This window comes from Streptomyces sp. NPDC048507 (assembly GCF_043199995.1).
Taxonomy (GTDB): domain Bacteria; phylum Actinomycetota; class Actinomycetes; order Streptomycetales; family Streptomycetaceae; genus Streptomyces.
This window is the reverse complement of the sequence record NZ_JBICWZ010000003.1, coordinates 352,030-408,913: the sequence shown is the minus strand read 5'-3', so window position 1 is coordinate 408,913 and position 56,884 is coordinate 352,030. Positions and strand designations below refer to the sequence as shown.

The window sequence follows — 56,884 nt, the reverse complement described above, 5'->3', positions numbered from 1 at the left end:
GGCCTTCCGGGACGTGGACTGGGAGAAGGCGCTCGGCTGGCTGGCCGGCCGCACCGGAGCCAGCCTCGCGCCCGAGCAGCGCGACGCCGTCCGGCTCGCCCTCACCCACCGGGTCGCGGTCCTCACCGGCGGCCCCGGCTGCGGAAAGTCCTTCACCGTCCGCTCCATCGTGGAGCTGGCCCGCGCCAAGAAGGCCAAGGTGGTGCTCGCCGCCCCCACCGGGCGGGCCGCGAAGCGGCTCTCGGAGCTGACCGGCGCCGAGGCCTCCACCGTGCACCGGCTCCTCGAACTCAAGCCGGGCGGGGACGCGGCCTACGACCGGGACCGGCCCCTGGACGCCGATCTCGTCGTGGTCGACGAGGCCTCCATGCTGGACCTGCTGCTGGCGAACAAGCTCGTCAAGGCCGTCGCCCCCGGCGCGCACCTGCTGCTCGTCGGCGATGTGGACCAGTTGCCCTCCGTCGGCGCGGGGGAGGTGCTCAGGGACCTGCTGGCCGAGGGCGGCCCGGTCCCCGCCGTCCGGCTGACCAGGATCTTCCGCCAGGCCCAGCAGTCCGGGGTGGTCACCAACGCCCACCGCATCAACACCGGCGTGGCGCCCGTCACCGACGGCCTGCCGGACTTCTTCCTGTTCCCCGAGGAGGACACCGAGGCGGCCGGAGTGCTCGCCGTGGACGTGGCGGCCCGTCGCATTCCGGCCAGATTCGGCCTTGACCCACGGCGCGACGTCCAGGTGCTGGCGCCCATGCACCGGGGTCCGGCCGGCGCCGGGAACCTCAACGGCCTGCTCCAGCAGGCCATCACCCCCGCCCGTCCGGACCTGCCCGAGAAGCGGTTCGGCGGCCGGGTCTTCCGGGTCGGGGACAAGGTCACCCAGATCCGCAACAACTACGAGAAGGGCGCCAACGGCGTCTTCAACGGCACCGTCGGCGTGGTCACCGCCCTCGACCCCGACGAGCAGCGGCTCACCGTCCGCACCGAGGAGGACGAGGAGGTGGCGTACGAGTTCGCCGAGCTCGACGAGCTCGTCCACGCCTACGCCGTCACCATCCACCGGTCCCAGGGGAGCGAATACCCGGCGGTCGTGATCCCCGTCACGACCGGGGCCTGGATGATGCTCCAGCGAAATCTGCTCTACACGGCGGTGACCCGCGCTAAGAAACTGGTCGTGCTCGTCGGGTCCCGGAAGGCTCTCGGCCAGGCGGTACGCACCGTTTCCGCAGGCAGGAGGTACACGGCGGTCGCCGCGCGGCTCTCCGGCCGCATACCGGTGGGAAACATCACCTAGATGATCGATCATTTGGGGTATCCGCGGCGGTGCCGAGGGGGCAGGATGAGCAGCTTGAAGGCACTCAGTGCCGTCAAAAACACCAAACCCCGACCCCGAGTGCACTCACCTGTGCCAAATGGGGGAAGGTAGAGGCAGTCAGGGCACCTCGAAGAAGAGGCACTACGTCGGTGAGGGATGACGTGAGCGACAACTCTGTAGTACTCCGGTACGCGGACGGTGAATACACCTACCCGGTGGTCGAGAGCACCGTCGGTGACCAGGGCTTCGACATCGCGAAGCTGAGGGCCCAGACCGGGCTCGTCACTCTGGACAGCGGCTACGGAAACACCGCCGCCTACAAGTCCGCGATTACCTACCTCGACGGCGAGCAGGGCATCCTGCGCTACCGCGGTTACCCGATCGAGCAGCTGGCGGAGCGCTCGACCTTCATCGAGGTCGCCTACCTGCTGATCAACGGTGAGCTGCCGACCGTCGACCAGCTCGCGTCCTTCCGCAACGAAATCACCCAGCACACGCTGCTGCACGAGGACGTGAAGCGCTTCTACGACGGCTTCCCGCGGGACGCGCACCCGATGGCGATGCTGTCCTCCGTGGTCAGCGCGCTGTCGACGTTCTACCAGGACAGCCACAACCCGTTCGACGAGAAGCAGCGCCACCTCTCGACGATCCGGCTGCTGGCCAAGCTCCCGACGATCGCCGCGTACGCGTACAAGAAGTCGGTCGGCCACCCCGTGGTCTACCCGCGCAACGACCTCGGCTACGTCGAGAACTTCCTGCGCATGACCTTCTCCGTGCCGGCCCAGGAGTACGACCTGGACCCGGTCGTGGTCTCGGCGCTCGACAAGCTGCTCATCCTGCACGCGGACCACGAGCAGAACTGCTCGACCTCCACCGTGCGCCTGGTCGGCTCCTCGCAGGCGAACATGTTCGCCTCGATCTCCGCCGGCATCTCCGCCCTGTGGGGCCCGCTGCACGGCGGCGCCAACCAGTCCGTCCTCGAGATGCTGGAAGGCATCAAGAACGACGGCGGCGACGTCGACGCCTTCATCCGCAAGGTGAAGAACAAGGAGGACGGCGTCCGCCTGATGGGCTTCGGGCACCGCGTCTACAAGAGCTTCGACCCCCGGGCGAAGATCATCAAGGCGGCGGCGCACGACGTCCTCTCGGCGCTCGGCAAGAGCGACGAGCTGCTGGACATCGCGCTCAAGCTGGAGGAGCACGCGCTGGCCGACGAGTACTTCGTCGAGCGCAACCTCTACCCCAACGTGGACTTCTACACCGGCCTGATCTACCGGGCCATGGGCTTCCCGACCGAGATGTTCACCGTGCTCTTCGCGCTCGGCCGGCTCCCCGGCTGGATCGCCCAGTGGCACGAGATGATCAAGGAGCCCGGCTCCCGCATCGGCCGCCCGCGCCAGATCTACACCGGCGAGGTCCTGCGCGACTTCGTCCCCGTCGAGGCCCGCTGACGGCGAGCCCCCGCGGCTGAGCGTACGAAAAGCGCCCCGCCGTCGATCCCCCCACGGGTCGACGGTCGGGGCGCTTTCCTTTTCCCCAGCGGCGGATTCCCCCCACGGGACCCGCGCCGGGGCGTCGGTGGGTGCCGGGACCCGTTCGGGTCGGGAGGGCCGCTCAAAGCTTCCCGAGGGCACGCGTCCCGGCCGGCACATGCCAAGGACGTCCCCCAGGACCTCCACCCAACGTCCCCCAAGACGTTTTCGGCATCGCCCCATTAGACCTGTGCCGACCCCGGATGGTTACGTCGCGATCACTGTGATCTGCGTCTCCAGTGAAGGAAGTGTGGAGGGCCCGGGGAGGAGATCCACTAGCGGAACGACCGCAGCCGCAGGCTGTTGGTCACCACGAAGACCGAGGAGAAGGCCATCGCGGCCCCCGCGATCATCGGGTTGAGCAGGCCGGCCGCCGCCAGCGGCAGGGCCGCCACGTTGTAGCCGAAGGCCCAGAAGAGGTTGCCCTTGATGGTGGCGAGCGTCCGGCGGGAGAGCCGGATCGCGTCCGCCGCCACCCGCAGGTCGCCCCGTACGAGGGTCAGGTCCGCGGCCTCGATGGCGGCGTCGGTGCCGGTGCCCATCGCGAGCCCCAGGTCGGCCTGGGCCAGTGCCGCCGCGTCGTTGACGCCGTCGCCGACCACGGCGACCGTACGGCCCTCGTCCTGGAGCCGGCGGACCACGTCCGCCTTGCCCTCCGGGAGCACGCCGGCGACCACCCGTTCGATGCCCACCTCGCGGGCCACGGCCGTGGCCACGGCCTCGTTGTCCCCGGTCAGCAGGATCGGGGTGAGGCCGAGTCCGCGCAGCCGGGCGACCGCCTCGGCGCTGGTCTCCTTGACCGCGTCGGCCACGGTCAGCACCCCGCGGGCCCGCCCGTCCCAGGCGACCAGGACGGCCGTGCCGCCCGCGGCCTCGGCCGCGGCCCGGGCGCCGGCGAGCGCGGCGGGCAGGGTGACGCCCCGGTCGGTCAGCAGTTGCTCGCGCCCGACGAGGACGGCGTGCCCCGCGACGGTGCCCTCGACGCCGAGGCCGCCGTGGCTGCGGAACCCCGTCACCGGCGCCAGGCCGCCGGCGGGGTCCGCGGCCAGGGCGGCCCCCGCGGCGACGGCCCGGGCGATCGGATGCTCGGAGGCGTGCTCCAGGGACCCGGCCAGGCGCAGCAGCTCGTGCGCGTCGACGCCCTCGGCGGCATGGGCGCCGGTGAACTCCATCCGGCCGGTGGTGACCGTTCCGGTCTTGTCCAGGACGACGGTGTCCACCCGCCGGGTCGACTCCAGCACCTCGGGGCCCTTGATCAGGATGCCGAGCTGCGCGCCCCGCCCCGTGCCGACCATCAGCGCGGTCGGGGTGGCCAGGCCCAGGGCGCAGGGGCAGGCGATGATCAGGACGGCCACGGCGGCGGTGAAGGCGGCGGTGGGGTCGTCGGTGATGAGCAGCCAGGTGACCCAGGTGCCGAGCGCGAGGAGCAGCACGACCGGCACGAAGACGCCGGAGACGCGGTCGGCGAGCCGCTGCACCTCGGCCTTGCCGTTCTGCGCGTCCTCGACCAGCCTGGCCATCCGGGCGAGCTGCGTGTCGGCCCCGATCCGGGTGGCCTCCACGACGAGCCGGCCGGAGGCGTTGACCGTGGCGCCGGTGACCGGGTCCCCGACGCCCTTCTCCACGGGCACGGACTCCCCGGTGAGCAGGGCGGCGTCCACGGCGGAGGAACCCTCGACGACGGTGCCGTCCGTGGCGATCTTCTCGCCGGGCCGGACCACGAACCGGTCGCCGACGGCGAGCGAGGCCACCGGAACCCGCACTTCCCGGCCCCCGCGCAGGACGGCCACGTCCTTGGCGCCCAGCTCCATCAGGGCCCGCAGGGCCGCGCCCGCCTTCCGCTTGGAGCGGGCCTCCAGATAGCGCCCGAGCAGGATGAAGGCGATGACTCCGGCCGCGACCTCCAGGTAGAGGGCGGAGGACCCGTCGGTGCGCGAGACGGTCATCTCGAAGCCGTGCCGCATGCCGGGCATGCCCGCGTCCCCGAAGAACAGGGCCCACACCGACCAGGCGAACGCGGCGAGGGTGCCCACCGACACCAGGGTGTCCATGGTGGCGGCGCCGTGCCGGGCGTTGGTCCAGGCGGCCTTGTGGAAGGGGAATCCGCCCCAGACGACGACGGGAGCGGCCAGCGTCAGCGAGAGCCACTGCCAGTTGTCGAACTGCAGGGCCGGGACCATCGAGAGCAGTACGACGGGCAGGGCGAGCGCGGCGCAGACCAGCAGCCGCTGGCGCAGCGCCGCGAGCACGGGATCGGGTGCGGCCGCCGCGGCGGCCCCGGCATCCGGCTCCGCTGCCACCGAGGGCGGGGGCGGGGGCGGGGCGGGCTCCTCGGCGGTGTACCCGGTCTTGACGACGGTCGCGATCAGGTCGGCGACCCGTACGTTCCCGGCGTAGGAGACGTGGGCCTTCTCGGTGGCGTAGTTCACCGTGGCCTCGACGCCGTCCATCCGGTTGAGCTTCTTCTCGATCCGCGCGGCGCAGGAGGCGCAGGTCATCCCGCCGATCGAGAGCTCGACCGCCGCTATGGGCCCGTCGTGGACTGTGCTGGTCATCTTTCCGGCTCCATGGGAACGGCCGGTCCGTACGGAACCAGTATGAGCCGGCCGGTACGGACCGGCTGGGCACTGCGAAGGGGGGAGGGGGCGGCTCAGACCCGGCCGGCGAGCTCGTAGCCCGCCTCGTCCACGGCGGCGCGGACGTCGGCCTCGGCGAGCGGGGCGGCGGAGACCACCGTGACCTCGCCGGTCGCGGCGACGGCCTTGACCGAGCTCACGCCGGGCAGGGCGGTCAGCTCGGCGGTCACGGCGCCCTCGCAGTGCCCGCAGGTCATCCCGGTGACCTTGTACACGGCGGTGGTCTGGGTGTCCGTCTCGGCGGTCATGTCGTTCTCCTTCTCGCGGGGTGTCTCTCTGCTCCCAGATTATACCCCTAGGGGGTATTGAGCGACCATCTGGCGCGATGTGGCGGGATCTCGGCGACTACGGGCCGGCCGCGCCGGGCGCGTGCGATGGACAAGATCCCTCCAGCCCCAGTAAATGGCATACATGTCACATACCGGGACGCTCATCCTCATCATGGCGGTCGCGGTGCTCGCACCCCTGCTCGCGTACGGAGTGGCGCGCTGGCTCCCCGTGCCACTGGTGATCTTCGAGATCCTGCTGGGCATCGTCGTCGGACCGGACGTCCTCGGCTGGGCGAGTTCCGGCGAGGTGATCGACGTACTGAGCCAGCTGGGTCTCGCCATGCTCATCTTCCTCGCCGGGTACGAGATCAAGTTCGCCGAGGTCCGGGGCGACACGCTCAAACGGTCCGTGTGGGCCTGGCTGGCCGCGCTCGCGCTGGGACTCGTCCTCGGCACCCTGCTCGCCCGCGGCGGCGGCTTCGACCAGGGCGTCTACGTCGGGACCGCGCTCACCAGCACCGCCCTCGGGACCGTCCTGCCGGTGCTGCGCGACGCGGGTGACCTGGGGAGCCGGTTCGGGACCGTGATGATGGCGGTGGGCTCCGTCGGCGAGTTCGGCCCGATCATCGCGATGGCCCTGCTGCTCAGCGGCCGCGCGCCGGCCCGCTCGGCGGCCCTGCTCGCCGCCTTCGCGGTGCTGACCGGGCTCGCGGTCTTCTGGGCGCTGCGCCCCAAGCCGCCCTGGTTCTCGAAGGTCATCGCCAAGACCCTGCACAGCAGCGCCCAGTTCGCGGTACGGCTGGTCGTGCTGATGCTGGTGGCGATGCTGGGACTGGCCCAGGCGCTGGGGCTCGACGTCCTGCTCGGCGCCTTCGCGGCCGGCCTGATCACCCGGCTGGTGCTGACCGGGGCGGCGCCCGAGAGCAGCGACGCCGTACTGGCGAAGGTGGAGGCCGTCGGCTTCGGCTTCCTGGTCCCGCTGTTCTTCGTGGTCACCGGGATCGAGTTCGACCTGGACGCCCTGCTGGCCGGCGGCCGGACGCTGCTGATGCTGCCCGTCTTCCTGCTGCTGTTCCTGTTCGTGCGCGGGCTGCCCATCTGGCTGCTGGCCCCCCGCGACCTGGTGGGGCCGGACCGGACGGCGCTGGTGCTGTTCGGTTCGACCGCGCTGCCGCTGGTGGTGGCCATCACCACGCTCGGGGTGGAGGACGGGCAGGTCCAGCCGGGGGAGGCGGCGGCGCTGGTGGGCGCCGCGATGGTGTCGGTACTCGTCTTCCCGCTGCTCGCGTTGCGATTGCGGGCCCGCGCGGGCGCCGGGGGGACCCGCCCGGCACGGCCCGGCGCCGAGCCCTGGTGACGGGGCGGGGCCGGCGGGCCGGGCGGCCGGGGCGCGGCGGCCCCGGGCCCGGCGGCCGGGCCGCTCAGTCCTCGCGCCGCCCCCGGTTGCCGGGGCGGCGGGCCACCCAGGTGCGGATGGTGTCGGCGTACCAGTAGGGCTTGCCGCCCTCCACGTGGTCGGGAGCGGGGAGCAGCCCGTGCTTGCGGTACGAGCGCACGGTGTCCGGCTGGACCCGGATGTGGGCGGCGATCTCCTTGTACGACCACAGCGTTCGGTCGCTCATGCACGACACCTCCTGGTCCACGCCGCGGGGCCGGCCGGGAGGCCGTCGGGGGAGCCGGCGCGTGGACACTGACGATCACTCGGGTAGTGCCCGGAGAACGACGCTCGGTGAGGGCGGGGGCGTGCCTGTCGAGCGCCTGTGACGGAAAACCCGAGTAATGCGGACATGCGTGACAGGAAGCGGACACCCGTGACAGAAGGGCCACACGAGCCCTCCTGCCACTCGGGCCCCGTCGCGCGTCGCGCGTGGCGCGGTCAGCGCGCGTACAGCTCCGGCCGCTCCACCAGCCGCACCGGCGTCCGCGCGCCGCCGTGCGCGGCCGCCAGCCCTGCCTCGGAGACGGCGGCGGCCGCGTACCCGTCCCAGACGCCCGGTCCGGCCACCCGCCCCCGCGCGGCCGCGGCCACCCACCGCCGGAGCTGGCGGTCGTAGGCGTCGGCGAACCGGGTCGTGTAGTCCTGCACGATCTCCCCGCCCCACCGGCCGCCCGACTCGACGACCATCGCGTGCCCGTCCCCGATGCGGGCGCTGCCCGACTCGCCGACCGCCTCGCAGCGCACCTGGTAGCCGAACCCGCAGTTGACGAAGATCTCCACGTCGACGATCGCGCCCCCCGAGGTCTCCAGCAGCACCAGCCGCGGATCGCCCAGCCCCGGCGGCGCGGCCGAGGTCGGCGCGGGGGCGAGTACCGTCACGGCGGTGACCTCCTGGCCCAGCAGCCAGCGGGCCGCGTCCACCTCGTGCACCACCGAGTCGGTGATCAGCATGTCGCCGGTGAAGAAGGACGGTGAGGCCGCGTTGCGGTGGCGGCAGTGCAGGAAGAGCGGCCGGCCGATCCCGCCCGCGTCCAGCAGCTCCTTGAGCCGCTCGTACTCGGGGTCGAACCGCCGCATGAACCCCACCTGCACCAGCCGCCGCCCCAGGCGCAGCTCCGCCTCCATGATCCGCAGGGCCCCCGCCGGATCCGGGGTCAGCGGCTTCTCGCACAGCACCGGGAGCCCCCGCTCCAGGGCGTGCAGGACCGCCTCCTCGTGGGCCGGTCCCGGGGAGGCGATCAGGACGGCCTCCACCCCGGGGGCCGCCATCGCCGCCGCCGGATCCGTGTACGCCCCCGCGCCGTCCAGCCCGGCCGTGACCTCCTTGACCCGGTCCCCGTCCGGGTCGGCCACGGCCACCACCCGCGCTCCGCCCACCGTCGTGCCGATGCGCCGGACGTGATCGGAGCCCATCCTCCCGGTGCCGATGACCGCGATGCCGAGGGTGCCGCTCATGTGTGTCTCCTCCAGGGGGTCAACGGGCGCCGCAGGAGCGCAGGTAGGCCCGGGTGCGCCGGGCGATGGGCAGCGGCCGGTCGGGCGGGCACGGGTACATGTCCTGCTCCACGATCGCGAACAGGTCCACCCCGAGCCGCTGCGCCGCTGCCAGTACGGGCTCCAGCGCGGGTACCCCGGACGGCGGCTCGCACATCACCCCGCGCGCCACGGCCGGTCCGAAGGGCAGCTGCTCCGCCGCCACTTCGGCGAGGATCCGCGGGTCCACCTGCTTGAGGTGGAGGTAGCCGATCCGCTCGCCGAAGGTCTCGATCGCGCGCACGCTGTCCCCGCCGCAGTACGCGTAGTGCCCGGTGTCCAGGCAGAGCGAGACCAGCTCCGGATCGGTGGCGTCCAGCAGGCGCGCCACGTTCTCGGGGGTGTCGACGTGCGTGTCGGCGTGCGGGTGGACCACGATCCGCAGCCCGTACCGCTCCCGCACCTCCCGGCCCAGCCGCTCGGTCTGGGAGGCCAGTTCACGCCATTGCGCCGCCGTCAGGACCCGGTCCTCCAGCACCTCGCCGGTCTTGTCGTCGCGCCAGAAGGAGGGGATGACCACCAGGTGCTCCGCGCCCATGTCGCGGGTGAGCGCGGCGATCCGCGACACGTGCTCCCAGGTCTGCTCCCAGACGGCGGGCCCGTGATGGAGTCCGGTGAAGACGGTCCCGGCGGACACCTTCAGCCCGCGCTTGGCGGTCTCGTCGGCGAGTCGGGCCGGATCGGTGGGCAGGTAGCCGTAGGGGCCGAGTTCGATCCACGCGTACCCGGCGTCGGCGACCTCGTCGAGGAAGCGTTCCCACGGGGTCTGGCCGGGATCCTCCGGAAACCAGACACCCCAGGAGTCCGGAGCCGAACCGACGCGGATACGGGTCAGCGCGGAGGGGGAGGAGGTCATGACGGCCACCTTAGGGTGCGGGGTCCGCACCCACGGGGAAGACGGATGGGGACCGGAGCGGAGAACGGAAGGAGTGGCGGGAGTGACGGGAGGGACGGAAGTGTCAGGTGTGACGGGCAGGGACGGGGCCGCGGACGGGGGGTCCGGCAACGGCGGGCCGTCCGGAGACGGGCTCGTGTACGACCTGATCACGATGGGACGGATCGGGGTGGATCTCTACCCGCTGAAGACCGGTGTACCGCTCGGCGAGGCCGACACCTTCGGCCGGTTCCTCGGCGGCTCCCCCTCCAACGTGGCCGTCGCCGCCGCCCGGCTGGGCCGCCGCACCGCCGTGATCACCCGTACCGGGGCCGACCCCTTCGGCGCGTACCTGCGGGCCGAGCTGCGCGGATTCGGCGTCGACGACCGGTGGGTGGGCGAGGTGGCCCGCTACCCGACGCCCGTCACCTTCTGCGAGATCTTCCCGCCGGACCGCTTCCCGCTCTACTTCTACCGCTTCCCCAAGGCCCCCGACCTGGAGATCGAACCCGACGAGGTGGACCGGGAGGCCGTGCGCGCCGCGCGGGTCTTCTGGATGACGGGCACCGGGCTCAGCGCCGAGCCGAGCCGCGGCGCCACCCTCGGCGCGCTGGAGGCCCGCTCGAAGTCCGGTACGACCGTCTTCGACCTGGACTGGCGGCCGATGCTGTGGGACGGGCCCCCGCAGCCCTGGTACGACAAGGCCCTCGCCCTGGCCACGGTCGCCGTCGGCAACACCGAGGAGTGCGCGGTCGCCACCGGCGAGAGCGAGCCGTACGCCGCCGCGCGGGCGCTGCTCGCCGCCGGGGTGGAACTGGCCGTCGTCAAACGCGGACCGGAGGGCGTGCTGGCCGTGCACCGCGACGGCCGCGCGGTGGAAGTGGCGCCGATGCCGGTGACGGTGGTCAACGGGCTCGGCGCCGGGGACGCCTTCGGGGGCGCCCTGTGCCACGGGCTGCTGGCCGGCTGGGACCTGGAACGGGTGCTGCGCCACGCGAACGCCGCCGGCGCGATCGTGGCCTCCCGGCTGGCGTGCTCGACCGCGATGCCGTTCGCCGACGAGGTGGAGGAGGTGCTGGAGCGTGCCGGTGGTGTCTGAGACGGGCATGGAACTGACCCGGCTGCGGGTCCTGGAACTCGCGCCGGGGGAGACGTACGCCCACGACTGCGGGGACGCGGAATGGATCGTCCTGCCGCTGTCGGGCGGCTGCCGGATCCGCTTCCCGGACGGGGACGGGGGACCGGGCGCGGACCCGGGCGCGGACGCCTTCGTGCTGCGCGGGCGGACCGGTGTGTTCGACGGGCCGACCGACTTCGCCTACCTGCCCCGGGACGGGCGCGCCGAGGTCACCTCCGTGCGCGGCGGCCGCTTCGCGCTCGCGGGGGCGCGCTGCGAGAACAGGCTGCCGGCCCGGTACGGGCCCGCCGCGGCCGTCCCCGTCGAGCTGCGCGGCGCGGGCACCTGCTCGCGGCAGGTCAACAACTTCGCGGCGGCGGACGTCTTCCCCTGCGACCGGCTCATCGCCGTCGAGGTGCTCACCCCGGGCGGGAACTGGTCCTCGTACCCGCCCCACAAGCACGACGAGCACCACCCCGGCGAGGAATCCCGGCTGGAGGAGATCTACTTCTACGAGATCGCCCCGCACGGCGACCTCCCCGGCCTCGGCTACCAGCGCGTCAGCCCCTCCCCGGCCGGGAAGACCGACCTCCTCACCGAGGTGCGCTCGGGCGACACCGTCCTGATCCCCGACGGCTGGCACGGCCCCTCCATCGCCGCGCCCGGCCACGACCTGTACTACCTGAACGTGATGGCCGGTCCGGACGCCGCCCGGGAGTGGCTCATCCGCGACCACCCCGGCCACGGCTGGATCCGGGACACCTGGGCGGACGCGCCCGTCGACCCCCGGCTGCCCTTCCCCCGGCGTACGGAGGCCCGCCCGTGAGGCTCACCACCGCCCAGGCCCTGATCCGGTTCCTCAGCGCCCAGTACACGGAGCGCGACGGGCAACGCCACCGGCTGATCGCCGCCACCTGGGGCATCTTCGGCCACGGCAACGTCGCCGGGATCGGGCAGGCCCTCCTGGAGAGCGGGCCCGCAGCCATGCCCTTCCTCCAGGGCCGCAACGAGCAGGCCATGGTGCACGCCGCCGTCGGGTACGCCCGGCAGAGCGGGCGGCTGTCCGCGCACGCCGTGACCACCTCCATCGGACCGGGCGCGACCAACCTCGTCACCGGCGCCGCGCTCGCCACCGTCAACCGGATCCCGGTGCTCCTGCTGCCGGGCGACACCTTCGCGACGCGGCCCGCCGATCCGGTGCTCCAGCAGCTCGAAGTCCCCCACGCGGGCGACGTCTCCGTCAACGACGCGCTGCGGCCCGTCTGCCGCCACTTCGACCGGATCACCCGTCCCGAGGCCCTCGTCCCGGCCGCCCTCCAGGCGATGCGGGTGCTCACCGACCCCGTCGCGACGGGGGCCGTCACCCTCGCGCTGCCGCAGGACGTGCAGGCGCAGGCCCACGAGTGGCCCGAGGAGTTCTTCGCCGAGCGGGTCTGGGGCGTGCGCCGGCCGCGCCCCGACCGCACCGAACTGGCCCGGGCCGCCGACGCCGTACGGGGCTCCGTCCGCCCCCTGGTCGTGGCCGGCGGCGGGATCCGGCACTCCGCCGCCCAGCAGGCCCTCGCCGCCTTCGCCGAGGCCACCGGGATCCCGGTCGCCACCACGCAGGCGGGCAAGGGGGTCCTCCCGTACGACCACCCCGCCGACGTGGGCGCGGTGGGTCACACCGGGACGGCCACCGCCGACGCGCTGGCCCGGCGGGCCGACCTGGTCATCGCCGCCGGGACCCGGCTCACCGACTTCACCACCGCCTCCGGGACGCTGTTCCAAGACCCCGGAGTCCGCTTCGTCGGCCTCAACCTCGACCCCTACGACGCGCACAAGCTCGCGGCCCTGCCGCTGGTGGCGGACGCCCGCGAGGGCCTGGCGGAACTCCTCGCCGCGCTGCCGGGACACCGGGCCGCGCCCGGGTACGTCGCCGCGTACACCGCCGCGAAGGCCGACTGGGAGGCGCGCGTCGACGCCGCGTACGCCGTGCCCGACGGGGACGAGGACCGGCCGCCCACCCAGACCCAGGTCCTCGGCCTGCTCGACGCCCTGGTGGACGGCACCGACATCCTGGTCAACGCCGCCGGCTCGCTCCCCGGAGACCTCCACCGGCTGTGGCGGACCCGCTCGGCCGACCAGTACCACGTCGAGTACGGCTACTCCTGCATGGGCTACGAGATCCCCGCCGCGATCGGCACGGCCCTGGCCGCGCCGGGCCGCCCGGTATGGGCGCTCGTCGGCGACGGGACGTACCTGATGAACCCCACCGAGATCGTCACCGCCGTCCAGGAGGGCATCCCCGTCCGGCTGGTGATCCTCGACAACCGGGGGTACGCCTCCATCGGCGGCCTCTCGGGGGCGGTGGGGGGCGAGGGCTTCGGCACCGCCTACCGCTTCCGGGGGCCGGACGGCGCCTACGACGGAGACCCGCTCCCGCTGGACCTCGCCGCCAACGCGGCCTCGCTGGGCATGGCCACCATCCGCACCCACACCCTCGGTGACCTGCGCAAAGCCCTCGTCGAGGCCCGCTCGGCGGACCGGCCCACATGTGTCTACGCACAGACCCGAACACCCGACACTGTGTCGGGCCCACCCCCGGCACAGGCGTGGTGGGATGTTCCTGTGGCCGAGACCGCGACCCGTGCGTCGGCGGCCCGGGCCCGTGAAGAGTACGACCGGCAAGCCGCGCAGCGACGTCGCCATCTGTGAAGGAGCAAGCATGAAGACCGTCAACCACTGGATCGGTGGCAAGACCGTCGAGGGCGCGTCGGGCAACTACGGCCCGGTCACCGACCCGGCGACGGGCGAGGTCACCACGCAGGTCGCCCTCGCCTCGGCCGACGAGGTCGACGCCGCCGTACGCGTCGCCCAGGAGGCCTTCCTCTCCTGGGGCCAGTCCTCGCTGGCCGCCCGCACCAAGGTGCTCTTCGCCTACCGGGCCCTGCTGGACGCCAACCGCGACGCCATCGCCGAGCTGATCACCGCCGAGCACGGCAAGGTGCACTCCGACGCGCTGGGCGAGGTCGCCCGCGGCCTGGAGATCGTCGAGCTGGCCTGCGGGATCACCACCCAGCTCAAGGGCGAGCTGTCCACCTCGGTCTCCAACCGGGTGGACGTCTCCTCCATCCGCCAGCCGCTGGGCGTCGTCGCGGGCATCACCCCCTTCAACTTCCCGGCGATGGTGCCGATGTGGATGTTCCCGCTGGCCGTCGCCTGCGGCAACACCTTCATCCTCAAGCCGAGCGAGAAGGACCCCTCCGCAGCCAACAAGCTCGCCGAGCTGGCCACCGAGGCCGGTCTGCCGGCGGGCGTCCTGAACGTCCTGCACGGTGACAAGGTGGCCGTCGACGCGCTCCTCGCGCACCCCGGCGTCAGCGCCGTCTCCTTCGTCGGCTCCACCCCGATCGCCCGCCACATCCACACCACCGCCTCCGCCAACGGCAAGCGCGTCCAGGCGCTGGGCGGCGCCAAGAACCACATGCTGGTGCTCCCGGACGCCGACCTGGACGCCGCCGCCGACGCGGCCGTCTCCGCCGCCTACGGCTCCGCCGGCGAGCGCTGCATGGCGATCTCGGCGGTCGTCGCCGTCGGCTCCATCGCCGACGAGCTCGTCGAGAAGATCCGGGAGCGCGCCGAGAAGATCAAGATCGGTCCCGGCAACGACCCGGCCTCCGAGATGGGCCCGCTGATCACCGCCGCCCACCGCGACAAGGTCGCCTCCTACGTCACGGGCGCGGCCGCCCAGGGCGCGGACGTGGTCCTGGACGGCACCGGCTACACGGTGGAGGGCAAGGAGAACGGCCACTGGATCGGCCTGTCGCTGCTCGACAACGTCAAGACCGACTCCGACGCCTACCGCGACGAGATCTTCGGCCCGGTGCTGTGCGTACTGCGCGCCGACACCTACGAGGAGGGCGTGGCCCTCATCAACGCCTCGCCGTTCGGCAACGGCACCGCGATCTTCACCCGCGACGGCGGCGCGGCCCGCCGCTTCCAGCTGGAGATCCAGGCGGGCATGGTCGGCGTCAACGTGCCGATCCCGGTGCCGGTGGGCTACCACTCCTTCGGAGGGTGGAAGGACTCGCTCTTCGGCGACCACCACATCTACGGCAACGACGGCATCCACTTCTACACCCGCGGCAAGGTCGTCACCACCCGCTGGCCGGACCCGGCCGACGCCCCGGCGGGCGTGGACCTGGGCTTCCCGCGCAACCACTGACCCCCGCCCCCGGCGCCCCGAGGGGGCGCCCCCGTACGGCAGACCCCCGGCCCACCCTCACCGGCCGGGGGTTCCTGCTGTCCGGGGGAGGGGCGGGGCGGGGAGGGGAGGGGCCCGGGGCGGGTGCGGGCGCCGGCGGCGGTGGCCTTCGCGTCAGCGGGCGTTCGCCAGGGCCGGTGCGCGCTCCGCCCGCCGGGGGCCGGAGCGGCGCCGGCGCAGCACCCGGGCGGCCACGGCGGCCCCCGCCAGCACCAGGAGGGCCCCGGCAGCCGGCCACGGCACGGCGAGGAAATCCGTACCGGAAGACGTGGCGAGGCCGGGGTAGGCGGCCGCGCGCGCCGCGACGGTGACGCTCACCCGGTCCAGCTGCGGTGCGCCGGCCCACGGTTCGGTCAGCTCGACCCGCTGCCCCGGCAGCAGCACCAGCTTCGGCCCGCGGGCCGGCCGGTCCAGCACCCGCCGGCCGAAGAGCCCCCGCGCGGACACCGACACCTCCGGCTCGACCACCACGTTGCCCCGGTTGACCAGCGCGTACGAGACCGTCGCGCGGGCGGCCTTCGTCCAGGGCAGCAGCGGCGCGCCCCGGCTGACCCGGACGTCCTCCACGCTCAGCCCCGGCGTCAGCGGCCCCGGCACCCGGAAGTACAGCCGGGCCCCGACCGAACGCCGCACCCCCACCTGTACCTTGCCGTCCTCGCGCACCCCCTCGACGGCGGTGTTCAGCGCGACGATCCCGCCGACGTGGTCGCCCGGGGTGGCGTCCGCGGGCACCTTCACGGTGAACGGGATGTCGGCGCGGCCCTTGGGCGGCACCGTCACCGTGTTCGCCGCCTGCGGGCCGAGCGCGATCCAGGCGCCGACGTCCTTGGGCTTCGTCTCGACGGGCAGCAGCGCGAACGCGCCCCCCGAAGGGGTGTTGACGGCATCGGTCGCGAAGACCTGGAAGGTCAGCGCCCGGTCGGAGGAGTTCAGGATCGTCGCACTGTCGCTGACGGTGTCCCCGGCCCCGCCCTGGTGGAAGAAGTACGCGCGGTCGGTCATCGCGGCCCCGGCGGCGGGCGTCGGGAAGACCCCCCAGGTGCCGTTGTCGGCGGCCGCGGCGGTGGGGGCGGTCAGGGCGGGGAGCAGCAGCAGCCCGCACAGGCCGGCGAGCAGGGCGTGCGGGAGGGTACGCAGGCGCATGGGCGGGTCTCTCCAGTCGCGGCGCGGAGCGGGAACGAAAGGGGTGGTGCGGCGCCGCTGCGCCGCACCACCCTGGGCCGGTCCGGGCCCGTCAGGCGATCGAGAAGGTCACGACCGACTGGTAGGTGTCGGCGAACATGAACGGCGGCAGCTGGAGCATCGCCGCGCCGCCCACGGCGAACTCGCCGCCGGTCAGCTCGTCACCGCCGGCCGCCTGGGAGGCGACCTTCATCGGGGAGTCCGTGATCGCGCCCGGCGCCCCGGCGGTGCAGGTGCTCGGGCTGTCCGGGTTGGTGACGGTGCAGGACGGCTGGATGCCGATCTGCGCCTTCGCCATCGAGTGGCCGGTCGTCTGGTTCAGGAACGGCGTACGGGTCGCCGTCACGTCCCAGCCGAGGCTGCCGCCGCGGAAGTCCTGGACGGTCGCGGCGTTGAACGCGCCGAACACCGACTGGGCCTTGCCGTTGATGGTCACCGCGCCGAAGCTGACGGCCGGCTGGCCGTCCTTCGGACCGAGGGCCAGCGGACCGGGCAGCACCTCGACGTCCACCGGGTTCTGCACGCCCGCCTGTTCTTCGACGAACACGAACGGCTTGGCCGGGGCCACCGAACCGTCGATCCTGATCGCGTCGGCCTTCTTGGTGACGGTGACGGAGCAGGTCGCGGCGCCCGAGGCGTCCGCCGTGCCGGTACCGGTGTCACCGGTGGCCGCGCCCGCGAGGAGGGCGGAGCAGGTGACCGGGCCGGCCGGGAAGTTGGCGCCGGTGGCGGTGACGGCGGTGCCGGCCTTGCCGCTGTTGGGCGTCAGCTTGGTGGTGACCGGGTCCTTGGGCAGGGCCTCGACGGCGACCGAGCCGACGGAGGCGCTGGGCCGAGGCTCCGGCGTACAGGTCGTCGTGTAGAGCGTGCCGCCCAGGTCCGCGTCCGTGATCACCTGGTCGAGGGTGATCTGGAGGGTGGTGCCCTCGGTGCCGTCCGGGATGGTGATGTTCCCGCTGAAGGCGGGCGGGTCGGCCTTCTTGCCCGCTTCCTGGTGGCTGGGGACGGCCGCGCTGGTGACCGTCTGGGCGACCCCGCCGACGAGCAGCTTCGCCTTCGTCGTGTTGACCGTGTCGATGGTGAACATCGGCACGACCGGGGTCTCACCGGGGTCGATGGTGATCGGCACGCTCTGCCCGGCCTTGGCCCCGTCCGGCAGGGTGACCGTGTAGTCCTGGTTGCCGTTGGCGCCCGGCTGGGGGGCGGGGGCGACGCACTTCATGAAGACCGGAGTGGTCTTGGTCGCGGCCTGCGCCGTGCCCGTCAGGGCCACCACACCGCCCGTCAGGGCCAGGGAAAGGGCGCCCGCCCCGGCCAGAACTCTTCGTCGGAACGTTGTACTCACTGGGTCGCGACTCCTTCGTCAGACGAACCCCTCCCCCCACCCGCTGTGGGGAGGAGGTTGAGCCGGTGCGGATGGCCGTCATTGACGCGTCGCGGTCATGAGAAGTCAATGGATTGTTTTCGCCCGAAGCACACAGACATTGATGTCCCATCAGGCCTGGTCGGATGGCGCGTCGGATACCGACCGGTCGGTGACCGGCGCGGGCCGGGGGCGGGTGGGGCGCGGGGGGTTCAGCGGTCCGTCGGGACGTGCAGCAGGAGGTTCGCGGTACCGGCGGGGAGGCCGGTGATCCGGTCGCTGACGGCGCTGCGCACCAGGGCCTGGCGCACCTGTTCCGGGGTGCGTGCCGTGCCGCCCGCAAGGATCAGCGCGGCCACGCCCGCCACGTGCGGGGCCGCCATCGAGGTGCCGGTGGCGCGGGCGGTGGCGGTCGCGGAGCCCTTCCAGGCCGAGGTGACGGACACGCCCGGCGCGGAGATGTCCACGCAGCGGCCGTGGCTGGAGAAGGCGGGTCGGCGGTCGGTGGCGTCCGTCGCCCCGACGGTCAGCGCCGCGGGGACACCGGAGGGGGAGCCCCCGCAGGCGTCCTTCCCGGTGTTCCCGGCGGCCACGGCGAAGGTGATCCCGGAGGCGACCGCGCGGTTCACCGCCGCGTCCATGGCGCGGCTGCGGCTGCCGCCCATGCTCATGTTGGCGACGACCGGTCCGCCCTTCGCCGCGGTCCTGACGGCGTCCTTCACCATCCAGTCCAGGCCGCGCAGGATCGCCGACAGACGCCCGTCCCCCTGGCAGTCGGCCACCTTCACGCCGACGAGGGAGACCCCCTTCGCGACCCCGTACGTCGCCCCGCCCACGGTCGCCGCGACGTGCGTGCCGTGGCCGTTGCAGTCGGCGGCGCCCTCCGTCCACACCGCGTTGTAGCCGGACCGGGCGCGGCCGCCGAACTCCTGGTGGAGGGTGTTGATCCCGGTGTCGACGACGTAGACGGTGACGCCCTGCGCCCGGGTGGCGTACGTGTACCCGCCGTCGAGCGGCAGCTCGCGCTGGTCGATGCGGTCCAGCGGCCAGGGCGCGGCAGTCTGCAGCACGGCGGCGGGCGCGGGGGCGGTGACGGGCTGCGTTGCGGGCGTGGGGGCGGTGACGGGGTTCGGAGCGGGGACGGTCACCGGCTGCGTCGCGGGCACGGGGGCGGTGCTGGGCGCGGGCGCGGTGACGGGGTTCGGCGTGGGGGCGGTGACCGGCTGCGGTGCGGGCGTGGGGGCGGCGCTGGGGGCGGCCGGGGCCGGGGCGGCGGCGGGGGGCGCTGCCGGTGTGGGCGCGGCGGGGTTCGGTGCGGGGGCGGCGACTGGTGCCGGGACGGGCGCGGCGGCGGGGGCGGGTTCCGGCGGGTCGGAGAGCCGGTAGACCGTGTCCGGCTCCACGGAGGCCACCCGGGGGTCGGCGGCGAGCTCGACGGCGCGGGCGGCGGTGGTGCGCACGGCGAAGCCGCTGAGGGCGGCTTCGTACACCGCGCCGACCCGGTCGCCCGCCCGCGCCGCCTCTGAGGCGAGCGCCCGGGCCGCGGCGCGGGCGGTGGTGTCCTTGAGGACGACGACGTAGGGCGCGGTCGGCACGTCGGCGGCGGCGACGGCGGAGTGCGGCGGCAGGACGGTGGACGCCGCGAGGAGGGCGGCGGCCGGGAGGAGCGCGGTCATGGCGGTCATGCGCCCGATGGTCGGCCGCCCCCGGCACCCGCGCGCGGAGGGTGCTCCGAGTGGCCCCGCGACACGCCGCCGCGGAGGGCGCGTCGCGGGGCCCGGGACCACCCGGCCGCCGCCCCCGGCTCACGGGCCCGCGGTCGCTCCCGGTCCGAGGTCCCAGCCGCGCATCGCGAAGCCCCCCTCGTCCTCGCCGCCCGCGGCGGCGTACGTGGCCAGGGCGGGTCCGTTGTCGCTGTCGACGCCCACCCACATCCCGTAGCAGCCGCGCGCCTTGGCCTCCTCGGCGAGCGCCAGGGTCAGCGCGCGGCCGATTCCGCGCCGCCGGTAGCCCTCGTCCACGGACAGCTCGTACAGGCACATCTCGGTGCCCTTGTCCGGGTGGGTCATCTCGATGCCGGAGACCATGCCGGCGGGTACCCCGTCGACGTAGGCGATCAGCATCAGGTGGCCCGGCGAGTCGAGGAAGCGGCGCGACCACTCCTCGCGGGCGGGACCGTCGAAGAGGCCTTCGGCGGACTGGAGTTCGGCGGGAGTGTCGGCACGTCGGATGTCCATGGCGGTGACCCTAGGGGGTCCGGGGCGCGATCATGCGGACATGACGGTGCGTGGGGGCGGGGAGTTCGGTCTGGTGTGGCGGTCCGCGCCGGAGGCGGCACGGCGGGCGCTGGCGCTCGCCCACGAGGCGCTGACCGCCGGGGGCCTGGCGGTGGGGGCGGTCCTCACCGATCCGGCGGGAGCGGTCCTCGCCGAGGGCCGCAACGAGGCGTACGAAGCCGGCCCGGGCACCGGGCCGCTGCGGGGCACGCCGCTGGCCCACGCCGAGATGAACGCCCTCGGCGCCGCCCGCACGGAGTGGAGCCTCGCCGCCACCACCCTGTGGAGCACGCACGAGCCCTGCGCGATGTGCGCCGCCGCGGCGGAGTTCACCGGCGTGGGGGAGGTGCGGTACCTGGCGCCGGACCCCTGGGCGCTGGCCGGCGGCGCCGCCGGGGCGTCCGGAGCCGTGCTGTCGGGCGCGGGTGACGGGGTGTGGCTGATCGCGGCGAACGTGATGTTCCTGCGCAGCGTGCGCGTGGCCGCGCCGGGGCCCGCCGAGCCGGAGATCCTGGTCCGTCACCGCGCGCTGGAACCGGAGACGGCCGCCCTGCACGACGCCGTCCCGCCGGGCCTGCCGGGCGCCGGGCCGGTCCGGGACTGGCTGGCCGGCCTGTGGCCGGAGCTGGCCCGGGCGGCCCGGGCCCGCGCCGCCCGGGTCGGCTAGCCGCGTCGGGTAGCGCCGCGTCAGGCGGTGCGCAGGGCGAGGGCGGCGGCGTAGGTGTCGGGCGCCGGGAGGTCGCGCAGGATCCAGCCGGACACCGGCGCCGGGGTGGCCGCCGAGCCCACGTACGGCTCGGCCAGACCCAGCGCGAGCCCGGTACCGGTGGCCTTCAGGTAGGCCTCCTTGCGGGACCACACCCGGGCGAGCGCGGCGGACCGCTCCACCGCGGGCAGGCCGGCGAGCTCCGCCGTCTCCGCCGGATGCAGGGTGGCGAGGACGTCCTCCACCGCGCTGGCGCTCGGCAGCCCCTCGATGTCCACGCCGACCGGAACCCCCGCGAAGGCGAAGTACGCCATGTCGTCGCTGTGTGAGAGCGAGAAGTGCACCGCGCCCCCGGCCACGGCGGGGCGGCCGTGCGGCCCGCCGCAGCAGGGGCAGTCCTCCCGCACCAGCGACACCTTCTCCGGCGCCAGGTCCAGGTACGCGCCCAGCAGCACCCGCAGCCCCAGGTGGGAGGCCAGGTAGCTGCGCCGGTCGGCCGGGCGCAGCAGACGCGAGAGGCGGTCCTGCTCCGTCGCGTCCAGCAGCGGGACCGCCCCGGCCGCCTCGTGCCCGCCGATCACCTCGCGCGTGGTGTTCAGCGACCACACGGCCGCCCCGGTGCCCACCGGGAGCACGCCGGTCGAGGGCGCGGCCCCGTCGAGTTGGTTCACGTACTCGCTCACCCGATGAGAGTAGACGAGGCCCTCCCCGAGCCGGTTACCCTCGGCCCGGAACGATCTTTCACGAGAGCGGGGGAACGCGTCGTGCGCAGCGCAGAAGTGACGCCCGAAGGCGACCGGATCCGATGGGCCGAGCTCCCCGGGGAGGACCAGGCCCGCGTCTACCTCCACGGACTCGGCTCCACCTCGCCCGCCTATTTCGCCGCCTCCGCCGCGCACCCGCTGCTCGCCGGGCGGCGCTCGCTGCTGGTGGACCTGCTGGGCCACGGGCACAGCGACCGCCCCGAAGCCTTCACCTACACCCTGGAGGCGCACGCCGACGCACTGGCGCTCGCGCTGACCGCGGCCGGGGTGCGGGGAGCCGAGGTGATCGCCCACAGCATGGGCGGGGCCGTGGCCATCGTGCTGGCCGCCCGGCACCCCGAGCTGGTCTCCCGGCTCGTCCTGGTCGACGCCAACCTCGACCCGGTCCCCGTCGTCCCCCGGTCCCCGGGCAGCGGCGGGATCGCCTCCTACACGGAGGAGGAGTTCCTGGCCGGCGGCTGGGCCGAGGTCCGCGACCGGGTCGGCGCGCACTGGTGGTCGACCATGCGGCTGGCCGGCCGCACCGCCCTGCACCGCACTGCCGTCCACCTCGCCGCGGGCACCACGCCCACCATGAGGGAACTCCTGCTGGACCTGAAGGTCCCGCGCAGCTTCCTGTACCCCGCGAGCGACGGCGCCCTCGCCGGCGCCGAGGCCCTGGAGGCCGCCGGGGTCGAGGTCGTGGCCATCGCGGACTGCGGGCACAACATCATGCTCGACAACCCGGACGCCTTCGCCCGCGCCACCGCCGCGGCCCTCACCCGCACCACCGCCTGACCCGCCCCCGAGCCGGTCACCGCCCCCGCCCGGCCCGGTCCGACGGACCGCCGACGGGTCAGCGGTGTGCGGCCGGGACGGCGAAGGCCGGTGCCGGGGCGGGCTTGCCGTCCCGTATTCGCGCCCCCGGCGAGGGCGTGCCGTCGGTCCACGCGTAGACCTTCTTGCCGCGCACCGCGACCTGGTACTGGTAGGGCCCCCGGCACTCGGGCCGTTCCCCGGCCTGGATGTCGCCGGGCCACCAACGGGCCTTCAGATGCGGCCCGCCGGCCTTCTTCGGGGCGCTGACGGCGCACTGCGGACCGTCGAGCGGGGTCTTGCCCAGGGTGAACCGGATCAGCCGGGCTTCGCCGGTGGTGCGCACCCGCACCCGTACGTCGGTGGCGTCCTTCGGTATCCAGCCCGGCAGCACGAACGCCATGTCGCCGCGCGTGGGCGCGTCCGCGGCGGTGGCGAAGTGCCTGCCCTTCTCCTTGAAGAACCGGTCGTTGAGGGTCTCCGTGACCGGGTTGGGCGGAAGGTTCGGCAGGGCGAGCGCCGCGGTGGCAAGGGCTCCCACGGTGGCGGCGGCGATGACGAGCGGACGGCGGTTCATACCCACAAGTGTTCGTGGCCGGGGCCGTTCGCGCGTCCCTCCGCAGTACGAATCGCGTCTCTGTCTGAAGTCGGATGCGCCGTCATACCTGAGAGCGGTGCGGAGGGCCGGCGTAGGTCCGGGGACCTCCCCCGTCCGCGGTCGCGCAGCCGTGTATAGGAGCCGTGGGGGGCGGGGATAGGGCCCGCCGTGAGAGTGAACCCACCCGCCGGACCGCACAGTTGGCCGGACGGCAGGACGACTCGCTCCACACCGCTCCACACCGGCTCCACCACCCGCTCGCCGGACCCGCCCCCGTCCCCACCCGGAGGAATGCCATGCGTCTTCGTCTCGCTCCCCTGCTCGCCGCCGGGGCGGCCGCGGGTCTGCTCGCCGTCGCCACCCCCGCGTCGGCGGCCCCGGCGGACAAGCCGCAGGTGCTCAGCGGCTGGACGCAGACCAGCGCGGCCAGCTACAACTCCTGGGTCTCGGCGCGCGGGAACCAGTCCGCCTGGTCCTCGTACGGCTTCGACTGGTCCACCGACTACTGCTCGTCCTCGCCGGACAACCCCTTCGGCTTCCCGTTCCAGACGGCCTGCGCGCGCCACGACTTCGGCTACCGCAACTACAAGGCGGCGGGCGCCTTCCCCGCCAACAAGTCCCGCCTGGACGACGCCCTGTACGCGGACCTCAAGCGGGTGTGCTCGCAGTACTCGGGCGTCAAGAAGGGCTCCTGCGACAGCACGGCCTGGACCTACTACCAGGCGGTCAAGGCCTTCGGCGTCTCCCCGCAGGACGCCCCGGCGCAGGACGCCCCGGTGCAGGACGCCCCGGCGGCCTGACCCACCCTGATCCCCGTCCCGCCCGCACCCCCGTCGGGCGGGACGGCTGTACCTCCCCGCCCCGCCGCCGTCCGGTGGTCCGGTCTCAGCCGCGCCACCAGCCGTCCAGCGGGGTGACCGGGACGGTCCGCTTGTGCCGGGTCGCGAGGTAGACCGACTCCACCTTCGCCGCCACCTCGGGGGTGACGTCGCAGCCCTCCAGGTAGTCGTCGATCTCGGCGTACGTCAGGCCCAGCGCCACCTCGTCGGGCAGCGCCGGCCGGTCGTCCTCCAGGTCGGCGGTCGGCACCTTCTCCCACACGCTGGGCGGCGCACCCAATTCCTGCAGCAGTGCGGCACCTTGGCGCTTGCTCAGCCCGGTCAGCGGGGTGACGTCGGCACCGCCGTCGCCGTACTTGGTGAAGAAGCCGGTCAGCGCCTCGGCCGCGTGGTCGGTGCCCACGACGATCAGGCCGAGCTGCCCGGCGATCGCGTACTGGATCACCATCCGCTCGCGGGCCTTGACGTTGCCGCGCACGAAGTCCCGCAGCCCGCTGTCCGTGGCGGCGCCCGGGGCGGTGGCGGTTCCGTCGCCGTGGTCCTCGCCGAGCAGCTCCCGCAGGCCGGCCGCCGTCTCGGCGGAGACCGCGTCCGCGCTCGGCTTGACGTTCACCGCGACCGACCGGTCGGGGCCGATGAACTCCAGCGCGATCTGGGCGTCGTGCTCGTCGGCCTGTACGCCGTAGGGCAGCCGCACCGCGACGAAGACGGCCCCGTGCCCCTCGGTGCGCAGTTCCTCGGCGGCGATCTGGCAGAGCCGGCCCGCCAGGCTGCTGTCCTGGCCGCCGCTGATCCCGAGCACGTAGCCCTTGGCGGGGGTGGACTTCAGGTAGTCCTTGAGGAAGTCGATCCGTCGCCGGATCTCGACCTTGGGCACGATGGTCGGCCGGGCGCCGAGTTCGCCGAGGATCTGCTCGCGTAGGTTCGCCATCCGCGTACTGTACCGGCGCCGCGATGACGGCCCGGTGGCGGGCCGACGCGGCCCAGGCCCCGCGCCCCGGGCCTGCGGCCCCTCCCGGAGGAGGGGCCGGACCGGCCTGGCGCGAGCGCCCCCGGCAGGACTCGAACCTGCGGCCAAGCGCTTAGAAGGCGCCTGCTCTATCCACTGAGCTACGGGGGCCGGAAGGTGACCGTGTTGGCCTGGAGCCCCTTGGTGGGGGTGGGACTGCGGTCCGTGCCGGGTCAAGGATAGGGCTCCGGTCGCCTTGTCCCGGTTGCTTCACTCGCGTGCCACGATGTGGAGGTTCGGTGAAGCGGTCCCGATAATCGCAGGCAGGTGCGATTCGCGCATCGCTTTTGCGCCGCGTCGGCCTGGGTGTTGTGCACTCGTTATGCCTGCGTCCCCACTCGTCCTCGGTGTCCAGGATGTCCTGGTGGAGTAGCGCTCGGCGCGCAGAGGGCGTATAAGCTTCAAAAATGGTCCCAAATTGGGCATTCTTCGCATGTGGTGACCTTGGATGTACGGCCTCAGCTGCTCGATGCCCTGTCCGCCCTGCGCGACCGGGTCGCGTCCGTGCGTCTGCCGCTGCCCCTGCCCGGCGCCCCGCGCGCCCGGCAGACCAGAGCCGAGCTGCTCGCACAGCTCGACGACTACCTCGTACCCCGGCTGAAGGCGCCCGAGGCGCCGATGCTCGCCGTCGTCGGCGGGTCCACCGGGGCCGGTAAGTCCACCCTCGTCAACTCCCTGGTCGGACGCCAGGTGAGTGAGGCCGGGGTCCTGCGGCCGACGACGCGCACCCCCGTGCTCGTCTGCCATCCGGACGACCACCACTGGTTCGCCGGGATGCGCATCCTCCCCGACCTCATGCGCCTGTGGTCTCCCGAGGGCGACGACGAACTCCTCCCCCCGCCCAAGAAGGGCCTCCCGCGCGGACCGAACCAGCGCACCGCGACCCGCGAACTGCGGGTCGAGACCGTCTCCACCCTCCCGCGCGGGCTCGCCGTGCTCGACGCCCCCGACATCGACTCCCTCGTGGTCGAGAACCGGACGCTCGCCGCGCAGCTCATCTGCGCCGCCGACGTCTGGGTCATGGTCACCACCGCCTCGCGCTACGCCGACGCCGTCCCCTGGCACCTGCTGCGCACCGCCAAGCAGTACAAGGCCACCCTGGTCACCGTCCTCGACCGGGTGCCGCACCAGGTGCTCGCCGAGGTCTCGCGCCAGTACGGGGCCCTGCTCACGCGGGCCGGGCTGGGCGACGTACCGCGCTTCACCGTGCCCGAGCTGCCCGAGTCGGCCGGCGGGGGCGGGCTGCTCCCGGCCAGCGCCGTCGCGCCGCTGCTCGCCTGGCTCACCCACCACGTCCAGGACCCGGCCGCCCGGCAGTACGCCGTCGGGCGGACCGCGCTGGGCGCACTCGACTCCCTCGGCCGGCGCATGCCCGAACTCGCCTCCGCCGTGGCCGCCCAGCACGCGGCCGCCGTACGGCTGACCTCGGCCGTCGAGGACGCGTACAGGCAGGAGGGCAAGCGGGTCCGCAACCGCCTCGACCGGGGCGCCGTGCTCGCCGGGGACGCGCTCACCCGGTGGCGCGGCTACCCCCTCGACACCAGCGCCGACGAACTCCTCGACTCCCTCGCGGAATCCCTCGCCGCCCTGCTCCAGTGCGCCGTGGCCGCCGCCGACGAACGGATCGCCGCCGCCTGGCGGCGCGAGCCGGCCGCCGGAGCGGTGGCCCTGCCCGCGCCCGACCGGGAGGCGGCGGAACGTATCGGCATGGCCGTCCGGCGGTGGCGGCGCGTGCTGGAGGAACTCGCCGAGGAAGAGGTCGCCCGGCTCGACAAGCAGCCCGCACCCGACCCCGACGGCATCGCCGCCCTCCTCGTCGCCGCCCTGCTGGGCGGGAAGCGGGCCCGCCCCGCCGGGGAGAAGCTCGCCGAACGGATCGGCGTACAGGCCGCCGTACGCCTGCGCGACCGGGGCGGGGAGCTGGTCGCCGAACACCTCGACCAGGTGCTGCGCGCCGAACGGGACCGCAGGCTCGCCCCGCTGGAAGCACTCGAAGTGACCCCGGAACCGCAGGCCGAGCTGATCGCCGCGCTGTCCCTACTGCAGAAGGAGAGGTGACGCGGTGACCGCCCTGACCGACCGCGACCGCACCGACGACCGCTGGGACGACGGCTTCATCGCGCGTTCGCGCCACCGGGTCTCCCGCAAGGCCGCCCGCGCCTCCGGCGCCGCCTCCGCCTCCGCCACCGGGACCGGCACCGGGACCGGCGTGGGCGACGGCCGCGACGCCTCCGGCGCGGCCGGAACCGGCGCCGGCCTGGATGCCGGCCTGGCCGCCCACCTGGGTCTGGACCTGGACCAAGACCTGGACCGGGAGCTGGACGAGGAGCTCGACGAGGAACGGCGCGCCGGTGACGAGGCCCTCGTCCGGGCCGTCTCCGGCGCCGGCAGCGACGGCGGCAAGGTCCCCGCGCCACCACTGAGCCCCGAGGCGCGGGCCCTGCGGATGCGCCTCGACGCCCTGCGCCAGCTCGTCGGACTGTCCCGCACCCGCCTCGACGGCAAGACCCTCGCCGAAGCCGGCCGGGTGCTGGACGAGGCGGCGGCGCGCCGGGGACTCTCCACCCAGCACACGGTCGTCGCCATCGCCGGAGCCACCGGAAGCGGCAAGTCCACGCTCTTCAATTCACTCGCCGGAGTGCAGATCTCCGAGACCGGGCTGCGCCGCCCGACCACCGCCGCGCCGATCGCGTGCAGCTGGTCGGACGGGGCGGCCGGACTGCTGGACAGGCTGGAGATCCCCGGCCGGCTGCGCCGCAGGCCCCGCGAGAGCTCCGAGGCCGAGGCCCTGCGCGGGATGGTCCTCGTCGACCTGCCCGACCTGGACTCGGCGCTCGGCGTGCACCGCGACCACGTGGACCGGGTGCTGGCACTCGTCGACGCCGTGGTGTGGGTGGTGGACCCGGAGAAGTACGCGGACGCCGTGCTGCACGAGCGCTACCTGCGGCCGCTGGCCGGACACGCCGAGGTGACGTTCGTGGTGCTCAACCAGGTGGACCGGCTGCCCGGGGAGGCCGCCGACCTCGTCCTGGACGACCTGCGACGGCTCCTCGACGACGACGGCATCGCGCTCGGCGAACACGGGGAACCGGGCGCCACCGTGCTCGGACTGTCCGCCCTGACGGGTGAGGGCGTCGGGGAACTGCGCGAGCTCCTCGGACAGTTCACTCAGGAGAAGGGCGCCGCGACCCGGCGGATCTCCGCCGATGTCGACCGGGCCGCCGGACGCCTGAGACACCTGTACGTGGCCGACGGACACGCCGGACCCGAGATCGGCGAGGCCGCCCGCGCCGAGTTCGAGGACCGGCTCGCCGAGGCGGTGGGGGCGTACGCGGCCGGGCTCGCCGCCGAACGGGCCTGGCGGCGCAACGCCGGCCGGGCCTGCGGCACGCCCTGGCTGCGGCTGTGGCGCTGGTACGAGAACCGGCGCGCCCCGCGCACCCTGGCGGGCCTGGCCGCCCTCGCCGCGATCGGCCGCACCCCGGCGTCCTCGCCCGCGGCTCCGGTCGAGGAGGAGGTGACCGCCCGCCAGCGGGTGGAGCAGGCCGTGCGGACCGTCGCCGACGAGGCGGTCATCGGGCTGCCCGACCCCTGGGCGCAGGCCGTACGGGAGACCGCGGTGCGGGGCGCCGAACGTCTCCCGGAGGCCCTGGACGAGCTGGCGGTGACGCTCGGCGCCGCGGTCGCGGTCCCCACCGCCAAGCCCCCGCGTCCCACCTGGTGGCCGGCCGCCGTGCTGGCGCAGGCGGCGATGACGCTGGTGCAGATCTTCGGCGGGCTCTGGTTGGTCGGTCAGATCGTCGGGGTCCTGGAGCCGAAGCTGATGCCGCCGGTGCTGTTCATGGTGGCGGGCATCATCGGCGGGCCGCTCGTGGAGTGGGCCTGCTCGATCGCGGCCCGGGGTCCGGCGCGGCGCTACGGGCAGGACGCCGAACGCAAACTGCGCCAGGCCGCGGCCGGATGCGGACGGGCCCGGGTGCTGGAGCCGGTGGCGGCGGAGCTGCTGCGCTACCGCGAGGTGCGCGAGCAGTACGCGGCGGTCGCCGCAGGGGGGACGAAGTTGTCCACAACCCGCCAGTAATCCACAGGCCGGAGCGGGAACGGCGCTCCCGCGCCAGCATGTTCGTACGCCGTGCGGAGGGTCCGGACGGGTGCGGGACATGGGGGAGGGCGGCCGGGATGAACGACACCCTGGTGACGCTGGTGGGGTACGTGGCGACGCAGATCGACTTCAAGGAGACGCAGACCGGGCCGTCCGCGCGGTTCCGCTTCGCGGTGACCCCGCGGTACTTCGACCGGCGCACCGACACCTGGACGGACGCCGCCACCAGCTTCTACACGGTCTGGGCGCGGCGGGTGCTGGCGGTCAACCTGGCCGGTTCCGTCGCGGTCGGGGAACCGCTCGTGGTGCACGGAAGGCTACGGGTCCGGGAGGACCCGCCCGACGGCGACGGCGTCCGGTGGTTCTCCGCGGACATCGACGCGGTGGCCATCGGACACGACCTCAATCGCGGAACGGCTGCCTTCCGGCGGGTGGTCAAGACGGACACCCCGCTGATGGGGCCTCAGAACGCGGCGGTGGTCTGAGTGTTCGAGGCGGATAGGATTCCCCGGTACTCACGGGCACCTGGGTCTATGGCCCGAAGGGGAAGACTGTGTCGATTGCTGTTCCCGCGTCCTCCGCGTCGTCTGCGTCCGCTGCGTCCTCTGCGTTCCGCGCATCCGCCACGCCCTGCGACGACTCCGCCACGCCACGCGTCGGATCCGCCGCCCCGGTGGCCGCGACCGTTCCTCCCGCCGGGGCCGGCGCCCCGGCCACGGGCAGACCGGCCCGGGCGTCCGCCGCGCCACCGGCTCCCGAAGCGTCCCGGGCCGCGGTTCCGCTTCCCGCCGCTCCCGCTTGCGTTCCCCCGTCCGCTCCCGCTGCCGGCGGCGCTGTGCCGGGCGGTGTCGTGGGCGGTGTCCCGAGCGGCGGGGGTGCGCCGCGCGGCTCCGTCCGGCGTGCCGCTGCCGTGGCCCTGCTCACCGCCGCCGCCCTCGCCAGTGGGCCGGGGGCGAGGGCCTCGGCGGATTCCGCCGACCCGGACGCGGGCCGGGCGGCCGGGGGCGCGAGCGCCGTGCTGGACGGTCTGAAGACGTACGGACAGGCGGTCCTGCACACCCTGGACGGCTCCGTCCGGCAGATCCCGGCGGGGCTCTACGAGATGCGCGTCGACGGCGGCGGCATGCTCCAGACCTACGGAGTGGGCGTCGCGGGCTACGCGCAGCCGCAGGCCCGGTACAGCGAGAGCGGCTGGAACGGCAGTCTGCTGGCCGGGAACGCCGAGGCGGGCCGGATCCGCTGGGTGCTGGAGCACTCCTACCCCCAGCGCAACGACCTGGCGGGGCTGGCGAAGCAGGCCGGAGCCGGGGCGCTGACCGCCGAGAGCGCCGCCGCCGGGACGCAGGTGGCCATCTGGCGACTGGCCGACGGTGCGCAGGTGGAGGCGGCCGACCCGGAGGCGGAGCGGCTGGCCGACTACCTCCAGCGGGAGGCGGGCCGGCTGCCGGAGCCGCCGGCCTCGCTGGACCTGGACCCCGGGCGGGTGTCCGGAACGGTCACGGGTCCGGCCGGAACCCGGCTGGGGCCGGTGACCGTGCGGACGGGGGCGCAGAGCGTGACGGTGACCCCGGACGCGGCGGCCCTGGCCATGGGGGTGCGGGTGGTGGATGCCGAGGGGCGGGCGGTCGGCTCCGCGGCCAACGGGACGCCGCTCTACTTCGAGGTCCCGGCCGGCACCCCGGACGGGACGGCCTCGGTCATCGTTCAGGGCTCCACGAAGGTGCCCGTCGGGCGGGTCTTCACCAGCGGGATCCCGGCCGAGGCGCAGATCGTGGCCGGCTCCAGCGACGCCGCGGCGACCGCCACCGCCACGGCGGTCTGGCCGCGGCCGGCGGCGCAGGCCGCGACGGGAACGGTGGGCACGCTGGCCGGGTCGGCCGAACTGCCGGCCGCGGACACGTCGGCTTCGCAGTCGCCGGACTCCCCGGACGAGGAGCGGCTGGCCACCAGCGGCAGCTCGGCGGCCACACCGGTGATCGCCTCGCTGGCGGTGGGTCTGGTCGTGCTGGGCGGCATGGTCGTTCTGCTGCTGCGCAAGCGGCCGTTGGAGGGAGAGGAGGACGCGGTGGGGTCCGAGGGAGCCGAAGGCTGATTCCGCGGGCCGCTGCCGGGGTAGGCGCGGGGGATGGGTGATCAAGAACTGACCTGGCGGGGTGCGGTCGCGCGGTGGGACCGGCGGCTGTTCGACGAGGTGGCCCGGCGGCACTGGCCGGGAGCGGACCGGGTGCTGCCGCGGCTCGGGCGGGCGGCGAACCACGGAGTGCTGTGGGGCGGGACCGCGCTGGCGATCGCCGCCCTCGGCTCGGCCCGGGGGCGCAAGGGCGCGCTGAGCGGGGCTGCCTCGCTCGCGCTGGCCTCCGCGACCATCAACACGGTCGGGAAGTGGTCCGTGCGCAGGCCCCGCCCGCTGCTGGACGGGGTGCCGCTGGCGCGGCGGCCCGCCGTGGCGCCGTGGACGACCTCGTTCCCCTCCGGGCACTCCGCCTCGGCCTTCGCCTTCGCCGCGGGGCTGGCGTCGGAGGCGCCCGGCTGGGGCGCGCTGGTGGCGCCGGTCGCGGCGTCGGTGGCGTTCTCCCGGATCTACACCGGTGTCCACTACCCCTCGGACGTGGCGGTGGGCGCCGCGTGGGGGGTGGCGGCGGGGGTCGTCGTCCACCGGACCGTACGGGCAGTGCAGCGGGCCCGGGTGGTCCCGGGCGACGAACGCCGGGCGAGCGGGGTGCCCGCGCTGCCGGACGGGGCCGGGCTGACGGTGGTGGTGAACTCCGGGTCGGGGACCGCCGCCGTGGCGGGGCTCGACGTCCTGCGCAAGCGGCTGCCGGAAGCGGAGCTCGTGGAGTGCTCCGGGAGCGAGCTGGAGGCCGAGCTGGCCGCTGCCGCCGCCCGCGCCACGGTGCTGGGGGTGTGCGGGGGCGACGGTACCGTCAACGCCGCCGCCACCGCCGCGCTGCGGGCCGGGGTGCCCCTCGCGGTGTTCCCGGGGGGCACGCTGAACCACTTCGCGCTGGACCTCGGGCTCGCCGGGGCGGAGGACACCTGCCGGGCGGTCGCCTCGGGCGAGGCGGTCCGGGTCTCGGTGGGCCGCTTCACCCCGGCCCCGACCAGCCACCCGGGCCGGGCGGCGCCCCCGGCCGCGGACCCGGACGGCGTTCCGGGCGCGGACCCGGACTCCGGTGCGGACTCCGGCCGGGGTGCCGGGACGGGTTCCGGTTCCGGCTCCGCGGCGGGCTCCGCTTCCGGCTCCGGGACGGTGGACGAGGCCGGGTACTTCCTGAACAACTTCAGCATCGGGGCCTATCCCGAGCTGCTGCGGCACCGGCTGAAGTGGGCGCCCCGGATCGGCGGCGGCCCGGCCGCGGTGCTGGCGGCCTGGCGGGTGCTGCGGGCCGAGCGGCCGGTACGGCTGACCCTGGCCGGGCGGTCGCGCGACGTGTGGCTCCTCTTCGCCGGGAACGGCACCTACCAGGGCACCGGGCCCACCCCCCGCCGCCGCGACCACCTCGGCGAGGGCCTGCTCGACCTGCGGCTCGTCCACGGCGGCGGCCGCCCCGGCTCCCGCCTGCTCGCCGCCGCCTTCACCGGACCGCTGACCCGCTCCCCGGTGCACGTGGCCACCAAGATGCGCAGCCTGCGGATCGCGGACATCCCGGAGGGCACGCCGCTCGCCTACGACGGCGAGTACGCGCACGCCCCCGCCGCGCTCGTGCTCGAAGGCCTCCCCGACGCCCTGACCGTCTACCGCCCGCGCTGACCCACCCCGGCGAGGACGCCCCGGGCGAGGACGTCCCGGGCTACGACTCCCCGGCCGGCCGCTCCCCGGAGCCGTCGGCCGGGGCTCCCGGCGGGTCCGCTCCCGGCTCGACCCCGAGGTCGGCCCGCATCACGGAGCGGGTGCGCTGCCAGGTGCCGCCCAGGTCCAGCAGCACCGCCTGGATCTCCTCGAACCCCCGCCCGGGCGCCGGCGTCCCCCGCTCCAGCCGCACCGTCCAGGAGTACGCCTTCGACAGCGCCGAGGTCAGCCCGTCCAGCTCCGTCATCACCGCGTCGGAGGCGATCATCTGGGCCTCCGCGAACGAGGAGTGCATGGCGTGCCGGGCCTCCTCCAGGGCCGCCCTGCCCTCCGGGGTGACGTCGTCCCGGTGCACGGCCCACAGGTGGTTCATCAGCTCGACCCGGTACCGGCGGTACCCGGCGTTGGCGCTCACGTAGCAATCGCGCCGCTTGTCCCGCTCGGCGACCTGCTGGTCCCGCTGCCACTGGGCCCGCGCCAGCCGCTCCTGCCGGTCGGACTGGCCCTCCTGCGCCCGGGCCGTGATCCGCTGCGACAGCACCGGCGCGAGCAGGGTGCCCGCCACCGCCACCACCGCGCTGGCCAGCGCCAGCAGTCCGTTCTCCACGCTCCGCGTCCCCCCGTATCCGATGTGCCCGATCCGCTTTGACGGCCCCCGGCACCCCCCGGCCGCCGTCGAGGATGACACCCCCGCCCCCGCCCCGAACAGGGGCTTTACCCGTCCGTCGGCCGTCCGGCGGCCGCCCCCCACCGCCCCGTGCCCCGGTCCGTGGGCGGGATCGCGTTTCCGCCCGGGGATGGACGTACGGCAAGATGGGGTGTATCTGCCCACCAACGATCTGCCGGACGGTTTCTCTTGGCTGAGTTCATCTACACCATGCGCAAGACGCGCAAGGCGCACGGCGACAAGGTGATTCTTGACGACGTCTTCCTGAACTTCCTGCCCGGCGCGAAGATCGGTGTGGTCGGCCCCAACGGCGCCGGCAAGTCCACCGTTCTGAAGATCATGGCGGGCATCGAGCACCCCTCCAACGGTGAGGCGTACCTGTCGCCGGGCTACTCCGTCGGCATCCTCATGCAGGAGCCCAAGCTCGACGAGTCCAAGACCGTCCTGGAGAACGTCGAGGACGGCGTCGGCGAGATCAAGGGCAAGCTCAACCGGTTCAACGCGATCGCCGAGGAAATGGCGACGAACTACACCGACGAGCTGATGGCCGAGATGGGCAAGCTCCAGGACGACCTGGACCACGCCAACGCGTGGGACCTGGACGCCCAGCTGGAGCAGGCCATGGACGCGCTGGGCTGCCCGCCCGGCGACTGGCCCGTCACCAACCTCTCCGGTGGTGAGAAGCGCCGCGTGGCCCTCTGCAAGCTGCTGCTGGAGGCCCCCGACCTGCTGCTCCTCGACGAGCCCACCAACCACCTCGACGCCGAGTCCGTGAACTGGCTGGAGCAGCACCTCGCCCAGTACAAGGGCGCCGTCGTGGCCGTCACCCACGACCGGTACTTCCTCGACAACGTCGCCGAGTGGATCCTCGAACTCGACCGCGGCCGCGCCCACCCCTACGAGGGCAACTACTCCACCTACCTGGAGAAGAAGGCCGAGCGCCTCAAGGTCGAGGGCAAGAAGGACGAGAAGCGCGCCAAGCGCCTCAAGGAAGAGCTGGAGTGGGTCCGCTCCAACGCCAAGGGCCGCCAGGCGAAGTCCAAGGCCCGTCTCGCTCGCTACGAGGAGATGGCGGCCGAGGCCGACAAGATGCGCAAGCTCGACTTCGAGGAGATCCAGATCCCGCCGGGCCCGCGTCTGGGCTCGATCGTGGTCGAGGTCAACAACCTCTCCAAGGCGTTCGGTGACAAGGTCCTCATCGACGACCTGTCCTTCACGCTGCCGCGCAACGGCATCGTCGGCATCATCGGCCCCAACGGCGCCGGCAAGACCACGCTGTTCAAGATGATCCAGGGCCTGGAGACGCCGGACTCCGGCGAGATCAAGGTCGGCGAGACCGTCAAGATCTCGTACGTGGACCAGGGCCGCGCCAACATCGACCCCAAGAAGAGCCTCTGGGCGGTCGTGTCGGACGAGCTGGACTACATCAACGTCGGCAACGTCGAGATGCCGTCCCGCGCGTACGTCAGCGCCTTCGGCTTCAAGGGTCCGGACCAGCAGAAGGCCGCCGGCGTGCTCTCCGGCGGTGAGCGCAACCGCCTGAACCTGGCGCTGACCCTCAAGCAGGGCGGCAACCTGCTGCTCCTCGACGAACCCACCAACGACCTCGACGTCGAAACCCTGGGCTCGCTCGAGAACGCGCTGCTGGAGTTCCCCGGTGCGGCCGTGGTCGTCTCCCACGACCGCTGGTTCCTGGACCGAGTCGCCACGCACATCCTGGCGTACGAGGGCGAATCCAAGTGGTTCTGGTTCGAGGGCAACTTCGAGTCGTACGAGAAGAACAAGGTCGAGCGGCTCGGCCCGGACGCCACGCGCCCGCACCGCGCCACCTACAAGAAGCTCACCCGAGGCTAGGCCGAGACCATGGCCAGACATCACTACCGGTGCCCCCTCCGCTGGGCGGACATGGATGCCTTCGGGCACGTCAACAACGTGGTCTTCCTCCGTTACCTGGAGGAGGCGCGCATCGACTTCATGTTCCGCCTGGCGCCGGGGGAGGGCAGCGACTCCTTCACGGGCGGTTCCGTCGTGGCCCGTCACGAGATCGACTACAAGCTGCCCCTCGTGCACCGGCACGAGCCGGTCCTGATCGAGTCCTGGGTGACCCGGATAGGCGCCGCGTCCCTGACCATCCGCTACGAGGTCAAGGACGAGGCCACCGCGGACGCTCCCGAGACGGTCTACGTCCGGGCCGAAACGGTGGTCGTGCCCTACAACCTCGCCGAGGGGCGGCCCCGCCGCATCACGGCCGAGGAGCGGCACTTCCTGGAGCAGTACCTCGACACGCCCGAAGCGGCCGAAGGGCGCCTCGCGGCATGAACGAGCAGTTGCACTTCGCCGACTCCGGGGAGGCGGCGGACCTCGCCGCCTTCCTGGGCCGGCTGGTGCACTACGACCGGGCCGCCGCCGTCCGCCTCCAGGCGCGGGCGGGCGGCGGGGCGCTGGCCGTCTTCGGGCGGCCGCCGTCCTTCGACGTCCTGGCCGTCCGCACGGCGCGGCTCGCGACCCCGCTCGCGTCCCCCCTGGACGTGACGGTCTCCGCCGGCGAGCTGCTGGAGGCCGTCGACGAGAGCGGGGCCGCCCTGCGCGTGCCCGGACCCGTCACCGGTCCGCCCTGGGCCGGAGTGCTGCCGCCGCGCGGCGGCTGGCGCCCCGTGGCGGGACTGCCGGCCCCCGAGGCGGTACGGGCGGCCCTGGCCGCGGCCGTCGCCGAGTTCCGGGCCCGGGACGAGGCGCTGCCCCCGCAGCACCGCACCCGCTCCGAGCGGGACCGCATCGGCCGCGAGATCTGGTCGCGCACGCTGGGCGACACCGAACTCCCGCTGCGGGCCGCGCACGCCGCGCAGTCCCTGGGCTTCCTGCGCCCGGTACGGTCCACCGTCCCGGCGGGCGCCACCGGGGCCCGGCCCGGCTCCGGAGCCCCCGCACCCGTGGCGCTGTTCGCCTCGGGCGGCTGGCTGCGGCTGAGCACCCCCTACGGATCCGTCGCCGCCCGGCGCCCCGGCGGCGCGGCCGGACTCGGCGCCCTCCAGGTGCGGCCGGTCTGATCCCCGCCCGTCCCCAGGCTCCCGGGCGGCGCAGGCCCGGTCCTAGGACCGGGGTCCTCCGTCCGGGCGTCTGAGACGATGGTCGGGTGAATGACGATCCCCAGAGCACGGTGCAGGAGATGACCTTCTACGAGCAGGTGGGCGGCGAGGAGACCTTCCGCCGTCTGGTCCACCGCTTCTACCAGGGGGTCGCCGGAGATCCGCTGCTGCGTCCGATGTACCCCGAAGAGGACCTCGGACCCGCCGAGGAGCGGTTCACGCTGTTCCTGATCCAGTACTGGGGCGGCCCGACGACGTACAGCGACAACCGCGGCCACCCGCGGCTGCGGATGCGGCACGCCCCGTTCCAGGTGGACGCCGCGGCCCACGACGCCTGGCTCGCGCACATGCGGGTCGCGCTGGACGAGCTGGGCCTGGCGCCGGAGCACGAGGCGCAGCTGTGGCGCTACCTGACGTACGCCGCCGCCTCCATGATCAACACGGCCTGACCGCCGGGTCCCCGGGGCGCGCGCGGTCGCACCCCGGGGCCGCCCGCAGCACAGTGGAGACATGGGCACGGGCGGCACGGGCGCTCACGCGTCACGCACTCCACGCGATCCCCGCACTCCAGGCACCGCACCCGACGGGACGGCGGCGCCACGGGACCTGCGGGAGACCGCGCACGCCGCGCAGGTCCGCGAGCTCACCGCCGCCGGGGCGCTGGAGGACCCGCACTGGCGGGCGGCCTTCGCGGCCGTTCCCCGGCACGTGTTCGTGCCCTTCTTCTGGACCGGGCGCGGAGCCGGGCACGAGCGCCTCTGGGGCGAGGATCCCGATCCCGTCCGGCGCGCCCGCTGGCTGCGCGGGGTCTACACCGACGCCCCGCTCGCCACCCGGCTGCGCGACGGCGAGCTGGTCTCCTCCAGCAGTCAGCCCTCCCTGATGGCGAAGATGCTGGAGTGCCTGGAGGTGCGCGACGGGGACAACGTGCTGGAGATCGGCGCGGGCACCGGCTACAACGCGGCGCTGCTGTGCCACCGCCTCGGCGAGGACCTCGTCACCACCGTGGACCTGGACGAGGAGATCACCGAGTCGGCACGGGCCCACCTGGCCCTGCTCGGCTACCGGCCGGCCGTGGTCACCGCGGACGGGGCGCGCGGCTGCCCCTCCCGCGCCCCCTTCGACCGGATCCTGGTGACCTGCACCCTGCCCCTGGTCCCGCACGCCTGGCTCGGCCAGTGCGCGCCGGGAGCCCGGATCCTGGCGCCCCTGTCGACGGGGCTGATCGCGCTCACCGTCCGGGACGCCGATTTCGCGGAGGGACGCTTCCTGCACACCTCCGCCTACTTCGTCCCGCTGCGCGGTGCCCGGGCCTCGGGGGTGCCCGCCGGGACGACGGGGCCGCTGTACGGAGTCCCGTACGAGCTGGTGGAGAACGAGCGCTTCCAGTTCCTGCTGATCCTGACGGCGGGCGTGCTGCACCCCCGCGAGGCGCTGGACCTGTGGCGGCGCGAGGACCGCCCGGCGCGCGAACGGTTCGGCGTCACCGTCACCGCCGAGGGGCAGTGGTCCTGGCTCGACGATCCCCAGGGGCCCTACGTGTGGCCCCTGGGGGAGGGGACGACGGCCTAGCCGAGGCGGACGGTGATGGTGGTCCAGGCTCCCACGTGGACCCGGTCGCCGTCGGAGAGCGGGACCGGGACGTACGGCTGGATCGGCTCCTCGCCGCCGTTGATGGTGGTGCCGTTGGTGGAGTTCTGGTCCACCACGGCCCAGCTGCCGTCGGGCTGCTGCACCAGGACCGCGTGCTGGTGCGAGACGCCCGGGTCCTCCGGGGGCACCGACAGGTCGACGTCCGGGGACTCGCCGGTCGAGGCGCGGCGGCGGCCGATGGTGATCTGGCCGCCGGAGAGCGGAAGGTGCTGCTCCGGGGAGTACGCGGGCAGGTTGAGCGCGGCCGCCTCGGGGCCGCTGCGCTGCATCATCGCCAGGAAGTACGAGCGGTCCGGGCCGATCGTCGCCGACCAGGAGGCGCTGCCGCTCTGGGGAGCCTGCGGAGTTTGGGGCGCCTGAGGTTCCTGCGGCGGGAAGGGCTGGTGTACCGGCTGCGGCTGCGGCTGCTGGTACTCGTGCTGGTACTCCTGCTGCGGCGGGGGCTGCTGCTGGTAGTGCGGCTGCTGGTACTCCGGCTGCTGGTATTCCTGCTGGTATTCCTGCCGCACGGGCTGCGGCGGCGCCGGCTGCGGCTCGCGGGAGGGCGGCGACAGCAGCCAGTCGTCCTCGCGCTGGAGCGGCTCGGCCGGACGGTTGACCCGCGACGGCCGTGATCCCTGGTACTCGAAGTGGTCCTGGGAGAACACGGGCTGCGGCGGGGCAGGCGGCGGGGGCGGCGGCACCGGGGGAGCGCCCGCTCCCGCACCCGGCCCCACGCCCGTACCCGTCCCCTGGCCGGAGTCCGGGCCCGGAGCCGGCGCGTAGGAGGAGGTCGCGCTGCGCGTCAGGAAGTTGTAACGGCACTCCTCGCAGAAGGGCGCCATCGCCTCGCGCGGGGTGCGGCACTGCGGGCACAGCTCGGCCTGGGCGGTCGGCTCACCGGCGGTGGGAGGGTAGCCGTAGCCGTAGGAGGGCGCCGCGGGGGCGCCCGTAGGGGCGGCGGCCATGCGGTGGCCACAGACCTCGCACCAGTCGTCGGAGGCGGACTGGTGCCCGTTCGGGCAGGTCGGCATCGCGGCGCTTCCCCCTTCTCCCTGCGTCATGGCGTCAGGTTGGTCTCAGGTCTTCTTCACTCGGACGGTCTGCGTGGAGCGTGTTTCAAGGGTCATCTCGTCGGCATCGGCGACCTTCGCTTTCAGCCGCACAGTACCCGCGACCGCATCCACGACGTCCACCACCTTCGCCAGAAGCCTGGCGGTGTCGGCGTTCCCGGAGACGCTCGCCAGCTGCACGGCACGGCCCAGTTTTGCCGTGGCGCCGTCGACATCACCCAGTTTGCGGGCTTCCAGGCCCTGTTGGATAGCCTGCGCGAGCTCCGCCTGTCCCGTGTAGTGCGCCACCTGCGGGCTGATGGCGGTCGAGGCGGCCAGATCGTCGGTCCACACGGCCCGCACCAGCCCCTGCGCGAGCGGCGGCTGCGGCTCGCCCGCGGGCCCGGGCAGGACGAGCGAGGCCCGCGCCGCCAGCATCTCCTGGCCGACGGAGGCGCCCGGGACCCGTACGCACACGTGGTACTCGCGGGACTCGTCGCCCCACGAGCCCGTCGGGTAGTCGCCCGCCCGGGGGCCCGCCCCGCTGCGCCGGTCCGTGAGGTCGTGGACGGCGGGGGAGACCTGCTTGACGTACCGGACCTCCGCCCCGACCGGGGTCCACAGCCGCAGCGCGACGTCCGCGACCTCCTTGCCCATGACGTTCTCCATCATGTGCGTGAAGTCCTCGGCGAGGTGGGCCGGATCGGCGACGATGTCCGCGGAACCGAGCAGCGCGCCCGCGATGCCGGTCACCTCCTTCACCTCCCAGTCGGTGCCCACCCCGCGGGCGTCGCAGGTGAAGCGGCCGGCGCAGGCGTCGAGGGTGGCGCGCAGCACGGCCGGGTCCTCGTGCTCGTTGCGGCCGTCGGTGAGCAGGATGCCGTGCCGGATCCCGGCGGACGAGCGGCGCAGCAGGCCGTCGGCGAGCCGCAGCCAGGTGCCGATGGCGGTGCCGCCGCCGGCGGTCAGGGCGCGCAGGGCCTCCTTGGCCTGGGCCCGGGTGGCCGGGTCGGCGGTGGCGAGGCGGCCCTGGCCCGGGTAGACCTCCTTCGCCACGTGCGTGCCGGCGACCACGGCGAAGGCGGTTCCGTCGCGCAGGGTGTCGATCGCGGCGGCGGTGGCCTCGCGGGCCCCGCGCATCTTGTCCGGCGGATACTGCATGGAGCCGGAACAGTCGACCATGATCACGACGGCCGCGTCCTGGACGGCGGAACGGGTGGCGGCCGCCCCGCCGGTGGAGGTGACCGTCACGATGGCGTGCACGTCCCGCCCGCCCTCGGGAAGGAACTCGTTCTGGTACACCTCCACGCTGAAGCGCGGGGCGCTCGGCTTGGCGAAGTTCGCCATCTGCTGGACTCCTCGGGGCTGGCTGGGGCGGGCGGGTCAGACCTCGGTACGCGGCTGGGGTTGCGGTTCCGGTTCTGCCCCCGAGCCCGGTTCCGCTTCCGTTTCCGCCCCCGCTTCCGGGCTGAAGGGGACGATGGCGACGGTGACGTTGTCGTGGCCGCCCCCGTCGAGGGCGTGCCCGACCAGCACCTGCGCACTGTGCAGCGGCCGGTCCGCGGCGTCCGCGGGCAGCACCCGGGCCATTTCCTGCGCCGACTCGGCGTAGTTCCACAGACCGTCGGTGCAGACGACGACCACCCCGGGGTGGTCCGGCCGGAAGCTGGCCGTGTGCGGATCGAGGTCGTAGGCGTCGGCGCCGAGCCAGCCGGTGATGGCGTGGGCCCGGACGTCGGCGTACGCCTCGGCCTCCCCCATCAGCCCCGCCGCGACCATCTGGGCCGCCCACGAATCGTCCTCGGTGAGCCGGCGGGACAGCGCGGCGCGGTCGTCGGGGACCCAGTAGGCACGGCTGTCGCCGACCCAGCCGATGGTCAGGACGCCGCCGCTGACGACGGCGCCCACCAGGGTGCAGGCCGGGGCGTTCTGCGCGCCCGGGGTCGGCGGCGCGAGGGCGTTGACGGCGTCCGCCGCCGCGAGGATCGCCCCATGCATGGCCTCCGCCGGATGGGCGCCGCGCGGCAGGGCTTCGAGCAGCGCCTCGTTGGCGGCGCCGGCGGCGGCCGCCGACGCCTCGTCGGGGCGGCTCGCGGAGGAGACGCCGTCGCAGACGATGGCCACGGTGGCGGCGGAACCGTCGGGCAGCGCGGTGGCCGCCACGGCGAAGGAGTCCTCGTTGCGGTGGTGACGCAGGCCGCGGTCACTGACGGCGGCGACGCTGCAGAGCTCCTCCTCCAGGTGGTCGCGCTCGCGGGGCTGCGCGTGCCCGCAGTGCTCGCAGTACCCGTCGGTGTCCACGTGCCCGGCGCGGCAGGCCACACAGGTCCTGCCGCCGTCGCCCTGCGCGGCGGAGCCGTACGGATCCTCGGGCGCGGCGGCGGCGTAGGGCTCCTCGTGCCCGGCCGGACCCTGCGGGGGGCCCGCGTACGGCTCTTCGGGCGGGCCCCAGGGGGCGCCGGCCCCGCCGGGGAGGTCGTGGCGGACGCCTTCGCGGCCGTACGGGACCTCGTGCCCGGCATCGGCGGCGCCGCGGGGAGCGGCGCCGCCCGGCAGACCGGGGGTGTCCCCGGGCAGGGTCGGCGCGTGGCCGGCAGTGCTCCCCCAGCCGGGCGCGGGCGCCGCGGAGCCGTACCCGCCCGCGGCACCGCCGGGTGCCGGGCCGCCGGGTGCCGCGCCGGCCGGGCCGGAGAACCCGGAGTGCGCCCCGGTGCCCCCGGCCGGGACCGCGTGCGCGGGCGCCGGGACCGGCGGCGGGGCGTCGGCCCGGGCGGCCGGTGCGGCGGGATCCGCGCCGCGCGCGGCGGGGTCGGCCGGGGCGAGGACGTACGACCCGGTGGTGTCCGGTTCTCCCGCCGCCCGGGTTCCGGGTCCGCCCGCGGCCGGGGTGACCGGCAGGGCCGGCGCGGGGTCCGGTCCGGGGGGAGGGGAGGACAGCGCGTATCCGCACACGCCGCAGAAACGGTCACCCTCTTCCAGGGGCTCCTTGCAGCTGGGGCAGCCCGACAGCCGATGCATCGACATCACTCACACCCACGTCCGGGGACGGAAACGGTTTGCCCGCTCCACCAGTTCGATCCTCTCCTCGCCCCGCTGCGCCAGCCGGGCGAGGACGCGGTACGAGCGCTCCAGGCCGAAGCGCAGCCCCCGCTCGTCCAGTTGACTGCCGAGCAGCGAGGTCCGGCCGGGGTCGGCACCCCGGCTGCCCGACAGTACCCAGTCCAGGGCCGAGGCCAGTACCTCCGCCGTCAGCCGTTCCTGCCGCTCCGGGTCCAGCCCGAACCGCCGCAGCGCCTCCACCTGGTCGGACGCCGCCCCGAGATCGGCCAGCAGGGCCTCCTGAGGGGAGCGGTCGCGCAGGCGTGCCCGTACGGCCGCCACCCGTGCGGCGGTGTAGTGGATCGAGGCCTCCGGCACGGACTCCAGGGTCCCCACCGCCGCGGCCCGGTCCCCGGAGGCCAGCTGGACCCGGGCCAGCCCGAAGGCCGCGCTGACGAACCCCGGGTCGGTGGCCCAGACGAGCCGGTAGTACTCGGCGGCGTTGTCCAGCTGGCCCAGCACCTCCGCGCACAGCCCGAGGGCCAGCTTCGGGGCGGGCTCGCCGGGGAAGGCGTCGTAGACGGCGTCGAAGGACAGGGCCGCTATCTCGTCGTCCCCGGTGGCCAGCGAGGCGATCCCGCGGGCCCACACCACCCGCCAGTCGTCCGGATGCCGGGCCTCCAGCTCGGCGAGGTCCCCGCCCGCGACGGCCAGTTCGCCCAGTTCGAGCCGGGCGCGCAGCTCCCGCAGCCGCAGTTCCGCGGAGTCGGCCGGGGCCGAGCCGAGCGCGCCCAGCAGGTCCGCCGGAGCGGAGGCGAGGAGTCCGGCGAGGAAGCCGGCGTTGGGGTCGGCCGGGTCCACGAGCGGCACCGGCAGGGACAGCGCCGTGTCGTGCGCGTCGAGCGGCGCCAGCCCGGGCGCCGCCGCCGGGGAAGCGGCCGGAACCGTGACCGGGAGCACGACCGGGAGCGGCTCCCTGGGGGCCGGGGCCGGGGCCGGGGCCGGGGGCTCGTGCCGGGGTCCGGGCAGCGCGGCGCCCGCGAGGTGCGTGGCGGTGCTGCCGAGCGGGGGCGCCCCCGCAGCCCCCGCAGCCGCCCCAGCCGCAGGGGCCCCCGCGGGCCCGCCCGCAGCCGCAGCGGATGGAGCCAGGGCCTCGGGCGCGGTCCCGGCCGCTGCCGGAGCCGCCCGCCGCCCCCACATCCGTCGGGGAACCTCGCGCACGCCCAGCCGGGACGACCCCGTCCCCGGCGCGTCCGCGTACAACCGGGTGTCCGGAACCCGCAGTTCCGGCCCGAACAGCGTCGACGGCTGCGGCCGGGGCCGGCCCGTCTGCAGCGCGACCACCTCCCGCAGCACACCCGTCAGCTGGTCCGCCATCTCCTGCGCGGAGGCGAACCGCCGGCCGGGGTCCGGGTCGGTGGCCCGCACGAGCAGCCGGTAGAAGGATTCGTAGCGGCCGAAGACCTCGATGTGCTCCGGATCGGGCAGGGAGTCCACGAACACGTTCGTGTAGCCCTGGAAGTCGAAGGTCAGCACGGCCAGCGTGCGCGCCACCGTGTACAGGTCCGAGGCCACCGAGGGCCCCACCTCCGCCACCTCCGGCGCCTGGTAGCCCACCGTGCCGTAGATCGCCGACTCGTCGTCGTCCATCCGCCGGACCGCGCCCATGTCGATCAGCTTCAGCTGGTCCTGCTGCTGGATCGCGTTGTCGACCTTGAAGTCGCAGTACAGGAGGTTGCGGCTGTGCAGGTGCCCGAGGGCCTCCAGCGCCTCGATCCCGTACGCGCACGCCTGCTCCACCGGCAGCGGATCGCGCCGCCCGTCCGGCCTGCGCCGCTCGTTGGCGATCTCCTTCAGCGATTTGCCGCCCACGTACTCCATGACGATGTAGCCGTCGAGGGAACCCGTCCGCTGGTCCAGGTGCTCCACGAAGTTGTAGATCCGCACGATGTTGGAGTGCTCGATCTCCGCCAGGAAGCGCCGTTCGGAGATCGCCGCCTCCATCGCGTCCTGGTCCCCGGTGTCCAGCAGGCCCTTGAGGACCACCCAGCGGCTGGACACCGCCTTGTCCACCGCCAGGTAGACCCAGCCGAGGCCGCCGTGCGCCAGGCAGCCCGCCACCTCGTACTGGCCGTGCACCACGTCACCGGCGCGCAGCTTGGGCACGAAGGAGTACGGGTGCCCGCACTTGGTGCAGAACCCTTCCGTCCGGCCCGGCCGCTCGCCCCGGGCGCGGCCCACCGGGGCCCCGCAGTCCGAGCGCGAGCAGAACCGCTTGCGCTCCGGCACCTCCGGATTGGCCAGCACCGCCGCCGACGGATCCGGACGCGGCACCTCCGGCATGGTGACCAGCCCGGCGCCCAGTCTGCCGCGGCCCGCCGAGGGCGCGGAGGAGCCCGAACTGCGCACCGACACCGAGCGGGTGGAGGCGCCGCCGCCCGACAGGGAGCGCGACAGCCGCCCCGACACCGAGCGGCGCGAGGAAGAGGAACGGGAGGACCGCGAGGACCGCGCCGAAGCCGAGGAGCGGCCAGAGCCGCGCGAGCCCGCCGAGCCCCGGGAATCCCCGTGCCGGGCCGCGCTCGTCATCCCCGTCGGCGGCGAGACCAGTTCCTCCGCGCCGGCCGGTTCCCCGCCGCCCGGATGCCCGCCGCCCGGTTCCCCGCCGGCCGTGGCCGCGCCGACCGGGGCGAGCCCGCAGGTGTCGCAGTAGAGCTCCCCGCCGCCCATGTCCTCGTACGTTCCCGGGCAGCCGGGACGCACGCACGGCGTTCCGTTCAGGCTCACGCGTCCTCCTCCCCCGGCCGTTGGGGCCGGTGCTGGTCCGGCAGGGGCTGCTGCCCCGGTACCAGTGTCTCCGCCGTCGCCCGCTGGTAGCGCACGACGGCCTGCTCGGCGGCCCGCAGGTCGCAGGGCGCGCTCCACAGCATCCGCCGCGCCGTGTCGTAGCGCTCGACCAGCAGCGGGTCCTCCGCCATGCCGTGCCGGGCCACCTTCGCCTTGTACGCGTCCAGCCGGCCGCGCAGTTCGGCCCGGACGGCCAGCGGTGCCGTCACCGCGGTCAACGATTCCCGGGCCCGCCGGAGTTCCTCCTCGGCCCGGTCCTCCAGCGCGTCCAGCAGCGGGGACAGCCGGTGCCACTGCGAGCGGCGCCGGTACTCGGCCGCCGCCGCCAGCTGCTCCTGGAGCGCCGTCGGCGGCCCGCTGACCGCGGGCACCTCCGAGGCGGCGATCTTGGCCAGCACCTCGATGCGCGCCGTCCGCGCCTCCGCCAGGGTCCGGTCCGCCCGCGAGAGCACGTCGCGCAGGGCGATCAGCCGCGCCTCGGCGTCCTGCCGGACCGTCAGCACCGCCTCCACCTCGCGCCGTACGTCGTCCAGCGCGCGGGCCGCCCGGTCGTAGCGGCCGGTGTCCGGACGGCCGCCGCCCGGGGCGGAACTCCCCGCCACCGCCACCCAGAAGTGCAGCGGGTCCGCGATCACCTCCGCCCGCAGCGCGGCCAGCTCGGCGGTGATCTCCTCCAGGTCGTCCCCGGAGGGGTGTTCGCCCGGCCGCACCCCCACCGAGTGCGCCAGCGCGCGCGTGCGGTGCAGTTCGGCGCCGAGCAGGTCGATGCGGGCGGGCAACGCCGACCAGACCGCGTCGGCCGCGACCACCACGTCCAGGGAGGCCGCGTACAGCTCGTTCATCCGCGTCACCAGCCCGGCCAGCGAGAACCGCTCCGCGAGTCCGGCCCCCTCCCTCCCGGCCCCCGCGATCACCACGCCGGGACCGCGCAGCCGCTCGGTCAGCTCGGTCAGCTCCTCCCGGGACGGCCAGCGGCGCCGCTCGCGGATCTCCCGGGCGGCGGCGAGCGCCCCGCTGTAGGCGTCGAAGTACGTCCACAGCCGGCCGATGGCCGCGTCGGCCCCGGCCCACCGCTCCTTGGTGACCCCGCTCAGCGCGGCACCTTCCAGCAGCCGCCGCCCGGAATGGTCCTGGAGCGCGAGCAGCGAGGTCTCCACCGCCTCGTGCTCGGAGCCCAGCCGGGCCAGCGCGCGGTCGACGTCGTCCCGGTCCATCACGGCCGGGCCCGCTCCCGGAAGGCTCGCGTACGGATTCGGCTCGGTCACCGGCCTCAGCCGTTCCGGTACTTGGGAGCGGGCGGGACGGCCCGGGCGGGCAGCACGTTCTCGAAGTGCTTGCGGTAGGAGACGGACCAGGGGCTCTGCTCGCCGCCCGCGCGGTAGTCCTCCAGCACCTTGTTCACCCGGCGCACCAGGTCGGTGGCGTCCTTGTTCATCGCCACCCCGTAGAACTCGCGGGTGAAGGGCGCCCCGACCAGCTGCACCGAGGGGTCCTGCGCCGCCTGGCCGGCGGCCAGGGCGTTGTCGGTGATGATCCCGTCGACCTCGCCCAGCTGGAGCCGCACCAGGCAGTCCAGCTGGTTGGGCACCGAGACCGGCACCGAACCGTACGAGGTGGCCTTGAGCGCCGCCTCCGCCGTCGAGCCGGCGGCCGTGCAGATCCGGCGGCCCTCCAGCGAGGCGTCGTAGCCGGTGATGCGCGAGCCCTTCGGGGCCAGCACCTGCTGCCCGGCCTCGAAGTAGGCGGTGGAGAACGCGACGTCCTCCAGCCGCTTGCAGTTGATCGTCATCGTCCGCACGACGATGTCGACGCGGCCCTCCTGGAGCGCCGGGATCCGCTGGCTGGTGGGAATGGCCCGGTAGATGACCAGGTCCTCCCGCCCCAGGATGTCCTTCGCTATGGCCTTGACCAGGTCGATGTCGAAGCCGTCCAGGTGGCCGTCGGGATTGCGGTACCCCCACTTGAAGCTGTTCTGGTCCACCCCCGCCACGAGCTTGCCCGCCTTGCGGATCCGCTCGATCGCCGGACCGTCCAGCCCGGACGGGGCCAGGCTCGCCTCCGGGTCCTGGCAGGTGTCGGCGGGGGCCAGGGGCGCGGCCGCCACCGCGGCGGGCTCCCCGGCCGCCGGACGGTGCCCGGTGCCGGGCGAGCTCTGGACGGGCAGCAGCACGGCGGCGACGGCCACCGCGCAGGCGGCCGCCATCGCGCTCACCCCGCCCCGGCCGCGCGGCCGTCCGCTCCGGGCCGGCCGCGCCGTTGGCGTTCGTCGTATCCGCATCGCGTTCACCTGTACTCCGAAAGCCTGCGGCCGATGCCGAGGAGGGCGGCGGCCGCGCCGAGGACCGCCAGCGCCGCCGAGCCCGTCACCAGCCCGTCCAGCGCGCCGAGCCCGCCCCGGGCGGCCCGGGTGAACTGGATCTGCTCGTGCGCCACGGCCCGCTCCAGGGAGGCGTCCACCGTGTCGAACGAGGCCCCGCTGCTGTCCTTGTGCCCTTCGTCCCCGATGACCTGGGGGAGGGCGAGCTCGTAGTCGCCCTTCATGTCGCTCTCCCGGGCCGCCGCGTGCCGCTGCTTCCACTGCGCCACACCGGCCACGGCCTGCGCCACGGGTTCCCGGCCGCTCGCGTCGTCGGCCAGCCGCAGCGCCCGCGCCAGCCCCTCGTCGAGCTGCTTCATGTCCCGCGTGTAGTCCACGTCGTACTTGTCGGACTTCTTGTCCTCGGCCAGTACGGCGCCCCGCGCGATCAGCGTCAGGTTCTCGTTGGCCCGGGCCTGGAGGGAGGCGATCCGAGCGTCGTTGAGCACCTTGAGCGATTCCTGCCCGTGGGCCCGGGCCTCGCCCAGCCCCGCCCGGGCGACCGAGTGGCCCACCGTCAGCCACAGCAGCACCACGGCCGCGGCGGCCGTCGCGGCCAGCAGCCCGTGGTTGAACACCCGGTTCGTGTGCAGGTAGTTGCGCCGCTGTGCCCACACCAGGGCGGCCAGGGCCAGCAGTCCCGCGCCGGAGGCGGCCAGCGGCCAGGACCTCGCCGCGTCGTAGTCGGTGTAGAGCCGGCCGGTCTCCGCCTCGTACAGGCGCTGGGCTGCGGGCAGCAGCACCGTGCTCATCTGCTCGTTGGCGTAGCGCAGGTACGCGCCGCCGAGCGGCAGGCCCTGCCGGTTCGTGGCCCGGGCCTGCTCGATGAGTCCGGTGTAGCGCGGAAGCTGCTCGCCGAGGAGGGCGATCTCCTTGCGCGATTCCCCGCCGGCCCCGGTGTTGGCCGCCGCGCTCACCAGCAGCCGGGAGGCGTTCGCGATGTCCTTCTCGTAGCGCCGGCGGACCTCGCGGGGCTCCTGGGCGCCCGCGAGGAACCCGCTGGAAGAGGCCGTGTCGGCGTCCGCGAGGGAGCGGTAGATGCTCGCCGCGTCCGCGCTGAGCGGCTGGCTGCGGCCCACCACGTCGTCCGCGGCGGTGACCCGGCCGGAGATCTCCCACACCGCGACCGCGCCGAACAGCACGACCAGCGCGGCGAGCACCGCCCCGATGATCCGCAGCCGGCCCGGCTCGGTCGTGGCGGCGGCGCGCAGCCGCTCGACGCCCTCCGTCCAGGCGGTGCTGCGCCCCGGCGGCGCCGCCCGGCCCGGACCCGGATCCGGCCCGGCGGGCGGCGCGGAGGCGCCGCCCCCGGACGCGGACGCGCGTGTCGTGATGGCCACCGTGACCTCCCCCTCGGTCCCTCTGCTCGCAGCAGTATGGCCGTAGTGCCGCCCCACCACAGCACCCGGAGCCCGATCTTGGGCGATCCTCCCGGCCGCCCGCCCCCACGGTCCCCGCTTCCCCTTCACCGTCAATACGCCGCGCCGCCCGCCACGGTTCCCGGCGCGGCCCCGCCCGGCGGAGGTTCACCCGATGGTGGGCCGGTGCGGTGCGGTGCGGTGCGGTGCGGTGCGGTGCGGTGCGGTGGGCCGGGGCCGGGGCCGGGGCCGGTACCGGCGCCAGGGCCGGGGCCGGGGGCGGCGCCAGGGCCGGGGCCGGGGGCGGCGCTCAGCCGAAGTGGGCGCGGAGCTTCGCGTGCGCCCCGGCGGGCGCGCCGAGGGCGTCCAGCCCCAGCAGGGCGGCGCCCAGGACCGGCGGAGCGGTGACCACCGAGGGACGGGCCAGGGGGGCGCGGACGGCGAGGAGTTCGGCGATCCGGTCGTTGAGCCCCGGGTGGCGGGCCGCGAGGACGCTGCCGCCCAGCAGGACCGGCGCCTCCCGCTCCAGCAGCCCCAGCCGCTCCAGTGCCACCGAGGCCATGGCCACCACCTCGGCGGCCTGCCGCTCCACGAGCGCCGAGGCCACCGCGTCGCCCCCGGCGGCCACCGCGAACAGCACCGGCACCAGCTCGTGCACCCGCCGCCGGGACACGGCGCCCAGGTGCAGGGCCTCGATCAGCGCGGCCATCGAAGCCAGCCCGAAGTGCCCGGGCAGGGCCGCGGCCAGCCGGGTGGGGCCGCCGCGCCCGTCCTCGGCCCGCGCCGCCCACCACAGGGACTCCTCCGCGAGGCCGCCCCCGCCGCCCCAGTCGCCCGAGATCATCCCGAGCGCCGGGAAACGGGCGGTCCGGCCGTCGGGCAGCATGCCGACGCAGTTGATGCCCGCCCCGCACACGACCGCGACGCCGAGCGGCGGGCCGGAGCCCTCCAGCCCGGCCCGCAGGATCGCGAAGGTGTCGTTGCGCACCGTGGTCGCCGCGCCCCAGCCGCGCGCCCCGACCGCCTCGGCGAGCTGTCGCTCCTCCACCGGCAGGTCGGCGTTGGCCAGGCAGGCCGAGACCCGGTCCGCGTACGGGGCGCCGGGCGCCAGGCCGGCGGCCCCGGCGGCCTCCGCGACGGCAAGCCCGAGCACGTCGACGGCCGCCTCCACCCCGGTCCTGGGCGGCTGGAAACCCCCCGACCGGCCGGTGCCGAGGACCGAGCCGTCGGCGCCGATCAGGGCGACGTCCGTCTTGCTGTTGCCGGCGTCGATGGCGAGGACGGCGGCCGCGGGGCGGTTCACGCCCATGGCAGGTGCTCCTTGTTGTGCGCGATCAGCCGGTCGGTCAGTCCCTCGGCACGCTCGAACTGGCCGACCAGCGGATGCGCGAGGAGCGCCCGGAAGACCCGTTCGCGCCCGCCGCGCAGTGCGGCGTCCAGGGCCAGGTCCTCGTACGCGCTGACGTGCGCGATCAGTCCGGCGTGGAGGGGGTCCGGCGCCGGCACGGGCAGCGGTACCGGTCCGGCGCCGTCGACGCGGGCCTGGACCTCGATGACGGCGTCGTCGGGGAGGAAGGGCAGGGTGCCGTCGTTGCGGGTGTTGACGACCTGGACGGACGGCCCGCCGTCGCCCAGCAGGGCGCCGGCCAGGTCCACCGCGGCCTCGGAGTAGAAGGCCCCGCCGCGCCGGGCGAGCAGCGCGGGCTTCTCGTCGAGCGCGGGATCGGCGTACAGGGCGAGCAGTTCGCGCTCCATCGCGGCGACCTCGGCGGCCCGCGAGGGCTTCTCGCCGAGCTCCCGGACCACCTCGTCGTGGGCGTAGAAGTAGCGCAGGTAGTACGAGGGCACCACGCCGAGCCGGTCGAGCACGGCGCGCGGCATGCGCAGGTCGGCGGCGACGGCCGCGCCGTGTTCGGCCAGCAGCCGGGGCAGGACGTCGGGGCCGTCGGGACCGCCGAGGCGCACCGCCGTCTCCCAGGTCAGGTGGTTGAGGCCGACGTGGCCGAGGTGGATCTCGGCGGGGGCCACGTCGAGCAGGGCGGCGAACTTGCGCTGGAAGCCGATGGCGACGTTGCACAGCCCGACGGCCTTGTGCCCGGCCCCCAGCAGGGCCCGGGTGACGATTCCGACGGGGTTGGTGAAGTCGATGATCCAGGCGTCGGGGGCGGCCCGCCGGACCCGTTCGGCGATGTCGAGGACGACGGGGACGGTGCGCAGGGCCTTGGCCAGTCCGCCGGCGCCGGTGGTCTCCTGGCCGACGCAGCCGCATTCCAGTGGCCAGGTCTCGTCCTGGAGCCGGGCGGCCTGGCCGCCGATGCGCAGCTGGAGCAGGACGGCGTCCGCGCCGGCCACCCCGGCGTCGAGGTCGGCGGTGGTGGTGATCAGGCCGGGGTGGCCCTGCCGGGCGAAGATCCGGCGGGCGAGGGCGCCGATGAGTTCCAGCCGTTCGGTGGCGGGGTCGACGAGGACGAGTTCGGTGATCGGGAGGGTGTCGCGCAGCCGTGCGAAGCCGTCGATCAGTTCGGGCGTGTAGGTGGAACCGCCGCCCACCACTGCGAGTTTCATCGGGGTCTAGCCTTTCACTCCGGTCAGGGTGACGCCTTCGACGAAGGCCTTCTGGGCGAAGAAGAAGAGGACGATCACGGGGGCCATGACGAGCACGGTGGCCGCCATGGTGAGGTTCCAGTTGGTGTGGTGCGCGCCCTTGAAGGACTCCAGTCCGTAGCTGAGGGTCCAGGCCGCCGGGTTGTCGGAGGCGTAGATCTGCGGGCCGAAGTAGTCGTTCCAGGCGGAGAAGAACTGGAACAGGGCCACGGCGGCGATGCCGGGCTTGGCCATGGGGAGCACCACCCGCAGCAGGGTGCGCAGTTCCCCGCAGCCGTCGACCTTGGCGGCGTCGAGGTACTCGTCGGGGATGGTCAGCAGGAACTGGCGCAGCAGGAAGATGGAGAAGGCGTCGCCGAAGGCCATCGGGACGATCAGCGGCCACAGGGTGCCGGACAGGTCGAGCTGCTTGGCCCAGAAGAGGTACATGGGGATGACCACCACCTGCGGCGGCAGCATCATCATGGCGATCACCAGGAGCAGGGACAGCCGCCGGCCGCGGAAGCGGAACTTGGCGAGGGCGTAGGCGACGGGCACCGAGGAGACCACGGTCAGCAGGGTGCCGAGGCCCGCGTAGAGCAGGGTGTTGCGCCACCAGGTGAGGAAGCCGGGGGTGTGCCAGACCTTGGCGTAGTTGTCCCACTCCCAGGTGCGGGGCCACAGGTCGCGGGTGAGCGCCTGCTGGTCGCTCATCAGGGAGGTCAGGAAGAGGAACACGAAGGGCAGGACGAAGAAGAGGGCGGCGGCCACGCCCAGGGAGTGGACGGCGACCCAGTGCAGGACGGCGGAGCGGGTGCGGGCGGGCCGGGCCGGGGCGGCCGGGGCGGTCCGCGTCGCGGGGGGCTGCTCGGTCAGGGTCATCTCAGTCACCGGATCCGATCAGTCCGCCACGGCGGCGCATCAGGAGCGCGGTGAAGGCCATGGAGAGGGCGAACAGCACCAGGGCGATGACGCAGGCGGAGCCGTAGTCGAAGCGCTGGAAGCCGACGTTGTAGACGAGCTGGGGCAGGGTGAGGGTGGACTTGTCGGGGTAGCCGGGTTCGAACTGCTGGCCGGAGCCGCCGATGACCCCGGCGGCGACCTTTCCGGCGACGAGCGGCTCCGTGTAGTACTGCATGGCCTGGATGACCCCGGTGACCACGGCGAACAGGATGATCGGGGAGATGTTCGGCAGGGTGATGTGCCGGAACCGGGCCCAGGCGCCGGCCCCGTCCAGTTCGGCGGCCTCGTACTGCTCCTTGGGTACGTCGAGCAGCGCGGCCATGAAGATGACCATGAGGTCGCCCACCCCCCACAGGGCGAGGGCGGTGAGCGCGGGCTTGGACCAGGCGGCGTCGGTGAACCAGCCGGGCGTGGGCAGCCCCACGGAGTCGAGCAGGGTGTTGACGGGACCGGTGCCGGGGTTGAGGAGGAAGACGAAGCCGAGGGTGGCGGCCACCGGCGGGGCCAGGTGGGGCAGGTAGAACAGGGTCCGGAACAGCCCGGCGCCGGTCTTGATCCGGGTGACCAGCAGGCCGACGCCGAGGCCGAAGACGACCCGGCAGCTGACCATGACCGCGACGAGCCACAGGGTGTTGCGCATCGCGGGCCAGAACAGCGGATAGTCGGTGAAGACGTAGCTCCAGTTGGCCAGGCCGTTGAAGGCGGGGGCCCGGAAGCCGTCGTACTTGGTGAAGGAGAAGTACACGGTGGACAGCAGCGGGTAGGCGAAGAAGACGGCGAAGCCGATCAGCCAGGGCGACATGAAGGCCGCGGTCCGCAGCGCCGAACGGCGGCGCTTGGCCCGCAGGGCGGGAGCAGTGGTGGTCATCTCGGGCTACTCGGCCTTCGCGATGTCCGTGTCGATCTGCCGGTCGGTGGCGGCGAGGCCGGCGGACAGGTCGGGTACGGCGCCCTTCTCGGTCCGGTACGCGAAGTCCTGGAAGGTGAGCTGGTAGGTGCCGCCGTCGGCCTGGGCCGGGGTGGTGCTGGACTTGGGGTGGCGGGCGATGTCGATGAACGTCTTGAACTCGGGGGTGACCTGGAGGTCGGGGGAGTCCAGGGCGGCGAGGGTGGAGGGCACGTTGTGGATGGCGTTGGCGAAGGCGACGACCGCCCCGGTGTCGGTGGTCATGTACTTGACCAGCTCCCAGGCGGCGTTCTGCTTGCGGCTCGCCGAGGAGATCCCCATGACGGTGCCGGAGACGTAGCCCTTGCCGTAGTCGCCGGCCTGGTCGTCGGGGACGGGCAGCGGGGCGGTGCCTATCTCGAAGCCGACGCCGGCCTCCTTGGCCATGGCGGCCCGCCACTCCCCGTCGACCTGCATGGCGACCAGGCCCTTGTGGAAGGGGTGTTCGGCGCTCCACTCGTCTCCGAAGCCGGCCCGGAACTTCTCCAGCTTCTCGTAGCCGCCGAGCTTGGCCACGAGGTCCTGCTGGGCGGTCAGCATCTTCGCGAAGGCCGGGTCCTTCGCCAGGTTCGAGCTGCCGTCGGCGCCGAAGTAGGCGGGGCTCCACTGGGCGGCCAGGCGCATGGGGGTGGTCTCGTAGCCGTGGAAGGTGGGCATGACGCCCAGCTGCGCGTAGGAGTCCCCGTCGGCCTTGGTCAGCGTCTGCGCGTCGGCGACGAACTGGCTCCAGGTCCTGGGGGGTTCGGTGATCCCGGCGGCCGCGAAGGCGGTCTTGTTGTAGACCAGGCCGTAGGAGTCGCTGAGCAGCGGGAGCGTGCACTGGTTGCCCTTGAACTGGGTGTACTCCAGCAGGGTCTTGAGGAAGACCTTCTCCTTGTCGACCCCGGACTTGCGCAGGAAGGGGTTGAGGTCGGTGAAGGCGCCGGAGTTGCAGAACTTGCCGACGCTGTCGGTGGTGAAGGAGGAGACCACGTCGGGCGCCTTGTCGCCGCCCGCGCGCAACGCCTGGTTGATCTTGTCGTCGGTCATGTTGCCGGTGATGCTGACCTTGATGTTCGGGTGGGCCGCGCGGAACCGGGCGACGTTCTCCTCGATCGCCTTGACCTCGCCCGGCGCGGACCAGCCGTGCCAGAAGTTGAGGGTGACGTCCGCCTTGGGATCATCGGCGGAACTGGGGGCGCTCTGGCCCGTACACGCCGTGGCGAGGACGGAGAGGGCGGCCAGGGTGGCGGCCGCGGCGGTCAGGCGTCCGGTTCTGGGCATGGCGGTGCTCGCTCTCTGGGGGGAGGAACTTCCGGGGGACGTGCCGTGGGAACTGCGGAGGGGACGGCGAGGGGGGAACGGCTGAGGGGGGACGGGGTCAGCGGGAGGTGTCGAAGACTTCCTCGCGGGTGTCGGCCAGGGCGCTCTCCAGGGCCCCGCGCAGGACGGGCCGTTCGAGCACCTGACCGGCGACGAGCCGGGGCCGGGAGGGGGCCAGTTCGGCGAGTTCGGTCTCCAGCAGGGCGCGCAGCGGTTCGCCGCCCGCGCCGATCACGGCGCCGGACAGGACCACGATCTCCGGGTCGAGCACGGCCACCAGCGAGGCGAGCCCGGTCGCGAGGAGCGTGGCGTACGACTGGAGGAAGGCCCGGTACGGGTCCCCGGGCGCGGCGGCGGCCCGCCGCAGCAGGGCGACGGCGGTGGCCACCTGCGGCCCGTGCGGGGCGGCGCCGCCGGGGTCCCCCGGCGGCACCTCGATGCCGCATTCGCGGGCGAGCCGGGGCAGCACCTGGGCGCCGGCCAGTTCCTGGTAGCCGCCCGAGTTGACCCGGGTGACCTGCCGGACGAGGGGGTGGCCGGGTACGGGGAGGAAGCCCACCTCGCCCGCGCCGCCGGTCCAGCCGCGGTGCAGGCGGCCGCCGAGCACCAGGGCGGCGCCGAGGCCCTCTTCGTTCCAGAGCAGGACGAAGTCCTCGTGGCCGCGGGCCGCGCCGAGACGCTGCTCGGCGACGGCGGCGAGGTTCACGTCGTTCTCGTACTCCACCGGCACGGGCAGGGCCGCGGCCAGCTCGTCGAGCAGGGTGGGGGAGTGCCAGCCGGGGAGGTGGCTGGCGTAGCGCAGCCGGCCGGTCTGCGGGTCGAAGGCGCCCGGGGTGCCGACCACGACGCGGTGCAGGTCGGCGCGGCGCAGCCCGGCGGCCGCGGCGGCCCCGTCCAGGGCGGTGGTGACCTGTCCGACGGCGTCGGCGCCCTCGGTGTAGGGGAGCGCGAAGCGGCCGGTCACGGTGCCGGTGAGGTCGGCGACGGCGGCGTGGACGCCCTCCGGGGTGACGTCGAGCCCGCCGACGTGGGCGGCCGCGGCGTTCAGGGCGTAGAGCTGGGCGCTGGGGCCGGGGCGGCCGTCGTCGGTGCCGGTGGCCACGACCAGCCCGGCGGCTTCCAGCCGGGCCAGCAGCTGGGAGGCGGTGGGCTTCGAGAGGCCGGTCAGGTGCCCGATCCGGGTCCGGGACAGCGGGCCGTGCGCGAGCAGCAGCTCCAGGGCGGCGCGGTCGTTCATGGCGCGCAGCAGGCTGGGCGTTCCGGGCGTGGCGGCGGGCATGGGGTGTTTCTCCCTCACCGAGGTGAAATGTTAGGTAAGTTTCCTATCAGCTGGTGAGCCGTGTCAATGGCCACGTCCGCCGCCGCCACCCGCCTTCCCCCGCCCCCGCCTCGCGGAAGCCCCCGCAACGCGCACCGCCCCGCCCGGTGAACGGGCGGGGCGGTGCGGCGGGCGGGGTGCCCGGGGGCTACTTGGAGATCCGGGGGCCGCCCGGCGAGGACGGCGGCGGGATCGGGGTGGTGGCCAAGGACTGCGGGGACGTCGGGTTGGCCAGCGCCGAGGGCGCGGCGACGGAGGCGGACGGGTCCGGGGCCTCCTCCGGGTCGGCGGGGTCCGGCAGTCCGCCGATGATCCGGATGCCCGCGGCGTCGAAGGCCTCCTTGATCCGCCAGCGCAGTTCGCGCTCGACCGCGAACTGCTGCCCCGGCATGGTCTTCGCCGACACCTTCACGGTCATGGAGGCCAGCAGCACCTCGTCCAGGCCGAGCACCTCCACCGGGCCCCAGAGCCGCTCGTCCCAGGGGGACTCCTTCGCCAGGCCGTCGGCCACCTGCTGGACCACCTCGCGGATGTGCGCGAGGTTCTCCGTCGGCTTGACCTGCACGGTGACGCCCGCGGTCGCCCAGCCCTGGCTCAGGTTGCCGATCCGCTTGATCTCGCCGTTGCGGACGTACCAGATCTCGCCGTTGTCGCCGCGCAGCTTCGTCACGCGCAGCCCGACCTCGATCACCTCGCCGGAGGCCACCCCGGCGTCGATCTTGTCACCGACGCCGTACTGGTCCTCCATGATCATGAACACACCGGAGAGGAAGTCCGTCACCAGGTTGCGGGCACCGAAACCGATCGCCACGCCCGCGACGCCGGCACTCGCCAGCAGCGGGGCCAGGTCGATCTTCAGCGCGGCCAGCACCATCAGCGCAGCCGTACCGAGGATCAGGAACGAGGCCACCGAGCGCAGGACGGACCCGATCGCCTCGGAACGCTGGCGGCGCCGCTCGGCATTGACCAGCAGCCCGCCCAGCGCGGTGCCCTCGACGGCCTCGGCGCTGGTGTTCATCCGGCTTATGAGCTTGGTCAGGGCCTTGCGGACCACGGAACGCAGCAGGGCCGCGATCACCACGATGAGCAGGATCCGCAGGCCGATGCTCAGCCAGGTGGCCCAGTTCTCCTCGATGAAGCTCGCGGCGTTGGTCACGCTCTCGGTTGCGTCGTCGGTGGTGTTCGCTGCCAACGGGAGCAGGGTGGCGGGCGAGGGCACGGCGGGAAACCTCCAGGCATAGCGGTCTGCCCGCGGGACAGGACGTGCGGGGCAGACACACCACACTAACGGGGCACACGCCCGACCCCGTTGCCGTGTTCGAGGGAGAGACCGGACTCACCTGGGGAGGAACGGAGT

47 protein-coding genes and 1 tRNA gene (1 of these 48 cut by a window edge) are annotated in these 56,884 nt (G+C 74.2%); 20 read left to right on the top strand and 28 right to left on the bottom strand.

Annotated elements, in window-relative coordinates:
• Together ACGFXC_RS10920 and ACGFXC_RS10915 are read left to right on the top strand one after the other, a co-directional pair.
• Positions 1-1,288 carry the 3' portion of an ATP-dependent RecD-like DNA helicase gene (locus ACGFXC_RS10920; protein WP_393711622.1) on the top strand. It extends 959 nt beyond the left edge of the window, so 1,288 of the gene's 2,247 nt are visible here — the last part of the coding sequence; the start codon falls outside the window, past its left edge; the stop codon is at positions 1,286-1,288.
• Between the two features lie 182 nt (positions 1,289-1,470).
• Entirely contained in the window at positions 1,471-2,760 is a 1,290-nt protein-coding gene (locus ACGFXC_RS10915; RefSeq protein WP_393711620.1) for a citrate synthase, read from the top strand.
• A 356-nt stretch (positions 2,761-3,116) separates the two neighbouring features.
• Here the strand turns inward: ACGFXC_RS10915 and ACGFXC_RS10910 are convergent, their stop codons facing one another.
• On the bottom strand, positions 3,117-5,396 hold the full coding sequence (locus ACGFXC_RS10910) for a heavy metal translocating P-type ATPase (protein WP_393711618.1): 2,280 nt from the start codon (positions 5,394-5,396) through the stop codon (positions 3,117-3,119).
• A 95-nt stretch (positions 5,397-5,491) separates the two neighbouring features.
• Complete coding sequence (locus tag ACGFXC_RS10905) at positions 5,492-5,725, bottom strand: heavy-metal-associated domain-containing protein (RefSeq protein ID WP_351823446.1); 234 nt, start codon at positions 5,723-5,725, stop codon at positions 5,492-5,494.
• Between the two features lie 163 nt (positions 5,726-5,888).
• Between ACGFXC_RS10905 and ACGFXC_RS10900 the strand changes: the two genes are divergently transcribed.
• On the top strand, positions 5,889-7,103 hold the full coding sequence (locus ACGFXC_RS10900) for a cation:proton antiporter (protein WP_393711616.1): 1,215 nt from the start codon (positions 5,889-5,891) through the stop codon (positions 7,101-7,103).
• Positions 7,104-7,167: 64 nt separating this feature from the next.
• Here the strand turns inward: ACGFXC_RS10900 and ACGFXC_RS10895 are convergent, their stop codons facing one another.
• The 3 genes from ACGFXC_RS10895 to ACGFXC_RS10885 all read right to left on the bottom strand — a co-directional run bounded on the left by ACGFXC_RS10895 (position 7,168) and on the right by ACGFXC_RS10885 (position 9,573).
• Positions 7,168-7,368, bottom strand: coding sequence for a MerR family transcriptional regulator (locus tag ACGFXC_RS10895; RefSeq protein WP_266577242.1), 201 nt, complete (start codon positions 7,366-7,368; stop codon positions 7,168-7,170).
• Positions 7,369-7,622: 254 nt separating this feature from the next.
• Complete coding sequence (locus tag ACGFXC_RS10890; protein ID WP_393711614.1) at positions 7,623-8,639, bottom strand: Gfo/Idh/MocA family protein; 1,017 nt, start codon at positions 8,637-8,639, stop codon at positions 7,623-7,625.
• A gap of 19 nt (positions 8,640-8,658) precedes the next feature.
• Positions 8,659-9,573, bottom strand: coding sequence for a sugar phosphate isomerase/epimerase family protein (locus ACGFXC_RS10885; RefSeq protein ID WP_393711612.1), 915 nt, complete (start codon positions 9,571-9,573; stop codon positions 8,659-8,661).
• Between the two features lie 193 nt (positions 9,574-9,766).
• Here ACGFXC_RS10885 and iolC point away from each other — a divergent pair, with 193 nt between their 5' ends.
• Genes iolC through ACGFXC_RS10865 form a run of 4 tightly spaced genes read left to right on the top strand, consistent with a single transcriptional unit; the run spans position 9,767 to position 14,915 of the window.
• On the top strand, positions 9,767-10,690 hold the full coding sequence (iolC, locus tag ACGFXC_RS10880; RefSeq protein WP_393712200.1) for a 5-dehydro-2-deoxygluconokinase: 924 nt from the start codon (positions 9,767-9,769) through the stop codon (positions 10,688-10,690).
• A gap of 7 nt (positions 10,691-10,697) precedes the next feature.
• Positions 10,698-11,534 (top strand): 5-deoxy-glucuronate isomerase, encoded by an 837-nt coding sequence (iolB, locus tag ACGFXC_RS10875; protein WP_393712198.1) that lies wholly within the window; start codon positions 10,698-10,700, stop codon positions 11,532-11,534.
• Positions 11,531-13,405, top strand: a complete 1,875-nt coding sequence (gene iolD / locus ACGFXC_RS10870) for a 3D-(3,5/4)-trihydroxycyclohexane-1,2-dione acylhydrolase (decyclizing) (protein WP_393711610.1) — start codon at positions 11,531-11,533, stop codon at positions 13,403-13,405. Before iolB ends, iolD begins: the two co-directional genes overlap by 4 nt.
• Before the next feature lie 10 nt (positions 13,406-13,415).
• Positions 13,416-14,915 (top strand): CoA-acylating methylmalonate-semialdehyde dehydrogenase, encoded by a 1,500-nt coding sequence (locus ACGFXC_RS10865; protein WP_393711608.1) that lies wholly within the window; start codon positions 13,416-13,418, stop codon positions 14,913-14,915.
• Positions 14,916-15,068: 153 nt separating this feature from the next.
• Here ACGFXC_RS10865 and ACGFXC_RS10860 read toward each other — a convergent pair whose 3' ends face one another.
• From ACGFXC_RS10860 to ACGFXC_RS10845, 4 genes are all read right to left on the bottom strand, one after another.
• On the bottom strand, positions 15,069-16,097 hold the full coding sequence (locus tag ACGFXC_RS10860) for a WxL protein peptidoglycan domain-containing protein (RefSeq protein WP_393711606.1): 1,029 nt from the start codon (positions 16,095-16,097) through the stop codon (positions 15,069-15,071).
• A 91-nt stretch (positions 16,098-16,188) separates the two neighbouring features.
• On the bottom strand, positions 16,189-17,481 hold the full coding sequence (locus ACGFXC_RS10855) for a hypothetical protein (protein ID WP_393711604.1): 1,293 nt from the start codon (positions 17,479-17,481) through the stop codon (positions 16,189-16,191).
• Positions 17,482-17,711: 230 nt separating this feature from the next.
• Positions 17,712-19,184, bottom strand: coding sequence for a S8 family serine peptidase (locus ACGFXC_RS10850; RefSeq protein WP_393711602.1), 1,473 nt, complete (start codon positions 19,182-19,184; stop codon positions 17,712-17,714).
• 120 nt (positions 19,185-19,304) lie between these two features.
• Positions 19,305-19,736: a GNAT family N-acetyltransferase gene (locus tag ACGFXC_RS10845; RefSeq protein ID WP_393711600.1), complete on the bottom strand. Its 432-nt coding sequence runs from the start codon at positions 19,734-19,736 to the stop codon at positions 19,305-19,307.
• A 40-nt stretch (positions 19,737-19,776) separates the two neighbouring features.
• Here ACGFXC_RS10845 and ACGFXC_RS10840 point away from each other — a divergent pair, with 40 nt between their 5' ends.
• Positions 19,777-20,442 (top strand): nucleoside deaminase, encoded by a 666-nt coding sequence (locus ACGFXC_RS10840; RefSeq protein WP_393711598.1) that lies wholly within the window; start codon positions 19,777-19,779, stop codon positions 20,440-20,442.
• Positions 20,443-20,462: 20 nt separating this feature from the next.
• Here the strand turns inward: ACGFXC_RS10840 and ACGFXC_RS10835 are convergent, their stop codons facing one another.
• Positions 20,463-21,164 (bottom strand): 4'-phosphopantetheinyl transferase family protein, encoded by a 702-nt coding sequence (locus ACGFXC_RS10835; protein WP_393711596.1) that lies wholly within the window; start codon positions 21,162-21,164, stop codon positions 20,463-20,465.
• 81 nt (positions 21,165-21,245) lie between these two features.
• Here ACGFXC_RS10835 and ACGFXC_RS10830 point away from each other — a divergent pair, with 81 nt between their 5' ends.
• Positions 21,246-22,022, top strand: a complete 777-nt coding sequence (locus ACGFXC_RS10830; RefSeq protein ID WP_393711594.1) for an alpha/beta fold hydrolase — start codon at positions 21,246-21,248, stop codon at positions 22,020-22,022.
• Between the two features lie 58 nt (positions 22,023-22,080).
• On the opposite strand, the gene ACGFXC_RS10825 is transcribed toward ACGFXC_RS10830, so the two are convergent.
• The gene (locus tag ACGFXC_RS10825; protein ID WP_393711592.1) at positions 22,081-22,617 is read right to left on the bottom strand and encodes a hypothetical protein; all 537 of its coding nucleotides are present in this window, start codon (positions 22,615-22,617) and stop codon (positions 22,081-22,083) included.
• Between the two features lie 317 nt (positions 22,618-22,934).
• Here ACGFXC_RS10825 and ACGFXC_RS10820 point away from each other — a divergent pair, with 317 nt between their 5' ends.
• On the top strand, positions 22,935-23,438 hold the full coding sequence (locus ACGFXC_RS10820; protein ID WP_393711590.1) for a phospholipase: 504 nt from the start codon (positions 22,935-22,937) through the stop codon (positions 23,436-23,438).
• Between the two features lie 85 nt (positions 23,439-23,523).
• Here the strand turns inward: ACGFXC_RS10820 and nadE are convergent, their stop codons facing one another.
• Together nadE and ACGFXC_RS10810 are read right to left on the bottom strand one after the other, a co-directional pair.
• A complete protein-coding gene (gene nadE, locus ACGFXC_RS10815) occupies positions 23,524-24,408 on the bottom strand; it encodes an ammonia-dependent NAD(+) synthetase (protein ID WP_393711588.1) in 885 nt (294 codons plus the stop codon).
• A gap of 116 nt (positions 24,409-24,524) precedes the next feature.
• Positions 24,525-24,597, bottom strand: a tRNA-Arg gene (locus ACGFXC_RS10810).
• Positions 24,598-24,930: 333 nt separating this feature from the next.
• Here ACGFXC_RS10810 and ACGFXC_RS10805 point away from each other — a divergent pair.
• The 5 genes from ACGFXC_RS10805 (at position 24,931) to ACGFXC_RS10785 (ending at position 32,339) form a co-directional block, all read left to right on the top strand.
• Positions 24,931-26,544: a dynamin family protein gene (locus tag ACGFXC_RS10805; protein ID WP_393712196.1), complete on the top strand. Its 1,614-nt coding sequence runs from the start codon at positions 24,931-24,933 to the stop codon at positions 26,542-26,544.
• Between the two features lie 4 nt (positions 26,545-26,548).
• The gene (locus tag ACGFXC_RS10800) at positions 26,549-28,567 is read left to right on the top strand and encodes a GTPase (RefSeq protein WP_393711586.1); all 2,019 of its coding nucleotides are present in this window, start codon (positions 26,549-26,551) and stop codon (positions 28,565-28,567) included.
• A gap of 98 nt (positions 28,568-28,665) precedes the next feature.
• Positions 28,666-29,073, top strand: coding sequence for a single-stranded DNA-binding protein (locus ACGFXC_RS10795; protein WP_393711584.1), 408 nt, complete (start codon positions 28,666-28,668; stop codon positions 29,071-29,073).
• 425 nt (positions 29,074-29,498) lie between these two features.
• Positions 29,499-30,680, top strand: a complete 1,182-nt coding sequence (locus ACGFXC_RS10790) for a TQXA domain-containing protein (protein ID WP_393711582.1) — start codon at positions 29,499-29,501, stop codon at positions 30,678-30,680.
• A 33-nt stretch (positions 30,681-30,713) separates the two neighbouring features.
• On the top strand, positions 30,714-32,339 hold the full coding sequence (locus tag ACGFXC_RS10785) for a bifunctional phosphatase PAP2/diacylglycerol kinase family protein (protein ID WP_393711580.1): 1,626 nt from the start codon (positions 30,714-30,716) through the stop codon (positions 32,337-32,339).
• A gap of 40 nt (positions 32,340-32,379) precedes the next feature.
• Here ACGFXC_RS10785 and ACGFXC_RS10780 read toward each other — a convergent pair whose 3' ends face one another.
• Entirely contained in the window at positions 32,380-32,985 is a 606-nt protein-coding gene (locus ACGFXC_RS10780) for a hypothetical protein (protein ID WP_393711579.1), read from the bottom strand.
• Positions 32,986-33,234: 249 nt separating this feature from the next.
• Here ACGFXC_RS10780 and ettA point away from each other — a divergent pair, with 249 nt between their 5' ends.
• The 5 genes from ettA to ACGFXC_RS10755 all read left to right on the top strand — a co-directional run bounded on the left by ettA (position 33,235) and on the right by ACGFXC_RS10755 (position 37,703).
• Positions 33,235-34,899, top strand: a complete 1,665-nt coding sequence (gene ettA / locus ACGFXC_RS10775) for an energy-dependent translational throttle protein EttA (RefSeq protein WP_393711577.1) — start codon at positions 33,235-33,237, stop codon at positions 34,897-34,899.
• A gap of 9 nt (positions 34,900-34,908) precedes the next feature.
• Positions 34,909-35,364 (top strand): thioesterase family protein, encoded by a 456-nt coding sequence (locus ACGFXC_RS10770; RefSeq protein WP_285536382.1) that lies wholly within the window; start codon positions 34,909-34,911, stop codon positions 35,362-35,364.
• Positions 35,361-36,092 carry a hypothetical protein gene (locus ACGFXC_RS10765; RefSeq protein WP_393711575.1) on the top strand — a complete coding sequence of 244 codons (732 nt, stop codon included), beginning with the start codon at positions 35,361-35,363 and terminating at the stop codon, positions 36,090-36,092. Before ACGFXC_RS10770 ends, ACGFXC_RS10765 begins: the two co-directional genes overlap by 4 nt.
• A gap of 119 nt (positions 36,093-36,211) precedes the next feature.
• Positions 36,212-36,580, top strand: a complete 369-nt coding sequence (locus ACGFXC_RS10760; protein WP_385323101.1) for a globin — start codon at positions 36,212-36,214, stop codon at positions 36,578-36,580.
• A 61-nt stretch (positions 36,581-36,641) separates the two neighbouring features.
• Complete coding sequence (locus tag ACGFXC_RS10755) at positions 36,642-37,703, top strand: methyltransferase domain-containing protein (protein ID WP_393711573.1); 1,062 nt, start codon at positions 36,642-36,644, stop codon at positions 37,701-37,703.
• Here ACGFXC_RS10755 and ACGFXC_RS10750 read toward each other — a convergent pair.
• The 14 genes from ACGFXC_RS10750 to ACGFXC_RS10685 form a co-directional block, all read right to left on the bottom strand.
• Positions 37,700-38,827 carry an FHA domain-containing protein gene (locus ACGFXC_RS10750; protein ID WP_393711571.1) on the bottom strand — a complete coding sequence of 376 codons (1,128 nt, stop codon included), beginning with the start codon at positions 38,825-38,827 and terminating at the stop codon, positions 37,700-37,702. The genes ACGFXC_RS10755 and ACGFXC_RS10750 overlap by 4 nt on opposite strands.
• A gap of 15 nt (positions 38,828-38,842) precedes the next feature.
• Positions 38,843-40,162, bottom strand: a complete 1,320-nt coding sequence (locus tag ACGFXC_RS10745) for a VWA domain-containing protein (protein ID WP_393711569.1) — start codon at positions 40,160-40,162, stop codon at positions 38,843-38,845.
• A 36-nt stretch (positions 40,163-40,198) separates the two neighbouring features.
• Positions 40,199-41,839: a protein phosphatase 2C domain-containing protein gene (locus ACGFXC_RS10740; RefSeq protein ID WP_393711567.1), complete on the bottom strand. Its 1,641-nt coding sequence runs from the start codon at positions 41,837-41,839 to the stop codon at positions 40,199-40,201.
• 3 nt (positions 41,840-41,842) lie between these two features.
• Positions 41,843-44,584: a tetratricopeptide repeat protein gene (locus ACGFXC_RS10735; RefSeq protein ID WP_393712194.1), complete on the bottom strand. Its 2,742-nt coding sequence runs from the start codon at positions 44,582-44,584 to the stop codon at positions 41,843-41,845.
• A gap of 53 nt (positions 44,585-44,637) precedes the next feature.
• A complete protein-coding gene (locus ACGFXC_RS10730; RefSeq protein ID WP_393712192.1) occupies positions 44,638-45,915 on the bottom strand; it encodes a hypothetical protein in 1,278 nt (425 codons plus the stop codon).
• Between the two features lie 56 nt (positions 45,916-45,971).
• On the bottom strand, positions 45,972-46,904 hold the full coding sequence (locus tag ACGFXC_RS10725) for a glutamate ABC transporter substrate-binding protein (RefSeq protein WP_393711565.1): 933 nt from the start codon (positions 46,902-46,904) through the stop codon (positions 45,972-45,974).
• An 80-nt stretch (positions 46,905-46,984) separates the two neighbouring features.
• Positions 46,985-48,397, bottom strand: a complete 1,413-nt coding sequence (locus ACGFXC_RS10720) for a hypothetical protein (RefSeq protein ID WP_393711563.1) — start codon at positions 48,395-48,397, stop codon at positions 46,985-46,987.
• A gap of 328 nt (positions 48,398-48,725) precedes the next feature.
• On the bottom strand, positions 48,726-49,724 hold the full coding sequence (locus ACGFXC_RS10715; protein WP_393711561.1) for an N-acetylglucosamine kinase: 999 nt from the start codon (positions 49,722-49,724) through the stop codon (positions 48,726-48,728).
• Positions 49,715-50,980, bottom strand: coding sequence for a 6-phospho-beta-glucosidase (locus tag ACGFXC_RS10710; protein ID WP_393711559.1), 1,266 nt, complete (start codon positions 50,978-50,980; stop codon positions 49,715-49,717). The genes ACGFXC_RS10715 and ACGFXC_RS10710 overlap by 10 nt, the downstream gene beginning before the upstream one ends.
• Positions 50,981-50,986: 6 nt before the next feature.
• On the bottom strand, positions 50,987-51,880 hold the full coding sequence (locus ACGFXC_RS10705) for a carbohydrate ABC transporter permease (RefSeq protein WP_393712190.1): 894 nt from the start codon (positions 51,878-51,880) through the stop codon (positions 50,987-50,989).
• 1 nt (position 51,881) lies between these two features.
• Positions 51,882-52,829 carry a carbohydrate ABC transporter permease gene (locus ACGFXC_RS10700; protein ID WP_393711557.1) on the bottom strand — a complete coding sequence of 316 codons (948 nt, stop codon included), beginning with the start codon at positions 52,827-52,829 and terminating at the stop codon, positions 51,882-51,884.
• 6 nt (positions 52,830-52,835) lie between these two features.
• Positions 52,836-54,170 carry an extracellular solute-binding protein gene (locus tag ACGFXC_RS10695; RefSeq protein WP_393711555.1) on the bottom strand — a complete coding sequence of 445 codons (1,335 nt, stop codon included), beginning with the start codon at positions 54,168-54,170 and terminating at the stop codon, positions 52,836-52,838.
• 97 nt (positions 54,171-54,267) lie between these two features.
• Positions 54,268-55,488 (bottom strand): ROK family transcriptional regulator, encoded by a 1,221-nt coding sequence (locus ACGFXC_RS10690; RefSeq protein ID WP_393711553.1) that lies wholly within the window; start codon positions 55,486-55,488, stop codon positions 54,268-54,270.
• Between the two features lie 187 nt (positions 55,489-55,675).
• Positions 55,676-56,746 (bottom strand): mechanosensitive ion channel family protein, encoded by a 1,071-nt coding sequence (locus tag ACGFXC_RS10685; protein ID WP_393711551.1) that lies wholly within the window; start codon positions 56,744-56,746, stop codon positions 55,676-55,678.
• Positions 56,747-56,884 lie beyond the last annotated feature (138 nt).

Excerpts from the sequence above, each read along its gene's own strand:
- ACGFXC_RS10860 (WP_393711606.1), bottom strand. The coding sequence starts at position 16,097 with ATGCGCCTGCGTACCCTCCCGCACGCCCTGCTCGCCGGCCTGTGCGGG.
- ACGFXC_RS10820 (WP_393711590.1), top strand. The coding sequence starts at position 22,935 with ATGCGTCTTCGTCTCGCTCCCCTGCTCGCCGCCGGGGCGGCCGCGGGT.
- nadE (WP_393711588.1), bottom strand. The coding sequence starts at position 24,408 with ATGGCGAACCTACGCGAGCAGATCCTCGGCGAACTCGGCGCCCGGCCG.
- ACGFXC_RS10700 (WP_393711557.1), bottom strand. The coding sequence starts at position 52,829 with ATGACCACCACTGCTCCCGCCCTGCGGGCCAAGCGCCGCCGTTCGGCG.
- ACGFXC_RS10885 (WP_393711612.1), bottom strand. The coding sequence starts at position 9,573 with ATGACCTCCTCCCCCTCCGCGCTGACCCGTATCCGCGTCGGTTCGGCT.
- ACGFXC_RS10770 (WP_285536382.1), top strand. The coding sequence starts at position 34,909 with ATGGCCAGACATCACTACCGGTGCCCCCTCCGCTGGGCGGACATGGAT.
- ACGFXC_RS10840 (WP_393711598.1), top strand. The coding sequence starts at position 19,777 with ATGACGGTGCGTGGGGGCGGGGAGTTCGGTCTGGTGTGGCGGTCCGCG.
- ACGFXC_RS10910 (WP_393711618.1), bottom strand. The coding sequence starts at position 5,396 with ATGACCAGCACAGTCCACGACGGGCCCATAGCGGCGGTCGAGCTCTCG.
- ACGFXC_RS10690 (WP_393711553.1), bottom strand. The coding sequence starts at position 55,488 with ATGCCCGCCGCCACGCCCGGAACGCCCAGCCTGCTGCGCGCCATGAAC.
- ACGFXC_RS10890 (WP_393711614.1), bottom strand. The coding sequence starts at position 8,639 with ATGAGCGGCACCCTCGGCATCGCGGTCATCGGCACCGGGAGGATGGGC.
- ACGFXC_RS10730 (WP_393712192.1), bottom strand. The coding sequence starts at position 45,915 with ATGGACCGGGACGACGTCGACCGCGCGCTGGCCCGGCTGGGCTCCGAG.
- ACGFXC_RS10750 (WP_393711571.1), bottom strand. The coding sequence starts at position 38,827 with ATGACGCAGGGAGAAGGGGGAAGCGCCGCGATGCCGACCTGCCCGAAC.
- ACGFXC_RS10745 (WP_393711569.1), bottom strand. The coding sequence starts at position 40,162 with ATGGCGAACTTCGCCAAGCCGAGCGCCCCGCGCTTCAGCGTGGAGGTG.
- ACGFXC_RS10905 (WP_351823446.1), bottom strand. The coding sequence starts at position 5,725 with ATGACCGCCGAGACGGACACCCAGACCACCGCCGTGTACAAGGTCACC.
- ACGFXC_RS10865 (WP_393711608.1), top strand. The coding sequence starts at position 13,416 with ATGAAGACCGTCAACCACTGGATCGGTGGCAAGACCGTCGAGGGCGCG.
- ACGFXC_RS10785 (WP_393711580.1), top strand. The coding sequence starts at position 30,714 with ATGGGTGATCAAGAACTGACCTGGCGGGGTGCGGTCGCGCGGTGGGAC.
- ACGFXC_RS10705 (WP_393712190.1), bottom strand. The coding sequence starts at position 51,880 with ATGACCCTGACCGAGCAGCCCCCCGCGACGCGGACCGCCCCGGCCGCC.
- ACGFXC_RS10710 (WP_393711559.1), bottom strand. The coding sequence starts at position 50,980 with ATGAAACTCGCAGTGGTGGGCGGCGGTTCCACCTACACGCCCGAACTG.
- ACGFXC_RS10725 (WP_393711565.1), bottom strand. The coding sequence starts at position 46,904 with ATGGCGGCCGCCTGCGCGGTGGCCGTCGCCGCCGTGCTGCTGCCCGTC.
- ACGFXC_RS10895 (WP_266577242.1), bottom strand. The coding sequence starts at position 7,368 with ATGAGCGACCGAACGCTGTGGTCGTACAAGGAGATCGCCGCCCACATC.
- iolC (WP_393712200.1), top strand. The coding sequence starts at position 9,767 with ATGGGACGGATCGGGGTGGATCTCTACCCGCTGAAGACCGGTGTACCG.
- ACGFXC_RS10740 (WP_393711567.1), bottom strand. The coding sequence starts at position 41,839 with ATGTCGATGCATCGGCTGTCGGGCTGCCCCAGCTGCAAGGAGCCCCTG.
- iolB (WP_393712198.1), top strand. The coding sequence starts at position 10,698 with ATGGAACTGACCCGGCTGCGGGTCCTGGAACTCGCGCCGGGGGAGACG.
- ACGFXC_RS10900 (WP_393711616.1), top strand. The coding sequence starts at position 5,889 with ATGTCACATACCGGGACGCTCATCCTCATCATGGCGGTCGCGGTGCTC.
- ACGFXC_RS10795 (WP_393711584.1), top strand. The coding sequence starts at position 28,666 with ATGAACGACACCCTGGTGACGCTGGTGGGGTACGTGGCGACGCAGATC.
- ACGFXC_RS10755 (WP_393711573.1), top strand. The coding sequence starts at position 36,642 with ATGGGCACGGGCGGCACGGGCGCTCACGCGTCACGCACTCCACGCGAT.
- ACGFXC_RS10715 (WP_393711561.1), bottom strand. The coding sequence starts at position 49,724 with ATGGGCGTGAACCGCCCCGCGGCCGCCGTCCTCGCCATCGACGCCGGC.
- ACGFXC_RS10735 (WP_393712194.1), bottom strand. The coding sequence starts at position 44,584 with ATGGGCGGCGGGGAGCTCTACTGCGACACCTGCGGGCTCGCCCCGGTC.
- ACGFXC_RS10845 (WP_393711600.1), bottom strand. The coding sequence starts at position 19,736 with ATGGACATCCGACGTGCCGACACTCCCGCCGAACTCCAGTCCGCCGAA.
- ACGFXC_RS10850 (WP_393711602.1), bottom strand. The coding sequence starts at position 19,184 with ATGACCGCCATGACCGCGCTCCTCCCGGCCGCCGCCCTCCTCGCGGCG.
- ACGFXC_RS10765 (WP_393711575.1), top strand. The coding sequence starts at position 35,361 with ATGAACGAGCAGTTGCACTTCGCCGACTCCGGGGAGGCGGCGGACCTC.
- ACGFXC_RS10825 (WP_393711592.1), bottom strand. The coding sequence starts at position 22,617 with ATGAACCGCCGTCCGCTCGTCATCGCCGCCGCCACCGTGGGAGCCCTT.
- ACGFXC_RS10760 (WP_385323101.1), top strand. The coding sequence starts at position 36,212 with ATGACCTTCTACGAGCAGGTGGGCGGCGAGGAGACCTTCCGCCGTCTG.
- ACGFXC_RS10695 (WP_393711555.1), bottom strand. The coding sequence starts at position 54,170 with ATGCCCAGAACCGGACGCCTGACCGCCGCGGCCGCCACCCTGGCCGCC.